The sequence below is a fragment of the Streptomonospora wellingtoniae genome, assembly GCF_031845375.1.
Classification (GTDB): domain Bacteria; phylum Actinomycetota; class Actinomycetes; order Streptosporangiales; family Streptosporangiaceae; genus Streptomonospora; species Streptomonospora wellingtoniae.
Genome location: NZ_JAVREK010000004.1, coordinates 57,672 through 113,864 on the forward strand (window position 1 = coordinate 57,672; position 56,193 = coordinate 113,864).

Annotated in this window: 53 protein-coding genes and 1 tRNA gene (1 of these 54 cut by a window edge); 28 read left to right on the plus strand and 26 right to left on the minus strand. The window is 72.5% G+C overall.

What is annotated here, in order from left to right:
* Positions 1 to 1,638, minus strand: the 5' portion of a protein-coding gene (locus tag RM446_RS05345) for an acetolactate synthase (RefSeq protein WP_311543987.1). 42 nt of this gene lie to the left of the window's left edge; only the first 1,638 of its 1,680 coding nucleotides appear in the window; its start codon is at positions 1,636 to 1,638; its stop codon lies off the left edge, out of view.
* 201 nt (positions 1,639 to 1,839) lie between these two features.
* A complete protein-coding gene (locus RM446_RS05350; RefSeq protein ID WP_311543988.1) occupies positions 1,840 to 2,583 on the minus strand; it encodes a GntR family transcriptional regulator in 744 nt (247 codons plus the stop codon).
* Positions 2,584 to 2,680: 97 nt separating this feature from the next.
* Here RM446_RS05350 and RM446_RS05355 point away from each other — a divergent pair, with 97 nt between their 5' ends.
* Positions 2,681 to 4,231, plus strand: coding sequence for a sensor histidine kinase (locus RM446_RS05355; RefSeq protein WP_311543989.1), 1,551 nt, complete (start codon positions 2,681 to 2,683; stop codon positions 4,229 to 4,231).
* A 195-nt stretch (positions 4,232 to 4,426) separates the two neighbouring features.
* Here the strand turns inward: RM446_RS05355 and RM446_RS05360 are convergent, their stop codons facing one another.
* Together RM446_RS05360 and RM446_RS05365 are read right to left on the minus strand one after the other, a co-directional pair.
* A complete protein-coding gene (locus RM446_RS05360; RefSeq protein WP_311543990.1) occupies positions 4,427 to 4,678 on the minus strand; it encodes a WhiB family transcriptional regulator in 252 nt (83 codons plus the stop codon).
* A 318-nt stretch (positions 4,679 to 4,996) separates the two neighbouring features.
* Positions 4,997 to 5,932, minus strand: coding sequence for a diacylglycerol/lipid kinase family protein (locus tag RM446_RS05365; protein WP_311543991.1), 936 nt, complete (start codon positions 5,930 to 5,932; stop codon positions 4,997 to 4,999).
* Positions 5,933 to 6,133: 201 nt separating this feature from the next.
* On the opposite strand from RM446_RS05365, the gene RM446_RS05370 reads away from it, so the two are divergent.
* Complete coding sequence (locus RM446_RS05370; RefSeq protein ID WP_311543992.1) at positions 6,134 to 6,553, plus strand: hypothetical protein; 420 nt, start codon at positions 6,134 to 6,136, stop codon at positions 6,551 to 6,553.
* 51 nt (positions 6,554 to 6,604) lie between these two features.
* Here RM446_RS05370 and RM446_RS05375 read toward each other — a convergent pair whose 3' ends face one another.
* The 3 genes from RM446_RS05375 to RM446_RS05385 form a co-directional block, all read right to left on the minus strand.
* Complete coding sequence (locus RM446_RS05375; RefSeq protein ID WP_311543993.1) at positions 6,605 to 7,363, minus strand: RNA polymerase sigma factor SigF; 759 nt, start codon at positions 7,361 to 7,363, stop codon at positions 6,605 to 6,607.
* A 41-nt stretch (positions 7,364 to 7,404) separates the two neighbouring features.
* Complete coding sequence (locus tag RM446_RS05380; RefSeq protein WP_311543994.1) at positions 7,405 to 7,830, minus strand: ATP-binding protein; 426 nt, start codon at positions 7,828 to 7,830, stop codon at positions 7,405 to 7,407.
* A 281-nt stretch (positions 7,831 to 8,111) separates the two neighbouring features.
* Positions 8,112 to 8,339: a GntR family transcriptional regulator gene (locus RM446_RS05385; protein ID WP_311543995.1), complete on the minus strand. Its 228-nt coding sequence runs from the start codon at positions 8,337 to 8,339 to the stop codon at positions 8,112 to 8,114.
* A 358-nt stretch (positions 8,340 to 8,697) separates the two neighbouring features.
* On the opposite strand from RM446_RS05385, the gene RM446_RS05390 reads away from it, so the two are divergent.
* Positions 8,698 to 8,940 (plus strand): hypothetical protein, encoded by a 243-nt coding sequence (locus tag RM446_RS05390; protein ID WP_311543996.1) that lies wholly within the window; start codon positions 8,698 to 8,700, stop codon positions 8,938 to 8,940.
* Positions 8,941 to 8,983: 43 nt separating this feature from the next.
* Here the strand turns inward: RM446_RS05390 and RM446_RS05395 are convergent, their stop codons facing one another.
* Entirely contained in the window at positions 8,984 to 9,340 is a 357-nt protein-coding gene (locus RM446_RS05395) for a GatB/YqeY domain-containing protein (protein WP_311543997.1), read from the minus strand.
* 181 nt (positions 9,341 to 9,521) lie between these two features.
* Here RM446_RS05395 and RM446_RS05400 point away from each other — a divergent pair, with 181 nt between their 5' ends.
* Positions 9,522 to 10,319, plus strand: a complete 798-nt coding sequence (locus RM446_RS05400; protein ID WP_311543998.1) for a GNAT family N-acetyltransferase — start codon at positions 9,522 to 9,524, stop codon at positions 10,317 to 10,319.
* A 50-nt stretch (positions 10,320 to 10,369) separates the two neighbouring features.
* Here the strand turns inward: RM446_RS05400 and RM446_RS05405 are convergent, their stop codons facing one another.
* The 4 genes from RM446_RS05405 to RM446_RS05420 all read right to left on the minus strand — a co-directional run bounded on the left by RM446_RS05405 (position 10,370) and on the right by RM446_RS05420 (position 13,723).
* Complete coding sequence (locus RM446_RS05405; protein WP_311543999.1) at positions 10,370 to 10,885, minus strand: GNAT family N-acetyltransferase; 516 nt, start codon at positions 10,883 to 10,885, stop codon at positions 10,370 to 10,372.
* Positions 10,886 to 10,949: 64 nt separating this feature from the next.
* Positions 10,950 to 11,702, minus strand: coding sequence for an amino acid ABC transporter ATP-binding protein (locus RM446_RS05410; protein ID WP_311544226.1), 753 nt, complete (start codon positions 11,700 to 11,702; stop codon positions 10,950 to 10,952).
* 88 nt (positions 11,703 to 11,790) lie between these two features.
* Entirely contained in the window at positions 11,791 to 12,753 is a 963-nt protein-coding gene (locus tag RM446_RS05415; protein ID WP_398694508.1) for an amino acid ABC transporter permease, read from the minus strand.
* 7 nt (positions 12,754 to 12,760) lie between these two features.
* Positions 12,761 to 13,723 carry an ABC transporter substrate-binding protein gene (locus RM446_RS05420; RefSeq protein WP_311544000.1) on the minus strand — a complete coding sequence of 321 codons (963 nt, stop codon included), beginning with the start codon at positions 13,721 to 13,723 and terminating at the stop codon, positions 12,761 to 12,763.
* 414 nt (positions 13,724 to 14,137) lie between these two features.
* Between RM446_RS05420 and RM446_RS05425 the strand changes: the two genes are divergently transcribed.
* Entirely contained in the window at positions 14,138 to 15,319 is a 1,182-nt protein-coding gene (locus tag RM446_RS05425; RefSeq protein WP_311544001.1) for an NAD(P)-dependent malic enzyme, read from the plus strand.
* Between the two features lie 85 nt (positions 15,320 to 15,404).
* Here the strand turns inward: RM446_RS05425 and RM446_RS05430 are convergent, their stop codons facing one another.
* On the minus strand, positions 15,405 to 15,605 hold the full coding sequence (locus tag RM446_RS05430) for a DUF397 domain-containing protein (RefSeq protein ID WP_311544002.1): 201 nt from the start codon (positions 15,603 to 15,605) through the stop codon (positions 15,405 to 15,407).
* A gap of 12 nt (positions 15,606 to 15,617) precedes the next feature.
* On the minus strand, positions 15,618 to 16,601 hold the full coding sequence (locus tag RM446_RS05435) for a helix-turn-helix domain-containing protein (RefSeq protein ID WP_311544003.1): 984 nt from the start codon (positions 16,599 to 16,601) through the stop codon (positions 15,618 to 15,620).
* A gap of 306 nt (positions 16,602 to 16,907) precedes the next feature.
* Here RM446_RS05435 and RM446_RS05440 point away from each other — a divergent pair, with 306 nt between their 5' ends.
* A complete protein-coding gene (locus tag RM446_RS05440) occupies positions 16,908 to 17,876 on the plus strand; it encodes a zinc-binding dehydrogenase (RefSeq protein WP_311544004.1) in 969 nt (322 codons plus the stop codon).
* Between the two features lie 114 nt (positions 17,877 to 17,990).
* Here RM446_RS05440 and RM446_RS05445 read toward each other — a convergent pair whose 3' ends face one another.
* The 4 genes from RM446_RS05445 to RM446_RS05460 all read right to left on the minus strand — a co-directional run bounded on the left by RM446_RS05445 (position 17,991) and on the right by RM446_RS05460 (position 24,052).
* Entirely contained in the window at positions 17,991 to 19,112 is a 1,122-nt protein-coding gene (locus RM446_RS05445; protein WP_311544005.1) for a PadR family transcriptional regulator, read from the minus strand.
* The gene (locus RM446_RS05450) at positions 19,109 to 19,966 is read right to left on the minus strand and encodes a DUF4097 family beta strand repeat-containing protein (protein WP_311544006.1); all 858 of its coding nucleotides are present in this window, start codon (positions 19,964 to 19,966) and stop codon (positions 19,109 to 19,111) included. The genes RM446_RS05445 and RM446_RS05450 overlap by 4 nt, the downstream gene beginning before the upstream one ends.
* 212 nt (positions 19,967 to 20,178) lie before the next feature.
* A complete protein-coding gene (locus RM446_RS05455; RefSeq protein WP_311544007.1) occupies positions 20,179 to 20,355 on the minus strand; it encodes a DUF6104 family protein in 177 nt (58 codons plus the stop codon).
* Between the two features lie 4 nt (positions 20,356 to 20,359).
* Entirely contained in the window at positions 20,360 to 24,052 is a 3,693-nt protein-coding gene (locus RM446_RS05460; protein ID WP_311544008.1) for a multifunctional oxoglutarate decarboxylase/oxoglutarate dehydrogenase thiamine pyrophosphate-binding subunit/dihydrolipoyllysine-residue succinyltransferase subunit, read from the minus strand.
* A gap of 757 nt (positions 24,053 to 24,809) precedes the next feature.
* On the opposite strand from RM446_RS05460, the gene RM446_RS05465 reads away from it, so the two are divergent.
* From RM446_RS05465 to RM446_RS05495, 7 genes are all read left to right on the plus strand, one after another.
* Positions 24,810 to 25,709 carry an SDR family NAD(P)-dependent oxidoreductase gene (locus RM446_RS05465; protein WP_311544009.1) on the plus strand — a complete coding sequence of 300 codons (900 nt, stop codon included), beginning with the start codon at positions 24,810 to 24,812 and terminating at the stop codon, positions 25,707 to 25,709.
* A gap of 176 nt (positions 25,710 to 25,885) precedes the next feature.
* Positions 25,886 to 26,260 (plus strand): BlaI/MecI/CopY family transcriptional regulator, encoded by a 375-nt coding sequence (locus tag RM446_RS05470; protein ID WP_311544010.1) that lies wholly within the window; start codon positions 25,886 to 25,888, stop codon positions 26,258 to 26,260.
* A 70-nt stretch (positions 26,261 to 26,330) separates the two neighbouring features.
* Positions 26,331 to 27,509: a pyridoxal phosphate-dependent aminotransferase gene (locus tag RM446_RS05475; protein WP_311544011.1), complete on the plus strand. Its 1,179-nt coding sequence runs from the start codon at positions 26,331 to 26,333 to the stop codon at positions 27,507 to 27,509.
* Between the two features lie 92 nt (positions 27,510 to 27,601).
* Positions 27,602 to 28,246 (plus strand): class I SAM-dependent methyltransferase, encoded by a 645-nt coding sequence (locus RM446_RS05480; RefSeq protein ID WP_311544012.1) that lies wholly within the window; start codon positions 27,602 to 27,604, stop codon positions 28,244 to 28,246.
* Between the two features lie 207 nt (positions 28,247 to 28,453).
* A complete protein-coding gene (locus RM446_RS05485) occupies positions 28,454 to 29,758 on the plus strand; it encodes a M16 family metallopeptidase (RefSeq protein ID WP_311544013.1) in 1,305 nt (434 codons plus the stop codon).
* A 102-nt stretch (positions 29,759 to 29,860) separates the two neighbouring features.
* On the plus strand, positions 29,861 to 31,207 hold the full coding sequence (locus tag RM446_RS05490; RefSeq protein WP_311544014.1) for a M16 family metallopeptidase: 1,347 nt from the start codon (positions 29,861 to 29,863) through the stop codon (positions 31,205 to 31,207).
* 267 nt (positions 31,208 to 31,474) lie between these two features.
* Positions 31,475 to 32,905, plus strand: coding sequence for a serine/threonine-protein kinase (locus RM446_RS05495; RefSeq protein ID WP_398694517.1), 1,431 nt, complete (start codon positions 31,475 to 31,477; stop codon positions 32,903 to 32,905).
* Positions 32,906 to 33,074: 169 nt separating this feature from the next.
* Here the strand turns inward: RM446_RS05495 and RM446_RS05500 are convergent, their stop codons facing one another.
* Positions 33,075 to 33,764, minus strand: coding sequence for a TetR/AcrR family transcriptional regulator (locus RM446_RS05500; protein ID WP_311544015.1), 690 nt, complete (start codon positions 33,762 to 33,764; stop codon positions 33,075 to 33,077).
* 80 nt (positions 33,765 to 33,844) lie between these two features.
* On the opposite strand from RM446_RS05500, the gene RM446_RS05505 reads away from it, so the two are divergent.
* Positions 33,845 to 34,762, plus strand: coding sequence for an alpha/beta fold hydrolase (locus RM446_RS05505; protein WP_311544016.1), 918 nt, complete (start codon positions 33,845 to 33,847; stop codon positions 34,760 to 34,762).
* Between the two features lie 111 nt (positions 34,763 to 34,873).
* On the opposite strand, the gene RM446_RS05510 is transcribed toward RM446_RS05505, so the two are convergent.
* A tRNA-Leu gene (locus tag RM446_RS05510) sits at positions 34,874 to 34,947 on the minus strand.
* Between the two features lie 238 nt (positions 34,948 to 35,185).
* A complete protein-coding gene (gene bcp, locus RM446_RS05515) occupies positions 35,186 to 35,683 on the minus strand; it encodes a thioredoxin-dependent thiol peroxidase (protein ID WP_311544017.1) in 498 nt (165 codons plus the stop codon).
* Positions 35,684 to 36,056: 373 nt separating this feature from the next.
* Here bcp and RM446_RS05520 point away from each other — a divergent pair, with 373 nt between their 5' ends.
* Together RM446_RS05520 and RM446_RS05525 are read left to right on the plus strand one after the other, a co-directional pair.
* The gene (locus RM446_RS05520; RefSeq protein WP_311544018.1) at positions 36,057 to 37,163 is read left to right on the plus strand and encodes a CDP-alcohol phosphatidyltransferase family protein; all 1,107 of its coding nucleotides are present in this window, start codon (positions 36,057 to 36,059) and stop codon (positions 37,161 to 37,163) included.
* 16 nt (positions 37,164 to 37,179) lie between these two features.
* A complete protein-coding gene (locus tag RM446_RS05525) occupies positions 37,180 to 37,578 on the plus strand; it encodes a DUF3618 domain-containing protein (RefSeq protein ID WP_311544019.1) in 399 nt (132 codons plus the stop codon).
* Between the two features lie 67 nt (positions 37,579 to 37,645).
* Here RM446_RS05525 and RM446_RS05530 read toward each other — a convergent pair whose 3' ends face one another.
* Positions 37,646 to 38,866, minus strand: coding sequence for an alanine racemase (locus RM446_RS05530; RefSeq protein WP_311544021.1), 1,221 nt, complete (start codon positions 38,864 to 38,866; stop codon positions 37,646 to 37,648).
* 210 nt (positions 38,867 to 39,076) lie between these two features.
* Between RM446_RS05530 and purU the strand changes: the two genes are divergently transcribed.
* The 7 genes from purU (at position 39,077) to RM446_RS05565 (ending at position 43,333) form a co-directional block, all read left to right on the plus strand.
* Positions 39,077 to 39,946 (plus strand): formyltetrahydrofolate deformylase, encoded by an 870-nt coding sequence (gene purU / locus RM446_RS05535; protein WP_311544022.1) that lies wholly within the window; start codon positions 39,077 to 39,079, stop codon positions 39,944 to 39,946.
* A 371-nt stretch (positions 39,947 to 40,317) separates the two neighbouring features.
* Positions 40,318 to 40,806: an Asp23/Gls24 family envelope stress response protein gene (locus tag RM446_RS05540; protein ID WP_311544023.1), complete on the plus strand. Its 489-nt coding sequence runs from the start codon at positions 40,318 to 40,320 to the stop codon at positions 40,804 to 40,806.
* 3 nt (positions 40,807 to 40,809) lie between these two features.
* Positions 40,810 to 41,181 carry a hypothetical protein gene (locus RM446_RS05545; RefSeq protein ID WP_311544024.1) on the plus strand — a complete coding sequence of 124 codons (372 nt, stop codon included), beginning with the start codon at positions 40,810 to 40,812 and terminating at the stop codon, positions 41,179 to 41,181.
* A gap of 278 nt (positions 41,182 to 41,459) precedes the next feature.
* On the plus strand, positions 41,460 to 41,630 hold the full coding sequence (locus RM446_RS05550; protein ID WP_311544025.1) for a hypothetical protein: 171 nt from the start codon (positions 41,460 to 41,462) through the stop codon (positions 41,628 to 41,630).
* Between the two features lie 46 nt (positions 41,631 to 41,676).
* Positions 41,677 to 42,066 carry an Asp23/Gls24 family envelope stress response protein gene (locus RM446_RS05555; protein WP_311544026.1) on the plus strand — a complete coding sequence of 130 codons (390 nt, stop codon included), beginning with the start codon at positions 41,677 to 41,679 and terminating at the stop codon, positions 42,064 to 42,066.
* A gap of 51 nt (positions 42,067 to 42,117) precedes the next feature.
* Entirely contained in the window at positions 42,118 to 42,723 is a 606-nt protein-coding gene (locus tag RM446_RS05560; RefSeq protein WP_311544027.1) for a DUF6286 domain-containing protein, read from the plus strand.
* 7 nt (positions 42,724 to 42,730) lie between these two features.
* The gene (locus RM446_RS05565) at positions 42,731 to 43,333 is read left to right on the plus strand and encodes an Asp23/Gls24 family envelope stress response protein (protein WP_311544028.1); all 603 of its coding nucleotides are present in this window, start codon (positions 42,731 to 42,733) and stop codon (positions 43,331 to 43,333) included.
* 123 nt (positions 43,334 to 43,456) lie between these two features.
* Here the strand turns inward: RM446_RS05565 and RM446_RS05570 are convergent, their stop codons facing one another.
* Positions 43,457 to 44,149, minus strand: coding sequence for an HAD family hydrolase (locus tag RM446_RS05570; protein WP_311544029.1), 693 nt, complete (start codon positions 44,147 to 44,149; stop codon positions 43,457 to 43,459).
* Between the two features lie 264 nt (positions 44,150 to 44,413).
* Here RM446_RS05570 and RM446_RS05575 point away from each other — a divergent pair, with 264 nt between their 5' ends.
* Positions 44,414 to 45,280 carry a hypothetical protein gene (locus RM446_RS05575; protein ID WP_311544030.1) on the plus strand — a complete coding sequence of 289 codons (867 nt, stop codon included), beginning with the start codon at positions 44,414 to 44,416 and terminating at the stop codon, positions 45,278 to 45,280.
* A gap of 185 nt (positions 45,281 to 45,465) precedes the next feature.
* On the opposite strand, the gene RM446_RS05580 is transcribed toward RM446_RS05575, so the two are convergent.
* From RM446_RS05580 to cofD, 3 genes are all read right to left on the minus strand, one after another.
* The gene (locus tag RM446_RS05580) at positions 45,466 to 46,131 is read right to left on the minus strand and encodes a lytic polysaccharide monooxygenase auxiliary activity family 9 protein (RefSeq protein ID WP_311544031.1); all 666 of its coding nucleotides are present in this window, start codon (positions 46,129 to 46,131) and stop codon (positions 45,466 to 45,468) included.
* A gap of 191 nt (positions 46,132 to 46,322) precedes the next feature.
* Complete coding sequence (locus RM446_RS05585) at positions 46,323 to 47,618, minus strand: coenzyme F420-0:L-glutamate ligase (RefSeq protein WP_311544033.1); 1,296 nt, start codon at positions 47,616 to 47,618, stop codon at positions 46,323 to 46,325.
* Entirely contained in the window at positions 47,615 to 48,589 is a 975-nt protein-coding gene (gene cofD / locus RM446_RS05590) for a 2-phospho-L-lactate transferase (RefSeq protein ID WP_311544034.1), read from the minus strand. The genes RM446_RS05585 and cofD overlap by 4 nt, the downstream gene beginning before the upstream one ends.
* Positions 48,590 to 49,033: 444 nt before the next feature.
* Here cofD and RM446_RS05595 point away from each other — a divergent pair, with 444 nt between their 5' ends.
* The 4 genes from RM446_RS05595 to RM446_RS05610 all read left to right on the plus strand — a co-directional run bounded on the left by RM446_RS05595 (position 49,034) and on the right by RM446_RS05610 (position 56,049).
* Positions 49,034 to 50,620: a mediator complex subunit 15 domain-containing protein gene (locus RM446_RS05595; RefSeq protein WP_311544035.1), complete on the plus strand. Its 1,587-nt coding sequence runs from the start codon at positions 49,034 to 49,036 to the stop codon at positions 50,618 to 50,620.
* 234 nt (positions 50,621 to 50,854) lie between these two features.
* The gene (locus RM446_RS05600; protein WP_311544036.1) at positions 50,855 to 51,142 is read left to right on the plus strand and encodes a WhiB family transcriptional regulator; all 288 of its coding nucleotides are present in this window, start codon (positions 50,855 to 50,857) and stop codon (positions 51,140 to 51,142) included.
* Positions 51,143 to 51,355: 213 nt separating this feature from the next.
* Positions 51,356 to 54,610 (plus strand): glycosyltransferase family 2 protein, encoded by a 3,255-nt coding sequence (locus RM446_RS05605; RefSeq protein WP_311544037.1) that lies wholly within the window; start codon positions 51,356 to 51,358, stop codon positions 54,608 to 54,610.
* Positions 54,607 to 56,049 (plus strand): DUF5719 family protein, encoded by a 1,443-nt coding sequence (locus tag RM446_RS05610; RefSeq protein WP_311544038.1) that lies wholly within the window; start codon positions 54,607 to 54,609, stop codon positions 56,047 to 56,049. Before RM446_RS05605 ends, RM446_RS05610 begins: the two co-directional genes overlap by 4 nt.
* Positions 56,050 to 56,193 lie beyond the last annotated feature (144 nt).

The window sequence follows — 56,193 nt, forward strand, 5'->3', positions numbered from 1 at the left end:
GGTCGCGATGTTGACCATGTAGGGCACGCCGGAGTCGAAGGCGCGGCGCAGGGCCGGGGCGATCTCCTCGGGGTCGGTCACCAATTCGCCGCCGCCGCCCAGGGCGCGCACGACCTCGTCGTAGCGGGTCTGGGGGGTGAGGTCGGCGGCGACGTCATAACCGTAGAGCATCTGCATCGGCGCCTTCTCCAGGCCCCAGATGCCGTTGTTGCCGCAGACCATCACGACCGGGAGCCGGTGGCGCACGAGGGTGTCGACGTCCATCAGGGAGAACCCGGCGGCGCCGTCGCCCATCAGGGTCACCACCTGCGACGAGGGATGGGTGAGCCGGGCCGCCGCGGAGTAGCCCATGCCCGTGCCCAGGCAGCCGAACGGGCCCGGGTCCAGCCACCGGCCGGGGCGTTTGGGCTCGACGTACTTGCCGGCGTAGGAGACGAAGTCGCCCCCGTCGCCGATCACCACCGCGTCGTCGTCGAGGAGGCGGTTGAGCTCGCCGTAGATGCGGGCCGGGTGGATCGGGTCGGCGCCGGAGGCCAGCGCGTCGGAGTCCTGGGCGGCCGCGGCCCGGGCGGCCTCGGTGATCTCGGCGCTCCAGCGACGCGCGGAGGCGCTCGGCGCGGCGGCGCCTGCGATGCCGCGCAGTGCGGCCGAGAGGTCGCCCCAAACCGCGGCGGCCGGCGTCATGTGGTCGGTGACCTGCTCGGCGGAGTCGGCCACGTGCACGACCTTGGCCAGCGGGAAGTCGTCCTTGCCGCCGAAGAGGCCGTGACCCAGCCGGAAGTCCAGGGGAGTTCCGACGACGATCACGAGGTCGGCCCGGCCGAGTGCCGCGCCGCGGGCACGGTTGGCCAGCAGTCGGTGCCCGCCCGGCAGGACGCCGCGCCCCTGCCCGTTGGTGACGACCGGGACGCCCAGCTCCTCGGCGGCCTCCAGGGCGGCCTGCGCGGCTCCGTCGAGCCAGACGTCGGACCCGTAGACCAGCACCGGCCGCTCGGCCTCACTCAGCAGGCGAGCGGCCTCGGCGACACGTCCGGGCTCCGGCGAGCGGTCGGCCGGGGGCGCCGCGGCCGACAGCTCGGCCTCGGCCTGGTCGTAGAGGCGGTCCATCGGGATGTCCAGGAACACCGGGCCGCGGTGGGCGCCGTTGGCCAGCCGGGCGGCCTCGTCCATCGCCGCGCCGATGCCGTCGGTGCCGTGCACGGTCCAGGCGCGCTTGGTGACCGGCTCCAGCATCGGGGGCTGGTCGAGCTCCTGCAGCAGCCCCTGGCCCCACCGGCTGTCGGGGGCGCGCCCGCCGAGGAGGATCAGCGGCGAGCCGCTGAAGCGGGCCGTGGCAACGCCGCTGACGGCGTTGGTGACTCCGGGGCCGGCGGTGACCACGGCCAGGCCCGCACGTCCGGTGAGCTTGCCGACGCCTTCGGCGGCGAAGACGGCGGTCTGCTCGTGGCGGACGTCGAGCAGCCGCATCGTGGGCTCGGGTTTGACCGCGCCGTCGTAGAGCGGGAACACGTGGCCGCCGCTGAGTGTGAACATGGTGTCGATGCCGTGGTGGCGGGCGATCTCGACCGCGTGGGCGCCGCCGTGGCCGCTCAGGCGGCCCGTGAAGGGCGGCGGTGCGGAGACCTGGGGCGTGGACATGGCGGCGGTCACACTCCTTCGTATAGGGGGTGAGAGCAGGGCGGGCGGCCGCCGGCCGCCGACTTCCGGGCGAGCGGTTCCGTGAGGCGGTGCGCGGCGGGGCGGGGCGTCCGGGCTACTCGCCGGTAAGTTATCAGGCGCCGGTGATCGCGACCACACCGGCGCGGCCGACCGGTGCGGCCGGCCCCTGCGCCCGGCGGCTCACTCCTCCTCGGGTGGACGCAGCCGTGTGACGAACTTGTAGCGGTCACCCCGGTAGAGCGAGCGGACCCACTCCACCGGGTGCCCCTCGCCGTCGAAGCTGTGCTGGCAGTGCAGCACCAGCGGCAGCCCGACGTCCACGCCCAGCAGCCGGGCCTCGTTCGGTGTGGCCAGGACCGTCTCGATGGTGGCCTCGGCCTCGACCAGGCGGACGTCGTAGGCGCTCGCCAGTGCCTCGTACAGCGACGCGTAGCGGTCCAGCTGGCGCCGGAGTCCGGGGAAGCGCCGCGCCGCCAGGTGTGCGGTCTCCACGGCCATCGGCTCGCCGTTGGCCAGCCGCAGGCGCTCGATGCGCAGCACCCGCCCGCCCGAGCGGATCGCAAGCAGCTCGGCGAGCTGGTCGTCGGCGTTGATGTAGCTCACGTCGAGGATGCGCGTGGCCGGGTGCAGGCCGTGGGAGCGCATCTCCTGGGTGTAGCTGGTGAGCTGCAGCACCTGGGCCACCTTGGGCTTGGCGACGAAGGTCCCCTTGCCCTGGATGCGCAGCAGCCGCCCTTCGACCACCATCTCCGTCAGCGCCTGGCGCACCGTGGTGCGCGACGTGGCGAACTGGGCCGCGAGCGCACGCTCGGGCGGCACCGGGTTGCCGGCGGGCATGGCCTCGATGAGTTCCAGGAGCAGCTTCTTGACCTGGTAATACTTTGGAACTCGGTGACCGTCTTCGAGCATTCGCTGACCCGTCACGTCGGACTCCTCCACCGCTTCCCCGGTCGCTATTGGTGTGGACCACTGGTCGAGTGCGTTTCTATGAGTATGCCTGCAACCGTGGGATGATTTGTGAGTGCCTCACCTCAGTGATCTCATCCGGCGCTACACCGCGCTCAAAACGGCGGATCTGGAGTGGTTCCACTCACTGGTCTCGGACTGGCAGCTGCTGGCCGACCTCTCCTTCGCCGACCTGGTGCTCTGGGTGCGCCTGCGCGACGACAGCGGCTGGGTAGCGGTGTCGCAGATGCGCCCCACCACCGGGCCCACGGCCTTCCAGGACGACCTCGTCGAGACCGTGCTGCGCGACGAGGCCGCGGATGCGGCCGCGGGCGGCCGGGCCGCCCGGCTGTCGGCGCGGCGCACACTCATCGACCGGGCCTGGAGCGAGGGGCGGATCTGCCGCGAGGGCGACCCCGACTGGTCCGGCGGTGTACCCGTGCGCGAGGAGACCATCCCGGTGCGCCGCTCGGCCAAGCTCATCGGGGTGATCCAGCGCAGCACCAACCTCAGCTCGGCGCGCACACCCAGCCGCCTGGAGCTGACCTACCTGCAGAGCGCCAGCGACCTGGCGCAGATGATCGCCGAAGGGGAGTTCCCCTTCAACGATCAGGGACCACTGATGGTGCGCTCGCCGCGGGTGGGCGACGGCCTGCTGCGGCTCGACCAGGACGGCGAGGTCGTCTACGCCAGCCCCAACGCGCTGTCGGCCTACCGCCGCCTCGGACTGACCGCCGACCTGGTGGGCGCGCGCCTGGACCGCACCACCCTGGACCTCGCGGCAGCGGGGGACGCCCGCGACGAGTCGCTGACCTGGACAGCCGGCGGCCGGGTGCCCCAGGAGGCCGAGGTCGAGGGCCGCGGCTCCACCATCCAGCTGCGCTCCATCCCGCTGGTGGTGGGCGGCGTGCGCATCGGTGCGCTGGTCATGGTGCGCGACGTGACCGAGCTGCGCCGCCGCGAGCGCGAGCTGATGACCAAGGACGCCACGATCCGCGAGATCCACCACCGGGTCAAGAACAACCTGCAGACGGTGGCGGCGCTGCTGCGCCTCCAGTCGCGGCGGCTCGACGTACCCGAAGGCCGCGCGGCCCTGGACGAGGCGGTGCGCCGGGTCGGCTCGATCGCCATCGTGCACGAGATGCTCTCCCACACCCCCGACGAGGTCGTGGACTTCGACGACATCGCTGACCGCGTCATAGAGATGGCGGCCGAGGTGTCCTCGACCGGTGCTGCGGTGGTGCCGCGCCGCTCCGGCCAGTTCGGACTGCTGTCGGCGCTGGTGGCGACGCCGCTGTCGATGGTGCTGGCCGAGCTGGTGCAGAACGCCGTCGAGCACGGGCTGCGCTACGAGCCGGGCAGCATAGAGGTGCACGCGAGGCGCGACGACCCGCCGCTGGGCGAGGAGGAGAACGGGGGCCGCCTGCTGATCGAGGTGCTCGACGACGGCGGCGGGCTGCCGGCGGACTTCGACATCGAGAGCACCGCGAGCCTGGGCCTGCAGATCGTGCGCACTCTCATCGTGAGCGAGCTGGACGGCTCGCTGGAGATCAAGCCGCAGGAGAACGGCGGCACCAAGGTCGCGATCGAGCTGCCCGTCGAGCGCCGCATCGAGCCCTACCCCTGACAGACCGTCGGCCCCGAACCCCCGTTGATCTTGTAGCTGTCGTGAAGGAAAACGATTTCCAGTGACGATAGCTACAAGATCAACGGTGATGTGCCGGCGCGCAAGGAGTCGCGGTGGCCGCACCGGGCCCTTTCCCCGGGGGGCGAAGTGTCGGGGCGGATCGGGCCGTGCGATGCTGTGGCAGTGGTTTCGGAGCTACGAGCGCGCCATGGCGACCGGTGCGCGGCGGCGCTTGAGCGCGCGGCGCTCGTCCTCGCTCATGCCGCCCCACACGCCGCCGTCCTGGCCCGTCTCCAGGGCCCAGCGGAGGCACGCGGTGTTGACCGGACAGGCCCCGCACACCTCCTTGGCCTCCTCGATCTGGATGAGGGCCGGGCCGGAGTTCCCGATCGGGAAGAACAGCTCGGGGTCCTCGTCACGGCAGGCGGCGTGGTGACGCCAGTCCATGCGGATCACTCCTCACGGTGAGGGAAGCGTGCGCTTTGTGAACGAATTCACTAAGTCGGCGGCGACCAGGCGCTTGTCATCGTTGACTCCCGGTCCGGCGTGCGCCCAAACTGCGGGCGCCCAGGGGTCCGGTGATCGCACGGAGTCGCGCCGTGCTCCCTGACCTCGGAATCTCCCTTTTACTCGCCCGTAACGTGCGGCGACACTTTTGAGCGTGACAGCATTGATCGGTGCATGCAAGACCGCCCGGTGCGCCAACCTGGGCAGGTTCGTGTCGTGTGCGTCACAGGCGTAATCACCAGGTTCTTTACCGTGCCGTTAACCGATGATTCGTAATGCCTTCGGTACGGATTCGAGATTGACTCGTTTTCGGTGTCCGAGGTATTCGCCGTCGATCTGGAATGCGCGCGGAGTGCGGGATGTGACGCTGATCGCCGTCTGATCGTGCCACGAGACGTAGCCCGGCCCGTACGGCGGGACGCCCCGGTGCGACATCATCTGGCGCAGCAACTGCGCGGTGCGGACGGTGTGCAGCTGCGTGAGCGCGAACAGGTCCAGGCCCAGTCCGAACCGCGAGCGAGGCGTGGGCTGCACCGGCACAGCGCCGGCGTAGGTCCACGGGGTGGTGTTGGTGACCACCGCGAAGTACAGGTCGTGCACGGCCTCGTGGCCGGGCGCCTCGATGCGCAGGGAGGGCACCTTGATGTCGCCGCGCAGGAAGAGCTTGAGCGCGACGGAGATGTAGAGCCCGGGGGAGGCCCGGCGTCCGCTGCGGCGCAGCCGGTCGACCTCGTGCACGACGTCGGCGTCCCAGCCGAACCCGGCGCAGAAGGTGAAGTAGCGGTCGTCCTGGTCGGTACGCATTCGGCCCAGTCCCACCGAGCGCTGTTCTCCCGCGCGCGCCGCCTCCAGCATCGCGCCGGTCGCCTCGATGGGGTCGGTCGGCAGTCCCAGAGCCCGGATGAACACGTTGGCGCTGCCGCCCGGCAGGGCGGCGAAGCTGGGCCGCTCCAGGCCCTCGGGCGTGGCCAGCAGGCCGTTGACGACCTCGTTGACCGTGCCGTCGCCACCGAGGCTGATCACCAGCCCGTAGCCCTCGCCCGCGGCCTGGCGGGCCAGCTCGCGGGCGTGGTCGCGGTACTCGGTCTGGGCCACGTCCAGGTCCATGTCGCGGGCGATGGCGCCGACCAGCACGTCGCGGGAGCGGGGCGTGGTGGTGGTCGCCTGCGGGTTGACGATGAACAAGGCGCGCACGCGGCCAAGTCTAGGGTGCGCGCCGAGTGCTCCGAGCCGGGCCCCGCAGGGGATCCGGCGGGCGGTCGCACGGCCGTCCGCCGCGGCGCCCGCGCGCCTTCGGTGCGCGGGGCGGGCGCGCGGCGGAGCAGGTCCGGCGCTGTCATCGGGAGGGCGGGCGCCGGTTCGGCCCCCGCCGCGGGGGACCGGCGTGGGCCGATAATGTGGAACGTGTCCTCACGACCCATCACCCTCACGCTCGCCGCCGCGGTGCAGGCCCTGGTGACGGCCGCGATCGCCGTCGGAGCCGGCACCGTGCTCGTCGAGACGCTGCTGGGCAACGCCGCGGCGCCCGGTGCGGCGATCCCGCTGACCGTCCTCGCCCTGCTGGCCGCCGCCGCCACCGGCTACTGCGCCTGGGGGCTGCTCCGGCTGCGAAACTGGGCGCGCACACCCGTCGTGCTGACACAGATCTTCGTGCTCGTGGTGGCCTACTACATGTTCACCAGCGGCCAGTACGCGGTGACGGCCGCGATGGCGGCGGTGGCCGCCGCGGGCCTGGCGCTGGTGCTGGCCCCGCCCACCACCGCCACCCTGTTCGGCGACGACCCGCGCGGCGGCGGACCGGGCGAGGGCGGGTAGCGGCGAGCGGGCCCGAGCTCCGCCGGGCCGCGTGCACGGCGCGGCGGGCGCTCAGTCGTCGGTGGTCAGCGCCTGGCGCAGCTGGGCGAGCGTGCGCGCCAGCAGCCGCGACACGTGCATCTGCGAGATCCCCAGCTCCTGGGCGATCTGCGACTGGGTCATGTTGCCGAAGAAGCGCAGCAGCAGAATGCGCTTCTCGCGCGGCGGGAGCTGCTCCAGCAAGGGCTTGAGCGACTCCCGGTACTCCACGCCCTCCAGCGAGTCGTCGACGATGCCCAGCGAGTCGGCCACCGCCGGCGCGTCCTCGTCGCCGCTGTCCGGGGCGTCCAGGGACACCGTGGAATAGGCGTTGGCGGACTCCAGGCCCTCCAGCACCTCCTCCTCGGACATCCCGAGGTGCTCGGCCAGCTCGTGGACGGTGGGCGCCCGGCCCTCCCGCTGGGACAGGTCGCTGACGGCCTTGGTCAGCGACAGCTTCAGCTCCTGGAGCCGGCGGGGTACACGCACCGCCCAGCCCTTGTCGCGGAAGTGGCGCTTGATCTCGCCGACGATGGTGGGCGTGGCGTAGGTGGAGAACTCCACACCGCGCTCCAGATCGAAGCGGTCGATCGACTTGATCAGGCCGATCGTGGCGACCTGCGTGAGGTCGTCCAGCCACTCGCCGCGGTTGCGGAAGCGCCGCGCCAGGTACTCGACCAGGGGCAGGTGCAGCTCGACAAGTTCGTCGCGGATGCGCTGGCGTTCGGGAGCGTCTCCGGGAAGCTCGCTCAGGCGTTCGAACAACTCGCGCGCACGGGCGCGGTCAGGCACCGCGTGCTCCGTCTTCGCCGTCAGAGCGGGCCCCCTCTCGCTCACGCCGTCTCCGCCACACCGCGACGTTTGTGCAGCACGATGGAGACGCGGTCGTCAGGGCCGGCATCGGCGTCGACCTCTCCGGCAAGGGCCGAGAGGACGGTCCAGGCGAAGGTGTCGCGCGCGGGGAGCCGGCCGTCGGCTGTCAGCACCGAGACGGAGATGCGCATGCCGTCGCCGGTGAGTTCGAAGTCGGTGGTCAGGTCGGTCCCCGGCAGCGCCTGGGTGAGCAGCATCGCGCACGCTTCGTCGACCCCGATGCGCAGGTCCTCGATCTCGTCGAGGGTGAAGTCGAGTCGGGCCGCCAAACCCGCCGTGGCCGTGCGCAGCACGGACAGGTACGCGCTGTCGGCCGGCATCCGCACGGTCACAGCGTCGCGCACGTCCGTTGCACCCGGCGGCGGTGCGGCGGTTTCTTCGGTCACGTGCCTCCTCCAGGAAGCGAGATTGCCGCTTGAGTGCAATCTATCTTGTTTCGGTCCGCCTCCGGTGCACACGTCGTGGCCCGTGTCCCGTAGCGGCTCCTATCCCTAGTCTCGGACACGCCCGGGACCGGGGGACAGCCCGGGAAGGCAGTGGAATCCGTGCCGAGACGCAACCGGAACCGGGGCGGTATCAGTGAATTCGGCTGGGCGTGTTCCTCCGGGCAGGAGTCAGGGAAGCCTCCCGTCGCTCTGCGGGACCGCTCCCGCCGGGATCTGGGGCGCTACGGCTTGCGTACCGTCGACCCGATACCCGGCTCCGTGTAGGTGAGGCCCCGGGTTCGGAGGCCCGCTAGCGCCTTGTGCGCGGTCGCCGACGCGACGCCGAACTCGTCCATGAGTGCGAGAACGGAAGGCACACGGGACCCCGGCGGGTAAACGCCCGCGCGGATGCGGCGTTCGAGCTCGTCTGCTATCTGGACCCATCGCGGAACACCTTCGCGCCACTCCACGCGGGCAAGCTAGGCACGTCAAGGATTTGCAGCAATTCTAGCGTGCTAGGCATGCTATAGATATACTGCTGTTTTAATCCAACAAAACGCCGCGGCGGGTGCGGACACACCCCCCGCGGCCGGACAACCGAAAGGACCGGTTGCCGATGAGCATCCTAGTTCTCCTGCGCGCGTTCATGCGCTCCCTGCGGCCGGACACGGGCTTCCCCGCGGTCTTGCGGCACGCCCTGGACATTCCGACTGGCTGCACACCTGCGGCCCCCGTGCATCCGGCCAGGGCTCCCGCGCGCTGCCGCGCCCCGCGCGTTCGCCGGTACGCCCCGAACACGGTTCCCGCCGACGCGGCCGGGGGTGCGCGATGACCTATTCCAGCGACTGCTACCACCGACCCGACGAGGCGCACGCCGACGCGCTATACGACACGTTGAGCGAGGCCCTGAAGGAGCGCGGCCGCAGCCCCGCTCAGCGCGCGCGGGCGCAGGACAACGCCGACGCCGCCTTCAGTGTCCTCGACATGTGGCTGCGTTCCGGGGGAGCGCTGCCCGCCCCGTGGCGGCGCTGTCCGGTGCCCGAGGGGCCCGGGAGCGGCGGAGAGCGGTAGCCGGTCCGCAAGCCGGTTCCGGCGGGCGGGCCGCCGACGGTGCTCAGGCCTCCGGGCGCAGGTAGCGGCCGAGGACCTCGGCTTCGGCGCGGAGGCGCCCGGCGGCGTCGGCGCGGCCGAGCCGCTCGTACTCCTGCGCCGAGGCCGAGCGCTCGTCGGCCTCCCGCGCCACGATCGCGCGGACGTCGGCCTCGCTCAGCGCGCGGCGCTCCGCTTCGGCCGCGCCCACACCCGCGGCCGCGCCGGCGACGTGCTCGCTGTCCGCGGCCGCCGCCGGGAGGCCGGGGTCGGTCGCCTCGGCGTTCTCGACGGCGGCCAGGGCCGAGCGGAGCGCGGCTGCGGCGGTCTTGTCGCGGTTCTTGAGGGCGGCCGTCAGGTCACGCCGCATGTCGGTACGCACTTGCAGGAAGGTAGCCGAAACCCCCGAACGCGTCGAGCGGATTGCGCCGGCTCCCGCCGGTGCGGTCCTGGGCGAGTCCGTTCTCCGGTCCGATCGGCGCAGCCGTGGGCCCGTCAGGAGGAGGCGGACCGCTCGGAAAACCCGTTGCCCCCCGCGAGCGGCGCTGCCACCCTCGCAGCCCATGACCGACGCCACCGCCTTCCTCAGTGCCTACGACGACCAACTGCGCAGCAGCGCCGAGACACCCAGCGCCGTCTCCGTCACCCGCCGCGGCCCGCTGCGGCTCGTGACGTTCGCGGGCGGCAGCGGGTTCGTCACGTACCGGGACCTCGGTGCCGCCGACGCGTCCGCGATCAAGCGGTTGGTGGGGGAGGCGCTGGCCCACTACCGGGCGGATCCCGCGATCAGCCGGGTGAAGTGGAAGTGCCGGGGGCACGACCGTGCGCCGGGCCTGCACGAAGCCCTTGTAGAGCACGGTTTCGTGCCCGAAGAGCCGGAGTCGATCATGATCGGCACGGCGCGGCGACTGGCCGAGGACGTCCCGCCGCCCGCGGGTGTGGCCCTGCGGCGTATCTCCGCCGAGGCCGATGTGCGCGCGATGAGCGCGATGGCCGACGAGGCCTTCGGCGATCCCCCCTCCGCGGAGATGGCCGATGCCCTGCTGCGCCGCCTGGTGCGTGCCGACGGCATGGAGCTGTGGGTCGCGGAGGCCGAGGGCGCGATGGTCGGCGCGGGGCGCCTGGAGCCCGTCGCCGATACCGGCTTCGCCGGGATCTGGGGCGGAGCGACCCGGGCGGACTGGCGGGGGCGCGGCGTCTACCGGGCGCTGACGGCTGCCCGGGCCCAGTCGGCCCTGGCCATAGGCAAGACGCTGATCCACAGCGACTCCAGCGAGTACTCCCGCCCGATCCTGGAGCGCTCCGGCATGGTCGGGGTCTCGACGACGACCCCCTACATCTGGCACCGCGAGGAGGGCTGAGCCGTCAGCCGGACGCCGCGGAGCGGTACCACCCGGTACCGCTCCGACGGTCAGCCGTCGGCCTTCCCGCCGAGGGAGTGGAGCGCGTCGCCGTCCAGGCGGAACACGGTCCACTCGTCCATCGGCTCGGCGCCCAGAGACCGGTAGAACTCGATCGAGGGCGTATTCCAGTCCAGCACCCACCACTGCAGCCGATCGTAGCCGCGCTCCACGCAGAGCTCGGCGAGGGTCTTCAGCAGCGCCTTGCCGTAGCCGTGCCCCCGGTACTCCGGGCGGACGTAGAGGTCTTCCAGGTAGATGCCGGGGTTTCCGGTCCAGGTGGAGAAGTTGCGGAACCACAGCGCGAACCCCGCCACGGCGGCGCCGCCCGCGCCCTCTCTTCCCCCTCCGCTCTCGGTGGCCTGCTCGGCGATGTGGGCCCCGGCCACCGGGTTCGCGCCGAACAGGGCGTCGCGGAACTGGGCCTCGGTGGCCACCGCCGCCTCGGGCTCCTTCTCGTAGTCGGCCAGTTCGCGGACCAGGCGGTGGATGACGGGGACGTCGTCCGGGCGGGCGGGGCGGATCAACGCTTCTCCTCGGCTGTCATGGCCGGCGCCGGCGGCGGGCCGCCGCCGGCGCGGCTCCGCGGGTTCACAGCACCTTCGACAGGAACGCCCTGGTGCGCTCGTGCTGCGGGTCGGCCAGCACCCTGCCCGGAGTGCCCGACTCCACCACGGCGCCCTCGTCCATGAAGACCAGCGTGTCGCCGACCTCGCGGGCGAACCCCATCTCGTGGGTGACCACCACCATGGTCATGCCCTCCTCGGCCAGGCCCTTCATCACGTCCAGCACCTCGCCCACCAGTTCGGGGTCGAGCGCGCTGGTGGGCTCGTCGAACAGCATCAGCTCCGGGCGCATCGCCAGCGCCCTGGCGATGGCCACGCGCTGCTGCTGCCCGCCGGAGAGCTGGCGCGGGTACCCCGACGCCTTGTCGGCCAGGCCCACGCGGTCCAGCAGCTCCAAGGCGTCCTCGCGGGCCTGCGAGCGCGGCAGGCGCTGAACCCGCACGGGCGCCTCCATGACGTTGCCGAGCACCGTCATGTGCGGGAACAGGTTGAAGTTCTGGAAGACCATGCCGATGCCGCGGCGCTGGCGGGCGACCTGGGTGTCGTGCAGCTCGTAGAGCTTGCCGGCGCGCTGCCGGTAGCCCATCAGCTGACCGTCGACCCACAGCCGCCCCGCGCTGATCTTCTCCAGGTGGTTGATGCAGCGCAGGAACGTGGACTTGCCCGAGCCGGAGGGGCCGACCACGCAGCAGACCTCGCCCCTGGTCACCTCCAGGTCGATGCCGCGCAGCACCTCCAGTCGGCCGAACGACTTGTGCACGCTCTCGGCCACGACCATCCGGCCTTCTCCGGCGCCGGCGTCCACGCCGGCCTCCGCGGTGTTCTGGGTCAACTCGCCGTCCTACTCGCTCTATGCCCTCTGCCCGCTATGCCCTCTGCCCGGCGCCGCGCACGCTCGCACCGCGGTTGGAGCGGTTGAACGCCTGCTCCAGGTAGTACTGGCCGATCATCATCAGGCTGGTGATCGCCAGATACCACAGGCAGGCGGCCACCAGCATCGGAAACAGGTTGAAGGTGCGGGCGCCGATCTGCTGCAGCTGGAAGAACAGCTCGGTGGTCAGCGGGATCGCCGACACCAGCGAGGTGTCCTTCATGATCGCCGTGGCTTCGTTGCCCGTCGGCGGGATGATCACCCGCAGGGCCTGGGGCAGCGTGATGCGCCGCAGAACCAGGCCCTGGTTCATGCCCAGCGCCTGCGCGGCCTCGGTCTGGCCCTTGTCGACGGAGAGCAGCCCGGCGCGGACGATCTCGGCCATGTAGGCGCCCTGCGACAGCGACAGCGCGATGACGGCCGCCACGAACGGGCTGAGCAGGGTCTCCATCGGCACCGAGTAGAACCGGGCGCCGTCCTCGAAACCGAGCAGCGGCAGCCAGTAGTTGTCGAAGGGGACTCCGAGCTCGATCGTCTGGTACAGGATGGCCACGTTGCCGAAAAGCACGCACAGCACGATGCGCGGCACGGCGCGGAAGAACCAGGTGTAGATCCACCCCACCGTCACCAGGACCGGGTTGTCCGACAGCCGCATCACGGCGACGACGATGCCGATCGCGATGCCGATCGCCAGCGACACCGCTGCCAGGATCACCGTCGTGCGCACGCCGATCAGCACCGGCGAGGAGAACATCTGCTCGAACAGGAACGGCCAGTCGAACGCGGGGTTCGTGACGAGCATGTTCACGAACATCGCGCTGAAGAGCAGCAGTACGGCCGCCGCGACCCAGCGGCCCGGGTGGCGGACGGGCACCGCCTTGATCGCTTCGGGAGGGGACTTGCCGGCCGGCGCCTCGGAACCGGGCGCCGGCCGGGGGTCGTCGGGAGTTGTGCTCACGTGCCTTCTAGCCTTCGACGGACGGATTGACCTCGGACTCGTCCAGGGTTCCCTGGCCGTCCAGCTCCCACTTGGCCAGGATCTCGGTGTAGGTTCCGTCGTCCATGATGCTCTGGTAGCCGGCGGAGATGGCCTCGGCGAGCTCGGTGTTGTCCTTGGCGACCACGGCGCCGTAGGGCGCCGCCTCGTACTGCTCGCCGAGCGTCTGGAGCTTGCCCTCGGTCTGCTCGACCGCGTAGACGGCCACGGGCATGTCCGCCAGCCCGGCGTCGTTGCGCCCGGAGATGATCGATTCGGTGGCCTGGTCCTGGCCCTTGAACTTGCTGATGTTGATCTTCGGGTCGCCGTTGTCCGCGCACTCCTGGCTGCGGGCCTCGATGTCCTCGATCTGGACGGTGTTGGCCTGCACCGCGATGTTCTTGCCGCAGGCGCTGTCGGGGTCGACATCGGCCGGGTTGCCCTTGGCGGTGAACCACTGGGTGCCCACGGTGTAGTAGCTCACCATGTTGGCCTGCTGCATGCGCTCCTCGTTGATGGTGAACGAGGAGACCCCCACGTCGTACTTGCCGCTGCCGACGCCCTCGACGATGGTGCCGAACGTGGAGCTCTGCCATCGGGTGTCGAGGTCGAGCTTGGCCGCGACCGCGTTGAACAGCTCGACGTCGAAGCCGACGACCGTCTTGCCGTCCGTGGAGAGGTACTCGGCGGGCGCATAGGTGGAGTCGGTGCCGATCTTGAGCGCCCCCTGGTCGCGGATCTGCTGGGGGACCATCTCCGCGAGCTCGGGATCGGCCTTGACCGACGGCGTGGACGCGGGGTCTTGGCCCGCGCCCTGGCCGCCTCCCTGGTCGTCACCGCCGCCTCCGCCTCCGCATGCCGACAGGGCGAGGACGGCGGCGAGGGCGCCGGCGGCAAAGGGAACGCGTCCGATCCGGGCAGCCGGCGCGGTCGAGTGCTTCAGCACGGCCACGTGTCTCTCCTTCTCATGGGCGAACGGCGTCGGGTGGTCGGCGTTCGCGTCGTCACGTTCCGGCGGTAGGCCGGACGCGCAGCACAAGTGGGCAGGATAGTCCTTCGTGCGAACGTGAATGTTCCATCGTCGGCGCACTGGCATGTTGGTGGGGTCACCGTTGTGAGAGGATTGGGTAACGGGTGAACCCCGAACCGCTGCGGCGCTGGGCTCGCACCGAGCCGCGGAGACCGAGCTCCTCATCCCTCCGGCATCGCCGACGACGTGGCCGAGGGAGTCCTCCTAGCATCCCTAGCACCCCTGCCACTCCGCGCGCCGCACTTCCCGATCGCCGAGACTGAGGCGAACTCGAAGCCGCGCCCGGAATCCCGCCGCTCGGGCGCGCTTGCATATCTGAGGGGTTTTGCACAGATCATGACGACCACTGATTCCCATTCCCGGTTCGACGACGATCCGGCGTTCGTGCTGCACCGCGGCGGCAAGCTGCGGATCGAGGGCACGGTCGAGGTCACCGACCACGAGGGCCTGGCCCTGGCCTACACTCCCGGCGTCGCACGGGTGTGCACCGCGATCGCCGACGCGCCGGAGCTCGTCGACGCCTACACCTGGAAGAGCTCCGTCGTCGCCGTCGTGACCGACGGCTCGGCCGTGCTCGGCCTGGGCGACATCGGCCCGCAGGCGTCGCTGCCGGTGATGGAGGGCAAGGCGCTGCTGTTCCGCAAGTTCGCCGGAGTGGACGCGGTGCCCATGGCCCTCTCGTGCGAGGGGGTCGACGACATCGTCGAGACCGTCGAGCGCATGGCGCCGTCGTTCGGCGGGGTGAACCTGGAGGACATCTCCGCGCCGCGCTGCTTCGAGATCGAGCGGCGGCTGCGCGAGCGGCTGGACATCCCCGTCTTCCACGACGACCAGCACGGCACCGCGATCGTGACCGTCGCCGCCCTGCGCAACGCTGCCCGGCTGACCGGACGCTCGATCGCCGACCTGCGGGTCGTGGTCTCGGGGGCGGGCGCGGCCGGTGTCGCCGTGACCAAGATGCTGGTCGACGGCGGGGTCGGCGACATCGCCGTCGCCGACAGCAAGGGCATGATCTACGCCGGGCGCGAGGGACTCACCCCGATCAAGGCCGAGATCGCCGAGATCAGCAACCGCGCCGGCGTGCGCGGCTCGATCGAGGGGGCGCTGGAGGGCGCCGACGTGTTCATCGGCCTCTCGGCCGGCGAGCTGCCCGAGTCGGTCGTGGCTTCGATGGCGCCCGAGGCGATCGTCTTCGCCATGGCCAACCCGACCCCCGAGATCCACCCCGACGTCGCCCGCGCCCACGCCGCCGTCGTGGCGACCGGCCGCAGCGACTTCCCCAACCAGATCAACAACGTGCTGGCGTTCCCCGGGGTGTTCCGCGGCGCCCTGGACGCGCGCGCCCGCGACGTCACCGAGGCGATGAAGCTCGCCGCGGCCGACGCGATCGCCGACCTGGTGGGCGACGACCTCGGCCCCGACTACATCATCCCGAGCACGTTCGACTCGCGGGTGGTCCCGGCGGTCGCCGAGGCCGTGGCCGCGCAGGCGCGGCGCGACGGTGTCGCCAGAGCGTAGTCGGTCGGTCATTCTCCGTAGCCGGTCCGAGGCGCAGGTCTCCCTTGCCCCGGACCGGCTACCCCCTCCGTCTGCTGCGGTAGCGCTACAGGCAGCGCCCCACGGTGGCGACGACGAACGCCGCCCACGCCCCCGCGGGGAACCGCAGCACGGTGCCCTCAGGCGCCGTGGAATCACGGACCCGGACGGCCCTTGTCCAGCGCATCACCTGGACGCACTGGCCTCCCCCTGTTCCGCTGTAGGTGCTCGTGCGCCATCGAACGCCCAGCGGATCCTTCGCGGCCATGCCGCGCTCCCTTCATGACTCATCGGTTTCCCCCTCCTCTCCGCTCCGCAGGCGCTGCTCCGCCTCGCTGATGACTTCCCGTGTCCGATCGGGGTGCAGGGCCGCGGAGCGCAGGTGTTCGAAAGCGGCCGTGTAGTAGGCCACCTCCTTGGCTTTTTCGATGTAGAGGCTGCTCGTCAGGTTCTCCACGTGCACGAGCAGGGGTGAGTGGATGTCCGAATCGGGGAACTCGAGGATGTCGAAGGAGCCGTTGAGCCCCGAATGCGCGCCCGCCTCGTACGGCAGGACCTGCAATGTCACCTGCGGATTCCGATCGAGGTCCAGCAGGCGCCGCATTTGGTCTGCCATGACCGATAGTCCGCCGACCGGGCGGTAAAGGATTGATTCATCAAGCAATGCCCAGATATGCGGTGGCGAGGAGCTGAAGACGACCTCCTGGCGGCGCATACGCAGTTCCGTGCGGCGTTCGATCTCGTCGTCCGAGACCGGCGAAGGGTGCGCCCGCATCAGCGCCCGGGCGTAGTCGGCGGTCTGCAGCAGGCCCGGAACGATCTCGGCCTGGAAGAACCGCAGCGCGCCGGCCTCCGGCTCCAGCCCGAGGTAGACGTCGAAGCGCTCGGGCATCACGTCGCCGTAGACGTGCCACCAGCCCCTTCGCCGCGACTCGCGGGCGAGTGCGACCAGCGACTGCCGCGCGTCGGGGTCCTCGACACCGTAGAGCTCCAGCAGGTCGCGCACATCGTCGGAGTTGGTAGCGACCTGCCCGCGCTCGATCCGGGAAAGCTTGCTGCCCGACCACGACATGGCCTCGGCGGCCTCTTCGCCGGTCTTGCCGGCGTTCTCCCGCATTCTCCGCAACTCGACACCGAGGCGGCGCCGGCGGGCTGTGGGGTTGTCGGCAGCGGCCACTGGCTGTGCCTCCTGTTCGGGGGGAAGGCCGGAATACGGCGGGGCGCCGCACGGGCTCGGTCGGCAGGGCGGTTCCGCGCGCGGCACAGGCAGGCTACTCGACGCCGGGGTGCGGGAAATCCACCGCGTCCGGGGGCGTGCGCGGCGGCACCTTTTTGCAGAATGCGAACCTTTTCCCGGGAAAGAGAAAACAGGGTCCCCGCCGCTTTGCCGGCTCCCTCGGCAGCCGTCTTGCCGAACGCCCGGCCGGCGTTTGCGCGAGATTGTCCCCCGGCAATTCTAAGGGGACCCGGGAGCCGCCGATGCGCCTGCGACCGGGGGAAGCCGCGCGGCGGCCGGACGCCGCTCGGGGCGGCCCGCGCTCCCGCGGTATCAGGTGGTTAGGGTCAGGGCATGTTCGCTATCACCGCAGCACGCATCGACAAGAAGAACCCACTGTCCGGGCTGGAGGCGGGGGAGCGGCCGGATCCGGCCCCGCCCGAAGGGTGGACGACGGTGCGGGTCAAGGCCGCCGCACTGAACCACCACGACCTGTGGAGCCTGCGCGGCGTGGGCCTGGCGGAGGAACGGCTGCCGATGGTGCTCGGCTGCGACGCCGCCGGGCTGGACGAAGAGGGCAACGAGGTCATCGTGCACGCCGTGATCGGCGACCCCGACGCGGGCGGCGGCGACGAGACCCGCGACCCCCGCCGCTCCCTGCTCTCCGAGGTCCACCCGGGCACGCTGGCCGAGAAGGTCGCCGTCCCCCGGCGCAACCTCGTCCCCAAGCCGGCGGAGCTGTCCTTCGAGGAGGCCGCCTGCCTGCCCACGGCGTGGCTGACGGCCTACCGGATGCTCTTCGTGCGCGCGGGCCTCGAACCCGGCTCGCCCGTCCTGGTGCAGGGCGCCGGCGGCGGCGTGAGTAGCGCGATCATCCGCATGGCGGCCGCGGCGGGCCACCGCGTCTACGCCACCAGTCGCGACGCCGGCAAGCGCGAGCGCGCCGAGCGTCTGGGCGCCTACCGCGCCGTCGCGTCGGGGGAGCGCCTGCCGGAGAAGGTCGACGCCGTGTTCGACACGGTCGGCGAGGCGACCTGGGGCCACTCCCTGCGCTCGCTGCGTCCGGGTGGGCGGATCGTCACCTGCGGCGCGACCAGCGGCGATGCGCCCCCGGCGGAGCTGAACCGGGTGTTCTTCCTGCAGCTGTCCGTACTCGGCTCGACCATGGGCGGCCGCGACGAGTTGCGCCGCCTGGCCGAGTTCTGCGCCCGCACCGGCGTGCGCCCGGAGATCGACCGGGTACTGCCCCTCGACCGCGCCGAGGAGGGCTTCGCCGCGATGGAGCAGGGGGAGCTGTTCGGCAAGATCGTCTTCCAGGTCTGAGCCGGTTGCGGGTCCGCTCTGCGGCTCGCGCGCGCGGCGCGCGAGCGGGGGGCGTCCCGCGCCGCGCGCGGGGACGCCCCCTTCGCCGGACCCGTCCGGCAGCCGGGCCGGGGGTCAGGACGCGGAGCCGCCGTCGCGGCGGTCGCCGTCCTCGTTCACCGCCGTGCCCCAGGGGTCGGCGGTGCCGCCGGAGGCCTCGTTCGGCTCGTCGGAGGACTCCTCGTGCCGTCCGTGCGCTCCCGGCCGCTCGCCGGCGTCGGCGCCGCCGGCCGCCCCCCGGCCGCCGACCGCCGTACTCCAGGGGTCCGCCGGTCCCGCGGAGCCGCCGGAGGCCCCGCCCCGTTCCGGCTCGGCGGAGCCGGACGCCGCGCCGGCCTTCCCGGTACCGGTGTCGGTACCCGTGTCGGCGCCGCCGGCGGAGTCGCCGGCCGTGCCCGTGCCGCCGCAGGTCGAGGACCCCGGGGACCCGCCGTGGCAGCGGTCGTCCTCCTCGCGCTCCGCCTTGTCCTGCGGCCCCCAGTTGCCGACGTCGCGGCGGATGGTCTCGAACGTGTCGTCCAGGATCCGCCGCAGGTCGTGCGCCGCCGACTCGCCGGCCTGGCCGGCCTCGCGCACCACGTCGCGCACGCGTTCGGAGAAGTCGCGCAGCGCCTGATCGAACTCGGGCCGCTCGCCAGGGCGCTTGCCCCAGGCGCCGAACCCCTGAGCGAAGCGCTCCCAGTCGCGCGTCCACCGCGAGCCGCGGGACGCTTCCTCTCGGTCGTCGGCGTTCTCGCCGCCCCGTGCCGAGCCCGCGCCGCCGCCGGCCGCTCCGGACTCCCCGGCACCGTCGGCGCCCTCGCCGCGCGGCCTGCGGCCCGCGCCACCGCCCTTCAGCTCCTCACGCAGCGAGCTGATCGTGTGGCGCACGTCCTCGCGGACGGCCTCGGCGACGTCGCGCACCGAGTCGGTGATCTCGCGTTCGAGGTCGTCGATGTCGGCACTGCGGCTGTGCAGCTCCTCGCGGCCCTTGTCGGTGAGGCGGTAGACCTTGCGGCCGTCGACCTCCTCGTGGGTGACCAGGCCCTCCTCCTCCAGGCGGGACAGGCGCGGGTAGATGGTCCCGGGGGAGGGCGAGTAGACGCCCAGGAAGCGGTCCCGCAGGAGGCTGATGATCTCGTAGCCGTGCCGCGGGCTCTCGTCCAGCAGTTTCAGCAGGTACAGCCGCAGGCGGCCGTGGCCGAATATGGTGCTCATTGGTCGTTCCCCCTCGGGATCGCTGCGGGGGCGTCGGGATCGCGGCGCAGCAGCGAGACAGCGCCCGAAACGGTCGTGGCGGTGATGCCGGCGGGATCGACCCCGCTGCCGATCTTGCCGATGAGGCTGCCCCGGGCGCGCTGGTCGCGGCGCTCCAGGGCGAAGTCGGAGTCCAACTTGCCGGTCGCCGAGCGCAGTTCCGCGGTAGCCGACGTCTCGGCCGGCACCCGAAGTGCGATCTCGCCGGAGACCGAGCCCAGGCGGACCCGGCCCGCGGGAGCCACGTCCACGTCGCCGAGGAACGGGCCCGACGCGCTCTTGCCGGAGAGGTCGTGCAGGCGTCCCCCGGCCACCGCGACCTGGCCGCCGGCCGTGTGGAACCGCAGGCTGCCCTGCAGGTCGCGGGCCGCGACGTTGCCCGAGACGGTGTTGGTCTCGGTCTCGCCGGTGAGCCCGTCCAGGGTGACGTCGCCCGAGGCCGTGCGGACCTGGGTCTTGCCGCTCAGCCCGGCCACCACGACCGGGGCCGAGAGCGTCGTGACCTCGACGGGGCAGTCGCGCGGCACCTGCAGGCTGACGGTGGCCGACCGGCGCGCCATGCCCCGGTAGCCCGACAGCTGCACCGGGCGCAGCCGGTCCAGCAGGCCGCTGCCGGTGAGGTCGTCGTAGGTGACGGTGAGGATGCCGGCCTCCTGCGTGGCCAGCACGGGCCCCCCGGAGAGGTCGGAGATCTCGAACGTCACCGGGTCGTCGGTGGGCAGGATGTTGACGTGACCGCCGATAATCCGGACGCGCAGTGCCACGATTCCGTCCAGAGTGCGTGTCGTCGGCTGGTCGATGGTCCAACGCGCCATCGGGATACCTTTCGGCTCGAACCGCTGTTGGAATCACGATATGTCGCGAGTGCCCCCGGTTCAAGATATGTCGTGAGATACCGGGGGAGGGTCCGGGGAGGCTCCGGGCGGACTCGGGGTGCGCCCCCGGCACAGCACCGCCGATCTTGTAGCTATCGCAAATGGAAATCGTTTTCCTTCACGATGGCTACAAGATCGGCGGGGTGCGGGCCCTAGTCGTCCTCGTCGTCGAGCCGCGCCAACCAGGTGGCCAGCCGCTCGACGGGGGTCTCGAACTCCGGGTGGAGGTCGGTGAAGGCGCGCAGCTGGTCGGCGACCCACGCGAGGGAGACCTCCTCCTCGCCGCGCCGCCGCTCCAGCTCCTCGATGCCCCGGTCGGTGAAGTACATCGCCTCAGTCCGCCGGCGGGAAGACGGTGTTGATCAGCGCCTGCTGCTCGACCTCGTGCCGCTTGCCCGAGCCGGCCGCGGGGGCCGAGCCCGCCGGGCGCGAGACCCGGGTGAAGGGGCGGTCGAGCTGCTCGGAGAACACCAGCGCCACGAACGGCCACGGACCCATGTTCGCCGGCTCCTCCTGCACCCACAGCACCTCGCCCGCCTCGGGGTAGCCCGAGAGCATCTGGCGGATCTCCTCGGTCGGCAGCGGGTAGAGCCGCTCGACCCGGACCAGGGCCGTGCTGGTGTCGCCGGTGCGCTTCCGGGCGGCGTCGAGCTCGTAGTAGATCTTGCCCGAGCACAGAACGACGCGCCGCACGTTCTTCGGGTCGAGTCCCGTGGTGTCGGGGATGATCGGCTGGAACGCGCCCGTGGTGAAGTCGGCGACCGGCGAGGTGGCTGCCTTCAGCCGCAGCATCACCTTGGTCGTGAAGACCACCATCGGGCGGCGGTACTGCGACTTCACCTGCCAGCGCAGCAGGTGGAAGTAGTTCGCCGGGGTGGTCGGCAGCGCCACGGTCATGTTCTCCTGCGCGCACTGCTGCAGGAACCGCTCGATGCGCGCCGAGGAGTGGTCGGGCCCCTGGCCCTCGTAGCCGTGCGGCAGCAGCAGCACCACGCTGGAGCGCTGGCCCCACTTCTGCTCGCTGGCGCTGATGTACTCGTCGATGATGGTCTGGGCGCCGTTGACGAAGTCGCCGAACTGGGCCTCCCAGGCCACCAGCGCGTCGGGGCGCACCACCGAGTATCCGTACTCGAAGCCCAGCGCCGCGTACTCGCTGAGCAGCGAGTCGTGCACGTAGAACTTCGAGGTGCCCTTGTCGAACTGCTTCAGCGGGGTGTGTACCTGCCCGGAGTCGCGGTCGACCAGCGCCGCGTGCCGCTGGCCGAAGGTGCCGCGTCGGGTGTCCTGGCCGACGAGGCGCACGGGGTGCTCCTCGAGCAGCAGCGACCCGAACGCCAGCATCTCGCCGGTGGCCCAGTCGAGCGCGTCGTCCTCGACCATCTGGGCGCGGCGCTGCAGCTGCGGCTTGAGTCGCGGATGCGGCAAGAAGCCCTCGGGCAGGCTCACCTGGGTGTCGACCACCTGCTTGACGACCTCGCCGGTGATGGCGCTCTCGACCGACGCGTGGTCGATGCGGCCCTCGTCGAACACCTCGGGCTTGATCACCGCGCCCGGCTCGATCGGCTTGCGGCCGGCCTCGCGGGTCTCGGTGAAGGCGCGCTCCAGCTGCTCCTGGTAGTCGCGCAGCGCCTGCTCGGCCTCTTCGATCGTGATGTCGCCGCGCCCGATCAGCGCCTCGGTGTAGAGCTTGCGCGTGGAGCGCTTGGCGTCGATCACGTCGTACATCAGCGGCTGGGTGAAGGCCGGGTTGTCGGTCTCGTTGTGGCCGCGCCGCCGGTAGCAGACCAGGTCGATCACGACGTCCTTGTTGAAGGACTGTCGGTAGTCGTAGGCCAGCTGGGCGACCCGCACGACCGCCTCGGGGTCGTCGCCGTTGACGTGGAAGATCGGCGCCTGCACCATGCGTGCCACGTCGGTGGCGTAGACGCTGGAGCGGCTGTCGGCCGGCGAGGTGGTGAACCCGACCTGGTTGTTGACGATGACGTGCACGGTGCCGCCGGTGCGGTAGCCGCGCAGCTGCGACAGGTTGAGGGTCTCGGCCACCACGCCCTGCCCGGCGAAGGCGGCGTCGCCGTGCACCAGCAGCGGCAGCACGGTGAACCCGTGCGGGCCCTTGTCCAGCACGTCCTGCTTGGCGCGCACGATGCCCTCGGCGACCGGGTTCACGGTCTCCAAATGGCTCGGGTTGGCCGCCAGCGAGATCGCGATCTTGTCGCCGTCGGGAGTCTCGAACGTGCCCTCGGTGCCCAGGTGGTACTTGACGTCGCCGGAGCCGTGGGCGCTGCGCGGGTCGAGGTTGCCCTCGAACTCGCCGAAGATCTGCCCGTAGGACTTGCCGCAGATGTTGGCGAGGACGTTCAGCCGGCCGCGGTGGGCCATGCCGATGACGACCTCGTCCAGCTCCGCCTTGGCGGCGCGGGTGATAACCCCGTCCAGCAGCGGGATCAGGGACTCCCCGCCCTCAAGCGAGAACCGCTTCTGGCCGACGTACTTGGTCTGCAGGAACGTCTCGAAAGCCTCGGCGTTGTTCAGCCGGCGCAGGATGTGCAGCTGCTCGTCGCGGCTGACCTTCTCGTGCTCCCGCTCGACATGCGCCTGGATCCACTCGCGCTCCTCGGGATCCTGGATGTGCATGTACTCGATGCCGACGGTGCGGCAGTAGGTGTCGCGCAGAACGCCCAGCACGTCGCGCAGCTTCATCAGCTGCTTGCCGCCGAACCCGCCGGTGGGGAACGCGCGCTCCAGGTCCCACAGCGTCAGGCCGTGCTGGAGGATGTCCAGGTCGGGGTGGCGGCGCTGGTGGTACTCCAGCGGGTCGGTGTCGGCCATCAGGTGCCCGCGCACGCGGTAGGCGTGGATGAGCTCCTGGACGCGGCTGGTCTTGTCGAGCTGGTTCTCGCCGGCCGAGATGTCCTGGGTCCAGCGCACGGGCTCGTAGGGCAGCCGCAGCGACCGGAAGATCTCGTCGTAGAAGCCGTCCTCGCCCAGCAGCAGCTGGTGGATGCGGCGCAGGAACTCCCCCGACTGGGCGCCCTGGATGATGCGGTGGTCGTAGGTCGACGTGAGCGTCATGACCTTGCTGACCGCGAGGTTGTTCAGCGTCTCGGGAGCCGCGCCCTGGAACTCGGCGGGGTACTCCATCGAGCCCACGCCGAGGATGGTGCCCTGGCCGGGCATCAGGCGCGGGACCGAGTGGACGGTGCCGATGCCGCCGGGGTTGGTCAGGCTGATGGTGGTGCCCTGGAAGTCGGGCACGCCCAGCTTGTTGTTGCGGGCCTTGCGGATCAGGTCCTCGTAGGCGGTCCAGAACTCCTTGAAGTCCATGTTGTCGGCGGACTTGATGCTGGGTACCACCAGCTGCCGCGTGCCGTCGGACTTCTGCAGGTCGATCGCCAGCCCGAAGTTGACGTGCTCGGGCTTGGACACGCCCGGCTTGCCGTCGACCTCCGCGTAGGAGTGGTTCATCTCCGGCAGGGACTCCAGCGCCTTCACCATCGCGTAGCCGATGATGTGGGTGAAGGAGACCTTGCCGCCCCGCCCGCGCCGCAGGTGGTTGTTGATCACGATGCGGTTGTCGAACAGCAGCTTGACCGGCACCGCGCGCACGCTCGTCGCGGTGGGCAGCGCAAGGCTGGACTCCATGTTGGCGGCCGTACGCGCGGGCGCGCCGCGCAGCCGCTCCTCGGAGGCCTGGAGCGACTCGTCGACGGGCTTCGCGCCCTCGGCGTCCTGCCCGGTCCCGGACTTTCCCTTCCCGTCGCCCGATGCGGACGCCGCGCGCTTGGGCTCGGCGGACTTGCCGCCCTTGGTGGTTGCCGAGTCCGCGGTAGCGGACTGGGTGCCCGTGGCCGCTGCACCCTTGCCCGTTCCGTTGGCCTGGGGAACGCCGGACTTGTAGTCGGCGAAGAAGTTCCACCATGCCTTGTCAACCGAGTTCGGGTCGTCGAGGTACTTCTGGTAGAGCTCCTCGACCAACCACTCGTTCGGGCCGAAATCTGTCAGGGGTTGAGACGCCTCAGACGACACGGCGGAGATCGCCCTCTTCCGCAGCTCGCTTGTGAATGTGTGTATGGCGAGATGGCCGCTCCTCGGGGCGGGCCGGCACTTGAAGCGGCTCGCTGGGAGCCGCCGGAGCACACGCCCGGTCAGCAATCTCGGGTAACAGGCTAGCTGTCCAGGCACGCCGATGGGGACCCGAGGCCGGTAACGGACTGGGAGATTGCTAACAATGATTCACACTGTCATGGCGTCCGCTTGACCTGACCTGCGGTTTTCGTGTTCCGGAGGCCCGTCGGGGCGACGGCGGGCGCGCGGCGGCACGGCGCGCGCGAGGCGGTTCGCGGACCGGCGAGACGCGGTCGGGAGGAGGCGGTGGATCGGAATCGGCCGGCGTGCGCCGCTCACCATGCCCGCTCGCGGCCGCGCCCAATCCCGGCGCGGACGGGGAATCGCCCGGAACCGGAATCAGCGGACCGGCGTCTCACGTGGTGTGCGCGGTCCGGACAGGACGGCTGGTCCCGGCCCCGGCGGAACACGGGGGTTTCGCCGGGAGACGGAGCAGGTCCGGGCCGCGCACGGTGCTTCCCGGGCCGCGCGGGCGCGCGGTGTGTACGCCTCCCGCACGGCACCGGAGTACGGCACGATCGGGCGTTGGGCGGTGCGCCTGCGGGAGGCCGGCCCGCAAGCGGGTAGGAGACCCGGAAGCCTTGGGCGGGGCGGCGGTCCGCGAACGAGCGGGACCGGCCCGCCGCGCCGCACACCGACTGTGGGGGGACGAGCGGCTATGGAGTTGCGGTTCGACGGGCGCGTCGCGATCGTCACCGGCGCCGGGCACGGCCTGGGCCGCGCCCACGCCCTCGGACTCGCGGCACGCGGCGCCAAGGTGGTGGTCAGCGAGAACGCCGGCACCGGAGCCGACGACCCCGGCGCCGACCCGGTCGCGGCGGCCGAGGAGACCGCCGAGCTGATCCGCTCCGAGGGCGGCACCGCGTGCGTCAGCATCGACGACATCACCGCCGAAGAGGGCGCCCGCTCGCTGGTCGAGACCGCCGTGGACACCTACAGGCGCGTCGACGTCGTCGTCAACAGCGCGGGCATCCTCCGCGACCGCGCCTTCCGCAACATCGGCGTCGCCGAGTGGGACGCGGTGGTCGCCGTGCACCTGCGCGGCACCTTCCTCGTGACCCGCGCCGCCTTCGGCTACATGCGCGGCAACGGCTACGGCCGCATCGTCAACACCGCTTCGCCCTCCGGGCTGTTCGGCAACTTCGGGCAGAGCAACTTCGCCGCGGCCAAGATGGGCGTCCTCGGCCTCACCAAGACCGTGGCAATCGAGGGCGCCAAGTACGACATCACCGCCAACGCCGTCGCCCCGCTGGCGCGCACGCCCCAGACCGAAGGAGTGCTCCCCGAGGGCCCGAAGGAGCTGCTGGCGCCGGAGCGCGTCAGCCAGGCGGTGGTGTGGCTGGCCCACGAGGACTGCGAGACCTCCGGCGAGGTCTACTCCGTGGGCGGCGGGCGCGTCGCCCGGATCTTTCTGGCCGAGGGGCCCGGAGCCGAGTTGGGCGGGGGCAGCGCCGAGGACCTGCGCGACATCTGGCCCGACGTCAACGCCGAGCGGCCCTATGTCATCCCGCGCGACTTCAGCGAGCAGGCGCGCATCCACATGCGCGGCGGTGGCTGAGCCGCCGCCCCGAAGCGGCGCCCCTCCCCGGCGAAACGGTGGCGCCAAGGCGCGTGCGAACCGCTATCGGCGCTCCGACGCGGGCCGCGGGCCCGTATCGGTACGCGGCTCGCCGTTTGCCCGCGCGGCCGCCTCCGGCGCTTCTACCATGGCGGAACGGAGCCGGGAGGGTGGCGATGAGGGAGTTCGGCGAACTGGAGGCCGCCATCATGGACGCGCTGTGGCGGTCGGACCGCCCGCTGGCCGTCCGCGACGTCCGCGAGTCCATGGACTACGACCGCGACGTCGCCTACACGACCGTGATGACGGTCACCAACATCCTGTACCACAAGGGCCTGCTGGAGCGGGAGAAGGCCGGGCGCGCCTGGCTCTACTGGCCGCGGGAGTCCCGCGAGGAGCACACCGCGCGGGTGATGAGCGAGGTGTTCAGCGGCTGCGGCGACCCGGGAACCACCATGCTGCGCTTCGTCGAGGGTTTCAGCGACGAGGACATGGCCCGCCTGTGCGACGTGGTCAGCGAGGTCCGCGCCCAGCGCACCCGGGCCCTGTGACCCGCAGCGGGGCGCACGGGGCGACCCCGGGCCGTGAGCGCCCCGCGGACCGGCGTCTATGCTGCCCCGTGTGGACGAACCCCTTGTCACGCGCATGCGCCCGTTCGGCGAGACCGTCTTCGCCGAGATGAGCCGCCTGGCCACCGAGACCGGAGCCGTCAACCTCGGGCAGGGATTCCCCGACACGGACGGGCCGCCCTCCCTGCTGGAGGCCGCCGCGCGGCACATCCGCGAAGGCGTCAACCAGTACCCGCCCGGTCCCGGTCGCCCCGAGCTGCGTGCAGCCGTCGCCGCCGACCGCAAGCGGCGCTACGGGATCGAGCTCGATCCAGCCGCCGAGGTCTACATCACCGTCGGCGCCACCGCAGGCATCGCCTCGGGCGTGCTGGGCCTCGTCGAAGCCGGCGACGAGGTCGTGGTCTTCGAGCCGATGTACGACTCCTACGCCGCGGTGATCGCGCTCGCCGGCGGGGTGCGCCGCCCCGTCACCCTGCGGCCCGACCCCTCCGCCGACGGCCGGTTCACCTTCGACCCGGCCGAGCTGCGCGCGGCCGTCGGCCCGCGCACCCGCATGATCGTCGTGAACACGCCGCACAACCCCACCGGCACCGTGTTCACTCGCGAGGAGCTGTCGGAGATCGCCCGGGTGTGCCGGGAGAACGACCTGATCGCCCTCACCGACGAGGTCTACGAGCACCTGGTCTACGACGGTGCCGAGCACATCCCGCTCTCGACCCTGCCCGGCATGGCCGAGCGCACGCTGGCGGTTTCGTCGGTCGGCAAGACGTTCTCGGTCACCGCGTGGAAGACCGGCTGGGTCATGGGGCCGGAGCCGCTGGTGCGCGCGGCCCGCACCGTCAACCAGTTCCTCACCTTCACCGCCAACGGCGCTCTCCAGCTGGCCGTGGCCGAGGCGCTGCGCGACGAGGGCGAATGGGTGCTGCGCCAGCGGGACGCGCTGCAGGCCAAGCGCGACCGGCTGTGCGAAGGGCTGCGCACGGCGGGCCTGGAGGTCCTGCGGCCCCAGGGCACCTACTTCGTCATCACCGACATCCGCCCGCTCGGCTACAGCGACGGCATCGAGCTGGCCCGCTCGCTGCCGCACACGGCCGGCGTCGCGGCCGTTCCGGCGCAGGTCCTCTACGACAACACCGACGAGGGCCGCCACCTCGTGCGGTTCGCATTCTGCAAGCGCGACGAGGTGCTCGACACCGCCGTCGAGCGCCTGACCGCCGCGTTCGGACGCTGAACCGGGGGCGGGCGCGCGCGGACACCCGACGCGGCGGCCGCGACACGCCCGGTTCCGCAGCCGAACAGCGCCGACGACTCCGGGAGGCATCCGTGACCACGACCGCGCCAGCGGGCATGCCGGCCGACGCGCTCCGCGCGGCCGAGGCCGCCAAGGGCTTCATGCCCACCGGCGAAGGGCTGGCGCTGCACGCAGCGGCGCTCGCTCACGCGCCCCTCGGCCCGGTGCTGGAGATCGGCACCTACTGCGGCAAGTCCGCGGTCTTTCTGGGCGCGGCCGCGCGGCAGGCGGGCGGCACGGTCGTGACCGTCGACCACCATCACGGCTCCGAGGAGCACCAGCAGGGCTGGGAATACCACGACCCCGGCCTGGTCGACCCGGTCACCGGCCGGCTCGACACGCTGCGCGAATTCCGCCGCACCATGGCGGCCGCGGGCCTGGAGGACCACGTCGTCGCGGTGGTGGGGCGGTCGGCCGACGTCGCGCGGCTGTGGTCGGCGCCGCTGGGCATGCTCTTCATCGACGGCGGCCACACCGAGGAGGCCGCCCGGACCGACTACGAGTGCTGGACCCCGCACCTGGCCCCGGGCGGCGCGCTGGCCATCCACGACGTCTTCCCCGACCCCGCCGACGGCGGCCGGCCGCCCTACGACGTCTACCGCCGCGCACTGGACAGCGGCGCGTTCGCCGAGACCGGCGCGCAGGGCTCCCTGCGCCTGCTCAAGCGCGTCGCCTAGCGTCGCGCGTTTGCGGGCGGCCGTCCCGGACGCGGACCGGTCCGCGCCCCGGACGGCCGGTGACACCCCGACACCCCGGCGGTTCCGGTCGCGGCCGGAACCCCGATTCCTCCGGCCTTCTGTATCGGCGGACGTGCCCGAGCACATAGGCTCTGGCACAGACGAGAACGCAGTTCAACGACGTGCGGGCAAGGGGTGCAGGAACAGGTGACCACCAACGGCGCGGCGCGACGGGTCGACCAATTCACGCTGGACAACGGACTACGCCTGGTGACCGCACCGGCGTCGACGCCCCAGGTGGCCGCCGTCAACCTGTGGTACGGAATCGGGTCCCGCTTCGAGGTGCCCGGGCGCACCGGCTTCGCCCACCTCTTCGAGCACCTGATGTTCCAGGGCAGCGGCAACGTCGCCAAGGGCGAGCACTTCGACGCCGTCGAGCGGCTCGGCGGCGACATCAACGCCTCCACGTCCACCGACCGCACCAACTACTACGAAACCGTGCCCGAGCACGCGCTGGACCTCGTGCTGTGGCTGGAGGCCGACCGCCTGGCCACGCTGCGCGACGGCATGTCCCAGGAGGTGCTGGACAACCAGCGCGACGTCGTGAAGAACGAGCGGCGCCAGCGCTACGACAACCAGCCCTACGGCACCGCGCTGGAGCGCATCCTGCGGCTGGCCTACCCCGAGGGCCACCCCTACCATCACGCGACCATCGGCTCCATGGCCGACCTGGACGCCGCGGACCTGGACTACGTGCTCGACTTCCACCGGCGCCACTACGGCCCCGACAACGCCGTGCTGACGGTCGTGAGCAATCTCGACCCGCAGGACGTGCGCGACCGGGTCGAGCGCTACTTCGGCGCGATCCCGGCGCGCCCCGCGACGGCCGAGGCGCCCGACGCGGCGCTCACCGGCCTGATCGGCGGGCCGGTCGCCGAGCGCGTGACCGAGACCGTTCCGGCGCCCGGGGTCTTCCTGGGCTTCCGCGTCGGCCCCTACGGCGAGCGCGACTTCGACGTGATGCACCTGGCTTCGGCGGTCCTGGGCCAGGGCCAGGGCAGCCGGCTCTACCGCCGCCTGGTGCTGGAACGGGGCCTGGCCGCCGACGACGGCGGCGCCGCCGCCGACCTGCTGCCGTTCCGCTACACCTCCAGCCTGATGCTCGCCAACATGATCGCGCGCGAGGGCGTGAGCGGCGACGAGCTGGAGGCCGCCATGATCGAGGAGATCGGCACCCTCGCCGAGGGCGTCTCCGACGAGGAGCTGGAGCGCGCCCGCGCCGTGCTGGAGCGCGACCACATGCAGGCGCTGTCGCACCCCAGCGGGCTCGCCGACACCATCGGCGCCAGCACCCAGCTGTTCGGCGACCCCGAGCTCGCCTTCACCTGGCCCCAGCGCTGGAACTCCGTGACCGCCGAGGACGTCGTCGACCTGGCCAAGCGGCTGCTGGTGCCCGAGAACAGGCTGTCGGTCCGCTTCGACCCCGAGCCCGCGGCCGAGCCCGCGGCCTGACCACCGCGGTGTGCGCCGCCGCGCGGCGCCGCACACCGGGCCACGTCCGTCCGGTCCGCCCGCCGGCGCCTTCGTCCGCTACACGAGAGAGTCGTTACCCGCATGCTGCAGACCCGCCCGGAGCTCGGTGCCCCGAAGCCCTACACGTTCCCGAAGCCGCGACGCCTGACCGTGGGGGGCGGCACCGTCGTCGCCATCGACGTCCCCGGCCAGGCCTTCGCCTCGGTCCGCCTGGTCCACCCGTCCGGGGGTGCCGCGGAGCCGCCGCAGAGCATGGGCGTGGCCGCGCTCACCAACGAGGCGCTGGAGGACGGCGTCCACGGCAACAGCTCACTGGCCCCCGCATTGGAGCGCCACGGCGCCGAGTGGGTCTCGCGTGTCACCTGGGACGGCTTCATCACCGGCGTGGACGCTCCGGCGAACCGGCTCAAGGACGCCACCGCACTGCTCGCCGAGGCGGTGCGCAGCCCCGCGCTGCGCGACGAGGACGTACTGCGCCGCCGCGACCAGATCCTGGAGCGCTTCTGGCTGGACGCCTCGGTGCCCTCGACGCTGGCCGCCCGCGCCGTCGGCGGGCAGCTGTTCACCGGACGCTACGCAACCCCGCTCAGCGGCGCGCCCGAGCGCTTGAAGAGCGTCGACCCCCAGACGGTCCGCGACTTCCACGCCTCCGCCGTCGCGGGCGTGGCGGGCACGCTGGTCGTCGTGGGCGACCTGTCCGGAGTGGACCTGGAGGAGCTGGGCTCGGCCGTTTTCGGCGGGGCCGGCTCCGCGCAGGGCACCGAGCCGACCGCGCCGGGGCCGGCGCCGGGCGAGCTTCCGCGCGTGGTGGTCCTCGACCGGCCCGACTCGGTCCAGTCGGCGCTGCTGATGGCCCACCGCGCGCCCGCGCGCTCGCAGGTCGACCTGCCGCGCGCCGACGGCGTCAGCGACGTGCTGGGCGGCATGTTCACCTCGCGGCTGAACCTGGAGCTGCGCGAGCGGCTGGGCTACACCTACGGTGCGGGCTGCCGCTTCGACCTGCGCCGGGACGGCGGGGTGTTCCTGATCAGCACCCAGGTCGACACCGAGACCACGGCGCACTCGCTGACCGCGTCGCTGGCCGAGATCGAGCGGCTGCGCAGCGACGGCGTCACCGAGGGGGAGCTGTCGGCGGTGCGCGAGTCCAACACGGTAGGGCTGCCGGTGACCTACTCCACGGCGCGCAGCCTGGCCGGGGCCCTGGTCGAGATGGTCGTGCACGGCCTGCCCGAGGACCACATCGACCGCCTGCGGGCCGGCTTCGAGGCACTCACCGCCGACGACCTCGCCCGGGCCGCGCAGGAGTACCTGCGCCCGAGCGAGATGGTGACCGTGATCGCCGGCGACGCCAAGCGGCTGGAAGGTCCGCTGAGCGAGGCGGGCGCGGGTCCGGTGACCGTGCGCGACCCCGAGGCGCTCTGGAGCTGACCGGAGGCGGCCCCGGCCTGCCCGGGCGACTCCTGTGTACCGACCGTGACTGTTGGTAAGAACGGTAGAAAACCTGCATGGAGTCCCTTGGCGAGGACATAACAAAACCGAACCTAAACGACGCTGATCCGGCAACCACCTGCTTGGACGTCGGCAATGCCTGGTATAAACGATGATCCGTGCACGTGTGGCGCGGGGGACCCGTGCCGTTCGATGCGACCCAAAGAGCCCGCAGGAGGCCAGCGTGGCCGTGATGAGACTCGTTGATTGACCGTGTCCTCCATAGAGAAGCCCGAAGCGGAGCGGCCCGAGAGCGCTGAGGTGAACTCGGCCGCGGCGGCCGTCGACACCGGAACTCCGCGCCGCGTGCTGAAGGGGCGCTACGAGCTCGTCGACGAGATCGCCCGCGGCGGTGTGGGCACCGTCTGGCGCGCGACCGACCTGGTGCTCGACCGCCGGGTGGCGGTCAAGGAGCTGCGCCTGCCCGACGACCTCAGCGCCGCCGAGCGCGACGGCCTGCTCCAGCGCACCACACGCGAGGCCCGCGTGGCGGCCCGGCTCGCCCACCCCGGCGTGGTCACCGTGCTCGACGTCGTCGACGAGGACGACCGCCCGTGGATCGTCATGGAGTACATCGACGCGCGCACGCTCGCGAGCATCATCGACGTCGCCGGTCCGCTCCCCTACCAGCGCGTCGCCGAGATCGGCCTGCAGCTGATCGACGCGCTGAGGGTCGCCCACGACGACGGCATCGTGCACCGCGACGTCAAGCCCGAGAACGTGATGATCAGCGAGGACGGCCGGGTCGTGCTGACCGACTTCGGGCTGGCCGCCTGGACCGGCGAGTCCGCGCTGACCAGTTCCGGCCGCATCATCGGCTCGCCCTCCTACATTCCGCCCGAGCGCGCGAAGGCGGGCCCGGTCGGGCCGGAGTCCGACCTGTGGTCGCTGGGCGCCACGCTATACGCCGCCGTCGAAGGCCACCCGCCCTACGACCGCAAGGGCTACATCCGCATCCTCAAGGGCGCCGACCTGGACGACCCGCCAACGGCGCAGAACGCCGGCCCGCTGGCCCCGGTCCTGGCCGGGCTGCTGCACGTCCAGCCGGGCGACCGCCTCACGGCCGACAACGCGACCAAGATGCTGCGCATCGCCGCGCTCGCGCCCTGGGCGCCCGAGACCAGCCCCGAGACCGCTGCCAAGACCGCCGCGACCGGCGCCCAGCCGGTCGTCCCGCGCCCGGCGCGCGAAGACGCCCGCGAGGGCGGGGGCGACCGCGGCGGCGGGGCGGGCGCGCCGTCCTCCTTCACCGGCGGTGAGGCCGACGAGGCCGACGAGGAGGGCGAATCTCCCGCGGCCGAGGACGGCGGAGCCTCCGAGGACGACGAGGCGGAGTCGGCGCGCGAGCACTTCCGCCAGGGTGCCCACCTGCTGCGCAACTCGTTCCAGGAGTCGGTCTCCGACCTGCAGGACCAGGTCTCCGACTCCGTGACCCACCTGCACGAGCGCATACAGCGCCACCGGCCCGAGTCGGTCGGCCACCTGCTGACCTCGATCCGCGACTCCACCGACACCCTCGGGCTGACCAGCTCGGGCAAGCACCGCGAGGGCAGTTCGCTGCCGGTGGTGCTGGCGGTGATCGCGGGTGTGCTGCTGCTGCTCGGCATCGTCCTCTGGGCGCTGCTCTTCCGCACCTAGCGGCGGGGGCCCGGTGGTGCCGGAGCCGCAGAGGAGAACCACACCCCCGTCGATCTTGTAGCTATCGTGAAGGAAAACGATTTCCCCTCACGATAGCTACAAGATCGACGGTTTGTGCGCGCCGGCGGTGCGCACCCCGCGTCCGCCTTCGGCGCGCAGAGCCTTCGACTCACCCGGGGATGAGACCGGTGAGTACGCGGCGCACCATCCGCTCGAAGAGGGCATGGGTGTCTTGGTGTGCATCGGTGTCGGAAGCCTTTGCCAGTGCGGCCACAATGCGGGGGTGGCGCTCCTCGGTCGCGTTCGCTGCCAGGGAGGTGGCGTGGGCGCGTTGCGGATCGGTGGGCGAGCTCAGCCGGTGCAGCTCGGTGCGGGCGAACAGGGTCACCAGCCCGTTCAGCAGTCCGACGGTCTCCATCTGGGCCGGGTAGGGCAACGATGACGGTGCCAGCGCGCGCAGCGCGTGTTCGAGGTAGTCCATCCCGTTGGGGCCGAGCCGCGGCTCGCTGGGCAGGTGGAGAAGCCAGGGGTGGCGCAGGTGCACCCGCTTCGCGCTGCCCGCCAGGACGGCCAGATCCTCGACGGGGTCGCCGCTGAGAGGGGCACCGAGGTCGATCTCTCCGGCCACGGCGTCGGCCATGAGATCGAGGAGGTCGTCGCGGGTGGCGACATAGCGGTACAGGGATGCCGGCCCGGTGCCCAACTGCTTGGCGACCTGACGCATGGATACCGCCCTCAGGCCGTTCGCGTCGGCCAGCTCGATCGCGGCGGCGGTGATCTGGGCGCGGGTGCGTTCAGGCGCAGGGCCGCGCGTGCCCCGTTCGGGGCGCTCCCATACGGTCATCGATTCGTCGGCCACCGGCCCCTCGTTTCTCCCTGCCGCGTCGCATCAGTAGTCTATTACTGAGAACAGCGATCGCAGTATTTGGAGGAGCAGGTATGAGCCCACAGCTGTGGACCCGCACCCGTTGGGCGCAGAACGGGAAGGTTCGGCTGGCCTTCGACGAGCTGGCCGACGGGGGAGGCGGGGAGCCGCTGCTGCTCGTCATGGGCCTCGGAGTCAGTCGGGCGTGGTGGCCTGACGGGCTGTGCCGGACACTTTCCGAACACGCGTTCGCGGTCGCCCGCTACGACCAGCGCGATGCCGGCGACTCGACACACGTGCCACCCACGCAGACCCGCCTGCCGTTCACCGCTTTGGCAGCAAGGCGCGGCGGGGCCTATACGGCCGAGGACATGGCCGACGACGCCGTCGCCGTGCTGGACGCACTGGGGTGGGAGTCGGCGCATCTGTTCGGCGCGTCACTCGGGGGCGCCGTGGCGCAACGTGTCGCCGTCCGCCATCCTGACCGTGTCCGTACCCTGACCACGATGTCGGCGGTTCCCGGAGATGCGGCGGGGCTGCGAGCCCTGCGCTACGTCCGCCCGACCGCGCTCGCCAGGCTCAGTCGCATGACGTTCCCCGACACAGAGGAGGGCAGCATCCAGGCCGGCCTCGCGGTCGCCCGGTTCTGCGCCTCGCCCGGCTACCCCTTCGACGAGGCGGAGGCGCGCGCAAGCGCCGAACGCCTCGCCGACGCCGGCGCTCGCGACACCCGGGCGCAGAGCCGCCAGATCGGCGCCCAATGGCATGGTCCGGCGATCAGTACGATCGCTGCGCCCACCCTGGTGCTGCACGGGAGCGGCGACCCCCTGATCCGGCAGAGCGCGGCCCGCGCCATCGCATCCCGCATCCCCGGCTCTCGGCTGGTCACCCTGCCGGGGGTCGGCCACGACATCCCTTCGCCCGTGTGGGGCACCGTCGCCGCCGAAATGCGCCGGTTGGCCGCGGGCGCCGACTCGCCCGGCCCGCGATGATCCCGCACGCGGCCGATCCCGACTCCGAACGGATACTCGGACGCACCGGCGCGAATGTGCGGTCGGCGGCCGCTCAGGACGCGTGCGGGCGGTTCGTCTTCTCGACGTGAGTGGGGCCGGCGGGATTCGAACCCGCACTGTACAGGTCCTAAACCTGCTGCCTCCTGCCGTTGGGCTACGGCCCCGAGGCGGCGGTCTCGCGCGCGGGCGCCCGGGGGCGGAGCGGGCGAGTCGACCGTCTGAGTGAGGGTGGCACCGGCCGAGCCCGAGCGCAAGTGGGTCGGGCCGGACGGCGCCGACCGGGCGGGGAAGGAAGGCTCCGGCCGGACGGACCGCGGTGCACGGAGCCGCGGCGCACCGCTCGCGGGCGTGCGGGCCACCCGATCGCGGGGGTGGCCCGCGGCGGCCGGTCCCCGCGGGCGCTCAGGCCAGGCCCAGCTCGCGCTTGACTCGCTCGACGTGGCCGGTGGCCTTCACGTTGTAGAAGGCCTTGGCCACGGTGCCGTCAGGGTCGATGACGAAGGTTGAGCGGATCACGCCCTGCACGACCCTGCCGTAGTTCTTCTTCTCCCCGAAGGCGCCGTAGGCCCTCAGGACCTCCTTGCCGGGGTCGCTCAGCAGGGGGAAGGTCAGGCCCTCCTGCTCGCGGAACCGCGCGAGCTTCTCGGGGCTGTCGGGTGACACGCCGAGGACGGTGACGCCCGCGTCCTCGAGCTCGCGCAGGTTGTCGCGGAAGTCGCAGGCCTCGGTCGTGCAGCCGGGCGTCATGGCGGCCGGGTAGAAGTACAGCACCACGCGCTTGCCGCCGGCGGCGAGCACCTCGCCGAGGCCGACGTCGGAGCCGTCGGCGGCGGTGAGGGTGAACTCGGGCGCGGGGTCGCCCGGGCGCAGCCGGGCGGTCGACTCGCTGGACTCGCTCACTGTTCTCCTTGCTCCTCTGCTTGGCTCCCTGTTCGCCTGCGGGCCCGGTGGGAAACCGGCCGTGCGGCCGCCAGGTCGGCGAAGCCGCCGCGTAGGCGACTCCAGCCTATGGTGTCGTCCGGGGGCGGGCGGCGGCCCGGGCCCGGGCCGCCGAGGCGCAGGGCGGCCCTCCCCGAAACGGCGCCCGCGTCGGCGACCGTGACCGGCGCTGCCGGTCATCCCCTATGGTGGTCGGCACCTGCGCACTCGGTGGATCCCCCATGGGCCGCCTCTGCTGCGTAGACTCGTGCGGCACACCCCGGGCCGCGCGGGCTCGGCCGGCGTTCGCTGGGGTAGGAGCACATCCGCTCGCGTGTGGGAGTTCGAACCGACGATGACTGGTTTCACTTTGGACGAGGTCAAGGAGCGCACGCTGCGGGCGCGCGACTCCTGGTGGACGGTGTGGCTGGTCGACCCCATCGCGGTTCCGGCGGTGCGCTTCGTCGCCAACCGCACCTCGATCACTCCCAACCAGCTCACCGTCACCGCCTTGTTCCTCGGCCTCGGCGCGGCCGCCGCGTTCTCCGTCGGGCAGTGGCAGTTCCTCCTTCTGGGCGCGGTGCTGTACTACCTGTGCTTCCTCGTCGACTGCATGGACGGCAAGCTCGCCCGCCTCGCCGACCGGGAGAGCCTGTTCGGCTCCTGGATGGACTACGTCTTCGACCGGTTCCGGGTGCTGGTCTGCGCCATCGCGCTGATGGGCGGACAGTACGTGCTGACCGGTCAGGTCGGCTTCGTCTGGCTCGCGCTGGCCGTGGTCTTCGTCGACATGCTGCGCTACCTCAACGCGCTGCAGGTCTACACGGTGCGCCGGGAGATGCGCTCGCGCCTTGCGGCGGCGCTTGAGCGCGCACGGGCGACGCTCTCGATGCTGGAGCCCGAGGAGGACGCCGAGTCCGGCGCGGACGGCATCGCGTCGAGCCGGGACGGCCGACCGTTGAGCGACCAGGGCGAGCAGGCGGTGCTGCGCCACGGGATCTCGGTGCTGGAGCACATACTGCAGACCCAGACCGAGAGCGAGAGCCGCTACGACCGCGATGCGGGAAAGCACCCCGATGTGCGCCTGCCGCGCGTCGACCTGCACCAGGAGTTCCGCACCCGGTTCCCCTGGTACCAGCGGTTCTGGGACTTCCTGCGGGCGCGGCGCATCCGCACCCACCTGGTGAGCGGGATCGAGTTCCAGGTCGCGGCGTTCGTGATCGCACCCCTCGTGGCTGTGTTCTCCACGTCCGGAATGGCCTGGTTCGTCGTAGCAGCGGGTGTTTCACTACTCGCTTTCGAGGCGGCCCTGGTCTATAAACTGTGGTTGTCCACGCGGGACTTCTTCCGCGTAGTGGACGGTATCGAAGGCGCCTTGGGCCTCCCGCCCGCCCCTGGCGACGCGGTCACCGGCGCCCAGCCGGGCCCGGCCCCCGGCCCGTCCCAGGCGACGCTGCGATAGCGGAAGGAAGCTCTTTATGGAGGAACGCGAGTCCGCGCCCCTGCCGCGGGACGCCGCGGGTGTGCAGGCCGAGATCGAGCGGCGGCAGCGGAGGCTGTCCGAGGCCCTCGACGGGATCGTCGACCGCACCAAGCCCGCCAACGTCGCCCGGCGCAGCTGGGACCGCGTCCGCGGTACCGGTGCGAACCTCGCCGACGAGGCCCGTGCTCTGGTGATCGGAGGCAAAGCGGTACGGCTGGACAGCCACGTCGTGGAGCCGCCCGAGGGCAGCGTCCGGCTGCGCGGCGACGACGAGGTCGTCTCCACCTACACGTCGCGCGGCCGCATCGCACCCGAGGTGCTGATCCTGGGCGCCGGCGTGGGCGTGGTCGTCGCGGTCGGCGTTGCCGCGATGCTGCGCCGCCGCAGGGGCTAGGCAGCCGGCTCTCTGCGGCCCCGGAACCTCCGGACGGCGCTCCGCACCGCGGGGCGCCGTTTCGCGTTCACAGGAACGCCCGGCCCTCGCCCCGGTAGGTGGGTACCGCGGTGGCCTCCGCGGGCTCAGGTCCCTCGACCAGGTGCAGGTGCGAGAACCGCTCGCACAGCTCACCGGCCTTGGCGTGGCGGAACCAGGCCAGGTCGCCGACGGCCAGCGAGTCGGCGGCGGCTCCGAGCAGCGGCGTCTGCACCTCGCCGGCGCCCTCTGCAGAGCTGTAGGACAGGCCGGCGGGCAGGTAGGGCTGCGGCAGCCTGCCGGCGTCGGGTGCGCCCGAGGCGAGGTAGCCGCCGCCCAGCACCGTCGCCGCGCCGGTACCGGGACGGCGTACCACGGGGAGCGCGAACAGCGCCGCCGGGCGCCCGGAGAAGCCGGTGTAATGGTCGAACAGTCGCGGCTGGTAGAACCCGGAGCCCGCGGCGACCTCGGTGACGGCGCGTTCGCGGCTCGTGGTGTGCACGCTACCGGTGCCGCCGCCGTTGACGAAGCGCAGGTCGGCGACGCCGCGGACGGCGCGCACCACGGCGGCGCGGCGCCGGGCCAGCTCCATGCGGGAGCGGTGCTGCACCCACCGCAGGGTGCGGCCGTACAGGGGGCGGGCGGGCGGCGCGTCGCCCACCCCGGCGATCTGCGCCTCATAGGCCATGATGCCGTCCAGCCGCAGCCCGGGGCGGGCCGCGATCGCCCGCGCCAGCGCCGCGGCCTGGGCGGGGGTGCGCACAGGCGAGCGGTGGGCGCCGATCCGCAGCCGGGGGCCGAGCGGCTGCCAACTGGTGTCGACGTCGATGCAGACCTTGACCGGGTGCGCGGGATCGGGCCCGGCGGCTTCGATCATGTCCAGGTGCGCGATGTCGTCGACCATCAGGGTGATGCGCCCCGCCGCCCGCGGGTCGGCGGCCAGCCGGGCGACGGCGCGGGTGTCGGCGGTGGGATAGGCGACCAGGATGTCGTCGCCGACCGGGCCGCCGGAGTCCTCGTCGGCCAGCCACAGCGCCTCGGGCAGGGTGAACGCCATGATGCCGGCGAAGCCGGGCTGGGCGAGTGCCTCGCGGAGCAGGTGCCGGCAGCGGATCGACTTGCTGACGACGCGGACGGGCGTGCCCGCCGCCCGTCGCGCGATGTCGGCGGCGTTGGCGCGGAAGGCCGCCATGTCGACGATCGCGAAGGGGGCGCTGAGTTCGCGCGTCGCCGCCTCGTAGTGCTCGCGGACGCTCGTCGTGCTCGTCATGTGCGGAGCATCCCACAAGAATCCGAGGACTATTCATGTTCGGGGCGGGAATGCGGCGGCGAAACGGGCCGGTTCCGGTCGGTCGGCGCCGGGGCGGGCAGGAACGCGGGGCGGTGACCGACCCGGTACCCGGGTACGGCCCTTCCCGTCCGCGGCTACTCTGGTGTTCCCGGCTTTACCAGCCCGCCTATCCCGGGAGAACGCCGACCTATGAGCGCCGGTCCGAGTGAACGCGAGTACGTACTGACCCTGTCCTGCCCCGACGCCCGAGGGATCGTGGCGGGCGTGGCCAACCTCCTGGCCGGGCACGGTTGCAACATCACCGAGAGCCAGCAGTACGGCGACTCCTACTCCGGGCGCTTCTTCCTGCGCACGCAGTTCACCGCAGAGGAGGCCGCCCCCGGTGAGGACGCGCTGCGCGGCGCGTTCGCGTCGCTGGCCGGCGACTTCGACATGGAGTGGGACCTGCGGCCCCGCGACGTCCGGCCGCGGATGCTGGTGATGGTGTCCAAGTTCGGGCACTGCCTCAACGACCTGCTCTACCGTCGGCGAAGCGGCCTGCTGGAGGCCGACATCGCCGCGGTGGTCTCCAACCACCCCGACCTGGAGTTTCTGGCGCGCTCCTACGACCTGGACTTCCACCACCTTCCGGTGGGTGCCGGCACCAAGGCCGAGCAGGAGGCCCGCCTGCTGGAGCTCGTCGACGCCTACGACGTCGACCTGGTCGTGCTGGCGCGCTACATGCAGATCCTCTCCGAAGGCCTGTGCGCGAAGATGTCCGGGCGGATCATCAACATCCACCATTCCTTCCTGCCCAGCTTCAAGGGAGCCCGCCCTTACCACCAGGCGCACGCGCGCGGTGTGAAGCTGATCGGTGCGACCGCCCACTACGTCACCGCGGACCTCGACGAGGGGCCGATCATCGAGCAGGAGGTCTCGCGGGTCGACCACACGCACAGCCCCGAGCAGCTCGCCGCCATCGGCCGCGACCTGGAGTCGCTGGCGCTGGCCCGCGCCGTCAACTGGCATGCCGAGCGCCGGGTGCTGCTCAACGGCGAGCGCACCGTCGTCTTCCGCTGACGCCGGCCGCGGGAGGCCGCGGCCCACGCTCCCCTTGCGCCGCCGCGCAGCGGCCCGTTCCATCGCGCACGTCCTCGCCGCCGCGGGGCGGTCCGTCCCCGGCCGCCGGGCGCACTCGGATCCGCCGGTTCGCGACGCGATCAAGTAACACTTCGAGCATTGCCGATTACTCTATGTGACGTTAGAGTGAATGCCGTTCAGCGGGTCCGCCCATGTGGCGCAGTTCACTTGGGCGTCGGCATGAGCGGGACCTCTCCACGGCGTGTGGACGGTGTGGAGCGAACGACAGCGAGCGCGCCGCGGTGGCGCACCGGACCCCGGCGAGACGCGGACGCGCCCTCGGCCGGTCGATCCGATCACGGGAGCACATGATGACCGAAACCACCTCGGAAGCCACGGTGCCGGGCGCGCGGGAGGGCACTCCGAGCGGCGCCGCGCGCACCGGGTCCCGCGACCCGGTCAGCGGCAGCGGGCGCACGTCCATCGCCGACCACGTCGTCGCCAAGATCGCGGGTATGGCCGCGCGCGAGGTCGGCGGGGTCTACCGCTTGGGCGGCGGCGCCTCGCGGCCCTTCGGAGCGGTCCGCGACCGCGTCGCCGGCGGAGCGAACACCGGCGGTGCGGCGCGGGGCGTGGCCGTCGAGGTCGGGGAGCGCCAAACCGCCCTCGACATCGACCTCGTGGTCGAGTACGGCGTTGCCATCCCCGACCTGGCGGCAGCGGTGCGCCGCAACGTGATCGCCGCTGTGGAGCACATGACCGGGTTGGAGGTCACCGAGGCCAACATCGCCGTCGACGACATCCACCTGCCCGACGACGACAGCGGCGCCGCCGACGACTCCGAGCCGCGGGTGCAGTAGGCGATGAGCGAGGACCGCCTCAGCAGCCCGTCACCGGGGCCCTCCGCCGCGGCGGAGCGCGGGCCCGCGGTCCTGGCACGCCGGATCCGCGGGCGGGTTCTGGCCGTGCCCGGGGTGTCCGGCCTTTCCGCGGGACCCTTCGGCGCCACGGCGACGCCCGCGCCGGGCGGCCGTATCGAGGGTGTCGCCGTGCGCGGCGGCGGCGTCGAGGTGGGGGTGGTCGTATCGCTCGGCCGGCCCATCCCCGATACCGCGACCGGCGTCCACGAGGCGGTGCGCGCGGCCGTCCGCGGGGGCGGCGGCCGGGTGCACGTCTCGGTCGAGGACGCGGTCGAGGACGGGAACGTGAGGGAGGGCGGCGGTGAAGCGGGGTGACACGGGCGCCCGGCCGGAGCCGGGCGCCGCTGCGCGCGGCCGCAACGGCGCGGCCGTACCCGGCCGGTGCCGCCCTGCGCTGCCGAGCGGCCCGGCGGCGGCAGGAATGGGGGGCCGATCGGCCGCTCCGACGCGTGCTGCGCGGGAGGGCGGGCCGCGCCTCCGCTCCGAGCGGCGGTGCGCATGCGGGGGAGGCGGCGCCGCCGGCGCGCCGGCACGGGGGCCGGCGCGCCGGCGGTCGCAGGCCGTCGAGCGGGGCGAGCAGGAAGGTAAGGCACATGTGGCCCGTCGTGGGATTGGCCTTCGGAACGGTGCTGGGACTGGCCGGCGCCTTCGGCGGATTCGGGGCGTTCGCTCTGGTGCTGGTGCTCGGAGCGATCGGGTTCCTGGTCGGCCGGGCGTTCGAGGGGGAGATCGACCTGGCGGAGCTGTTCACCCGCAGGAGATGACGGACGCCGGCCGCGCCGCGCGCGCGGGCGGAACGGGGTGCGGGCCGTGACCGCCGCTCCCGCTCCGCTGCTGCGCCGCTCCGCCAGGAGCGGCGAGCCCGCTCCCGCCGAGGAGCGCGGCCGGACCATGATCGGCGAGGACGCGGTCGCCGCCATCGCGGCCCGCGCCGCCGCCGAGGTCTCCGGCGTGGCCGGGCTCGGCGGGGGAGTGCGGCGCGGCCGTCGGAGGGTGCGGGCGCGCGTCCGGATCACCGGCAACGGGGGGACCGCCACCCTGCGCCTGCGCATCGTCCTGGCCTACCCGCGGTCGGCGCGCGAGACGTCGCGGCGGGTGCGGGAGCACACCGCCGCCGAGGTCGAGCGGATGACGGGTATGTCGGTGCGCTGTGTCGACATCGAGATCGCGGAACTGGTGCGCCGCGGTCGCACGGCATGAGGCCGGACGCCCCGGCTCACCGGTGCGCCGGCGCGGAAGGGGGGAGAACCCATGACAACCGTGGAGGACGCGCTGAGCCGGCCGGACCCGGACGCCACCCGGCGCGCGAGCCGCGTGGCCGTGCACACCTTCCGGCCGCGGCGCTCCTGGCCCGCGCTGATCGTCGGCGCCCTGGTCCTGGGCGTCGCCGCACTCGCCGCGGTCGAGGTCGCCTCGGCTCTGGCGGGCGCTCCCATGCGCACCTCGGTCACCTCCGCAGCGGGCGAGTACGCCGCGACGGCGCAGTGGAGCGACCCCGTCGTGCAGACCGCCTCCGCCGTGGCCGCAGCGATCGGACTGGTGCTCATCGCGGTGGCGCTGCTGCCGGGGCGGGGCCGCTTCACCGCGCTGCGCACCGCCGACCCCGAACTTGTGGTGGGGCTGTCGCGTTCGGGGCTCAAGCGCACGCTGGCCTCCGCGGCCCAGGAGGTCGGCGGGGTGCGTGCGGCCCGCGTTGCAGTGGGCCGCCGCAGGGTCCGGGTGCGGGTGCGCACGGACCTGCGCGAGGCGCCCGAGCTCCGCGGCGAGGTCGCCGCTGCGGTGGGCCGCCGGCTGGCGGAGCTGGAGCCCGTCACCCCGTTCAAGGTGACCGCGAGCGTGCGGCACACGAAGGCGTGAGGGGCGCATGACCGATACCCCGGCATCCACCGCGCGCAGGACGTCGCGCGGCAACAGGTGCGGGCTCGTCCTGGTCGGGACGGTGCTGGCGGCAGCCGGTGCGCTGGCGCTGGCCGCGGGTAGCGGCCTGCTCGGACGCCGGCTTGCCGACGCCGACGTGGGCTCCTTGCCCTCGGGCGCGGCCGGGACCGGGACCCTGCTTTCTTACGGTGTGGTCGCCGTCTCGGTGCTGGCGGGGCTGCTCGCCCTGCGCTGGATGATCGTCCAGGGCCGCAGCGACGCCGTCGGCAGGCTGGTCGTCGAACCCGACTCGGGGCGCGGCGCCACCGAGATGTCCGCCGGAGCGGCCCGTGGGGCCTTCGAGGAGGCGGTCGCCGCCTACGACGGCGTGCGCCGTGCGCGGGCGCGGGTGACCGACTCCGCGCTCACTCCGCACCTGCGGCTGGACCTTACGCTCGCCGACGACGCCGACGTCGCGGACCTGTGGCGTCGCGTGCGTTCGGAGGTGCTGGCCGACCTGCGGACTGCGCTGGACCGGGACGGCCTGCCTACGGTCGTCCGCATGTCGACGACGGCACCGCCCAAGAGACCGCGGCGCACACCGCAATAGGCGTCCCGCGACGCCCCGGACACACGCCCGCCGACCGCCGACCGGCGGTCGGTGCGGGTCGGGCGCAGGGCGCGGCCGCCCGTGAGCAGGGGCGCGGCGTCCTGCTCTGCGGCGCCGCCGCGGTCAGCTCAGCAGCTCGGCCAGGACTGCCCCGGTGTCGGACAGGTCGTCGAACACGGCCTCGGCGCCCGCGGCGCGCAGGTCCGCGGCCGAGGCGGAACCGGTCGCCGCGGCGACCATGCGCGCGCCCCCGAGCTGCGCTGCCCGCACGTCGTTGAGCGTGTCCCCGACCAGCACGGTCGTGTCGGGGGTGAAGGAGGTGCCGGTGGCCCGGTGGACGCGTTCGCGCGCGACGCCCACGAGCTCGGGGCGGTCTCTGCGATCGTCGCCGTAGCCGCCCAGCGCGGTGTCGACGAGCCCGTCCAGCCCGAGCGCGGCGAGCTTGAGCTCCGCAGTCCGCCGGGTGTTGCCGGTCAGCAGCGACGAGACGACGTCGGGGTGCTCCGCGCAGCTCCGCATGATCTCCGGTACCCCCGGCAGTACCCGGCCGAGCCCGGTGATCGACGCGTACTTCTCCTCAGCACCGGCCTCCTGGGCCGCGGTGAAGCGGCGGAAGGCCTCCTCGGAGGGGTCGACGCCGTTGGCCAGGCAGGTCTCGTCGAACGCCAGCCAGTCGGTGCGCCCGGGGCCGCGGGTGGCGGCGTGCTCGGAGAGCCCGGTGCAGGCGGCGAAGGACGCGGAGAAGATCTCGGCGCCGAGCCTGCCGATGTCTAGCAGCGTCTGGTCGACGTCCCACAGCACAAGTCGCTTGCCCACGCGCGCCCCTTCTCCTCGGCCTGCCGATCGCGGGCGCCTGACGGCACCGGCGCCGCCCGTGCTCGGCGGCCCTGTCGCGCCCGCAGCCGCCACGTTAGTCCACACGGCCCCGTGCGGCCCCGGCGGCCTCGCGCCCCGGGCGGGCGGCCGCCCGGCCCGCTGGACACAGCCGGGTGGTATGAGGATAGGCTTACCTATCGATACCGGGCGTTCCGGCGGCGACTGCCGGCCACGGCCGACGCTCCGAGCCGCGAAGGGGGTCTGATGCCGGGCAGCCATCCGCTCTCCGGGGTCGTCGACTGGGTCAACGAGCGCGACCTGTACTTCAAGACCGACCTGCTGGGCGCGCGCGACCCCGAGCCCCGCGGCGCCGAGTGGGTACGGCTGGACCGGGTGCCCGAGCACATCCCCGAACTCCTGGACCGCCTCACGGAGGCCACCTGCCAGGGCCACCGCATCTCCGCGTCGGCCTTCCTCGCCGCCGACCTGGGGCGGCAGGTGCTCACCCTGGCGGCCATGTCCGCCTACCTCACGGGCCGGGCGCCGCGCCTGGAGGCCCACCTGGTGTGGGTGCGCCGCATGGAGGGCGGGCGGCTGGACCGCGTGGCCCTGCGCCGCTCCGACGCCGCCGTGCTGCCGGGAGACCCCATGGCCGGGCGCCCCGACACGGTGACGGTGGAGTCCGAGGACGAACTGGACCGCTGGTTCGTGGGCTCCGCCGCCGCTGCGCTCGAACCGGCCGTGCACGCCGTGCGCGCCACCACCCGCTTCGGGCTGCGCCCGCAGTGGAGCATGGTCGCCGACGCTCTGCACTCCGCGCTGCTGCTGGCCTCGGAGGAGGTCGGCGCCGACCAGACCGCAGCCTGGGAGCGCGCCCGCCGCATGGTGCAGTGCCTCAACCTGGACCGGTCGCGGGTCGCGCCGCGCCAGCGACCGTTCCCGCTGGCTTTGGCGGGGCGCCCGCAGCACCGGCCCGAGCGGATGTTCATGGTCGCGGGCGGCTGCTGCTTCTATTACCGCTTCTCCGGCCAGCGCTGCTCCACGTGTCCGCTGTCCACGGACGAAGAGCGCGAGAGCCTGCTGCGCGGCCACTTCGAACCCCAGGCCCAGACCGGAACAGCGAGCGCTTGACCGACTGTCGGGTCTGCGCAGAACCCCGTCGATCTTGTAGCCATCGTGAAGGAAATCGATTTCCGTTTGCGATGGCTACAAGATCAACGGTGATCTCTGACCGTCGGCGGTGCTCGGGGGCACGAGGCCCCGGCGGACGGAGTCCGCCGGGGCCTGCGCGCCGGGGGCGACGCCTGTCAGCCGGTTCAGCCGAAGTCCACGTCGCTGCAGATGTAGTAGTTCTGGTCCATGTGCGAGGCCTTCCAGATCGTGAAGATCACGTGGCGGCCGTCGTAGCCGGAGGTGCTGACCGGGATCTGGATGTCCTGGGCCGGCGCGTAGCTGCCGGTGGTCTTGATGTGGTCCAGGTCCTCCCAGCCCAGCGGCTCGCTGGTGGGGTCGTAGCTGTTCTTGCTGACGTAGACCTCGAAGTAGTCGGCTCCGTGCGAAGCCTGGTCGTAGAGGTTCAGCGTGAAGTTGTCGCCGATGCTCGTTGTCTTCCACTCGCCGGGCGTGTCCAGCGAGTCGTAGCGGCCGCCCTCGGCGTGGCCGCCGCTGCACAGCGTGCCGCTGGGGACGGCGGCCTGGTGGTTGCCGTTGACGTTGTTCTGGTAAAGGCCGTTCCAGTTCCACATGGCATTGGGGTTGTCCTGCCAGGCCTGCCAGCACATCGGGTCTTCCTCGGCCATGTCCTCGTTGAGGTGGTCGTCGCCCCAGCGGTCCCAGCAGCCGTAGTTGCGGCTGGCGGGATCGACGATCGAGCCGTGGGCGGAGGCGCTGCCGGCGAGCGGGACCATGCAGGCCACGGCGGCCGCGAGCGCGGTGAGGACAGTGAGTGCACGACGAGGGGCGGCGTGCGCGGATGTTTGCATTTCGCGTACTCCGTAGTTCCGGTGGGGGACATCCGGGTGTTCGGGAGCGCTCCCATACAACTTCCTGGATACCCGCCGAAACCGGCGTGAAACACAGTGTTTCCGAACCTGTCGAGAGGCCTGCCGAAAACAGCCGGGCGCGCGGCTTCGACGCGCGCCCGGCTGATGCGTGCCCGAGGGCTTCCGCCCGCTCAGCGGACCAGGACGAACGCTTCCGGGTCGCGCGGTGGGCGGTCCGGGGGTAGCTCGGCCGCGTGCCCCACGGCCACCGCGCCCATCGGCTGCCAGTCGGGAGGCAGCCCCAGCACCGAGCGCACCACGTCGGGGCAGAACATCGTCGACGAGACCCACGCTGAACCCAGCCCTTCCATGGCCAGGCCCACCAGGAGGTTCTGCACGCCGGCCCCCGTGGCCACGAGGAACATCGACCGCTCGGCCGACGCTCTGCGCTCGTCGGGGTAGGGATGCGCGCCGTCGGCGACCATGCACGGCACCACCAGGTAGGGCGCGCGGCGCAGCACGTCGCCGCGGCGGGTGCGGCGCATGATCTGCTCCTCGCTGAAGCCGTCGCGCACGAGGTCGGCCACCCAGGCGGCGAGCATGTCGTCCAGCAGCCGGGTGCGCACCTGCGGCGACTCCACCAGCACGAAGCGCCACGGCGTGGTGTGGTGCGGCGCGGGCGCTGTGACCGCGGCGGCGACCGCTCGGCGCACCGCCTCGGGATCGACCGGGTCTGCGGTGAAGTCGCGGACCGTGCGGCGGGCGGGCACCACGTCGCGCGAGCCGTAGCGGAACATGTCCTCGTCCGCGGGCCGCACCAGCTCGGCGGCGCCCGGCCCGTTGTCGTCGGTGACCAGGTGCCCGAGCCCGCGCACCACCGCCACGGGTACGCCCGCGGCCTTGCCCTTCACGAGCTCGCCGGCGCCGGCGAGCTCGTCGGCGACGGCGAGCAGGGTCGACTCCAGCACGTTGCCGTAGCCGTCCCGGCCGCCGCGCAGGTCCCGTAGCGCGCCGATCCCCGCCGCGCCCACGGCCACGTCGGTCTGCCCGACGCGCCAGGGCCGCCCGAAAGTGTCGCTGAGTACTACGGCAGCGCGCACGCCCAGGCGTTCCCGCAGTCCGGCGCGGAGGGCGCGCGCCGAGGCGTCGGGGTCCTCGGGCAGCAGCAGCACGCGCCCCCGCTCGACGTTGGAGGCGTCCACACCCGCGGCCGCCATCACCAGCCCGGTGCGTGTCTGCACGATGCGGGTGGGTCCGCGGCGCGCCACGACGCGCTCGGTCTCGGCGTCGATAGCGGACTCGCGGTCGGTCTCGGCGATGCGCCCCTCGGCCTTGCTGACGATCTTGGACGTCACGACCAGCACGTCACCGTCGCGCAGGTCGGGCGCGGCCTCGGCGATCAGCGCCGCGAGGTCGTCGCCGGGGCCGACCTGCGGCAGGCCCGTGACGGCGAGGACGCTCAGCTCCTCGGCCGGTGCGTCGTTCATGCCGGGTGCTCCTTCAGCTCGGCCGCGAGGTCGAGGGCGGCCCGGGCGATCGCGGCCGTCGCCTCGGGGTCGCTCATGTACAGCGGCAGCGAGCGCACGGCGACTCCGCCCACGACCGCTCCCGCGTCGGCCTCGTCCACCAACCAGCCGTCGAGCAGTTCGGGCCCGTAGTGCTCGGCCACCGCCCGGGCGCTGGTCTCCACCCCGATCGCCTGCAGGCAGGCGTCGGCCATCCCGCGCACGGGTGCGCCGCCGATGATCGGGGAGACGCCCACCACGGTGGCGCGCTCCAGAGCCTCGCGGACGCCCGGCACGCTCAGCACCGAGCCGATGCTGACGACGGGGTTGGAGGGCGGCAGGAGAACGGCGTCGGCCTGCTCGATCGCCTCCAGCACGCCGGGCGCCGGCGTGGCGTCCTCGGCGCCCACGCCGACGATTTCGCGGGCGGGCAGCGAGGCGCGGTGCCGGATCCACCACTCCTGGAAGTGAACGGCGCGGCGACCGCCGGCCCCGTCGTCGAGGACCACGTGGGTCTCGACCCGGTCGTCGGTCATGGGCAGCATGCGCACGCCCGGGCGCCACCGGTCGCACAGCGCCTCGGTGACCGCAGAGAGCGGGTAGCCCGCGGCCATCATCTGCGCGCGGACGATGTGGGTGGCGACGTCCCGGTCGCCCAGACCGAACCAGGTGGGCTGAATCCCGTAGGCGGCGAGCTCCCCCTTGACGGTGAAGGACTCGTCGGCCCGCCCCCAGCCCCGCTCCTCGTCGATGCCTCCGCCCAGGGTGTACATCACAGTGTCCAGATCCGGACAGATCCGCAGTCCGAACAGGGTGATGTCGTCGCCTGTGTTTCCGATGACCGTGATCGCCGGTTCCTCGCCGACGGGATCGGAACCGACCCCGAGCTCCCTCTTCAGCCCGCGCAGGAACCGCGCGCCCCCGATACCGCCTGCCGGTACGACTATCCGCATGCGCCCAAGTCTGGCAGGCTGTTCCGGTGTATGTGCCATACTCTCCGCCGCCTGCGGGGAGCGGACGACCGAGGCGCACCGCGTCCCGGCCGGGCCGCGGGTGGCGAACGGCGGGCCCGCGGCGCAGGCGCCCCGAAGCAGGGCGGTGGCCCGAGGACGGCAGGCACACCCGGCACCATCCCGGACTCCGGTCCGGGCGCACCGGAGTCCGGACGCGCAGGTCCGCGTCCGGGGCGCGGAGCGGTGGTTCCGGCGCGACGACACCATAGGCTCGGGCCCGACCGGCGCGGCGCCCGTCCGCGGTGGCGACCCCCACAAAGCAGCGCTCCCCGGCCCGGCGACCGCACATCGCCGCCGGGCGGATCGGGCGTGACAATCCGTTGAAACGCGAAGCTTCCACCGGCGCGAGGGACGCGGCGGCGAAGCACCGGAGGGGAACCTCTCTTGAACAACGAAGCACTCAACCGCCTGCGGGTGCCCGCTGCCTGGGCGCTGCTCGGTGCTGTTGCCGCACACATGCTCGGCGGCGTCATCTTCGTCATGGGCCACGGAAGCACGTACGACGCCACGGCCGCCGCCAACTTCACCGCAGTGGGCACCGACCTGCTGCACGGCCCGCTGCTGGTGGGACTCCTCGCCGGTGCGGTCGCCCTGGTGGCCACCGCCCCCGTCAAGACGTCGGTGAACTTCCCCGTGGTGCTCACCGCCCTGATCATGACCGGCTTCGCAGCCCTGATGGGCGTCGTGGGCGTCGTGATGGGCTTCATCGACGCCAACGAGAGCGGTGAGATCGCCGACGGCTTCACCTCGTTCCTTTCGGTCGGCGGTCAGCTGGCCGTCACCGTCTTCGCCGGGCTGTTCATGCTGCGGGTGTTCGGCGACCACGAGCTGGTTCCGCGCTCGGCTCCCCCGCAGCAGGGCATGCCGATCGGCACCCCCGGGTTCCCGCCGCAGACCGGTGCGCAGCAGTCCTTCGCCCCGCAGACCGGCGGCCAGCAGCCGTTCGCCCAGCCCGGTTACTCCACCGGCGGCCAGGCCGCGTACCAGCCCCAGCCGCAGCAGGACTGGGCCGGCCAGCAGTCCTACGGGGGGGCACCCGCGCAGCCGGGCGCCTACGACCCCAACCAGCAGCAGACCTACGCGGGCGACCCGTCGACGGCCTACGGCTACGGTGCGCAGCAGCCGGCGGCCCAGCAGCCGTACGCCGCCGACCCGATCGCGGGGCAGGGCTACTCCCCGGACCCGATGGGCCAGTCGGCCTACGGCGCGCAGCAGGCATACGGCACCGACCCGACGGCGGGGCAGGGCTACTTCCCGGACCCGGCGGGCCAGCCGGCCTACGGTGCGGGCAGCGGGGGCCAGCAGTCCTACACCCCGACTTGGCAGGGCCAGGGGGCCGATGCCTACCCGCAGGCCGGCACCGGCCAGGACCCCTACCAGACCGCCCAGCCCGCCTACGGACAGACCGGCGGGCAGACCTCCTACGGCCAGGGCGCATACGGGCAGGGCTACCAGCCCGGCTACGACGCCTACGGCCAGCAGCCCTACGCCACCGGCAGCGGCGGCCAGTCCGTCTACGGGACGGGCGGCCAGTCGGCCTACGGCACGGGGGGCCAGTCCGCCTACGGGACGGGCGGCCAGTCGGCCTACGGCACCGGCAGCGGCGGCCAGCAGGCCTACGCCGGCGGCCTGCCCGGTTACAGCACGGGCGATCAGCAGCCCTATGCCGCGGGCACCGGCGGTCAGTCGGCCTACAGTTCGCCCTACGAGCCCGCGCAGTACGCGCCTCAGCCCGGCAGTGAGGGGGAGAAGGCGGCCCAGGACGCCATCCAGTACGGCTGGTACCAGCAGCCCGCCGAACAGCAGTCGGCCGAGCCGCGGCGCGACACCCCGATGGAGCCGTTCTTCACCGACGACACCGCCACCGACCAGACGGCGGCCATCGACCCCGTCTACGGCACGCCCTACGGCCAGCAGGGCGCCGATGGGACCGAGAACCAGGGGTGGTACCGAGACGACGACCGGCGCTGAGCCCGCGCCGCCGGCGCATTGCGCGCTCCGCAGCCCCCACAATTGCGTGGTAATCCGCTGAAGCCGACCCGCACGGGTAGACGCGCGATGGTCGTTTGTTACATGATATTCAGGGGATTACCACGCAGCGCGCTTGACGTATAGCGAGTCTCACGCGTGTAATTTCCAGGTGTGATTCCACCCTCCCGGGGGTCTAAAGGGAGGGTACATCTAGGGGGGCAATAGGAGGTGCGCATGAGCGAGGTCATCCCGCTGGCGCACGGTTCAGATGAAGATCTGGGCTGGCAGGAGCGCGCACTGTGCGCGCAGACCGACCCCGAGGCGTTCTTCCCCGAGAAGGGCGGCTCGACGCGCGAGGCGAAGAAGGTCTGCCTGTCTTGCGAGGTGCGGGCGGAGTGTCTGGAATATGCGCTGGAGCACGATGAGCGCTTCGGCATCTGGGGGGGACTCTCCGAACGCGAGCGGCGGCGGCTCAAGAAAGCGGCCGGCCAGGATTTCGATTTCCTCGCCGACATGCTGTGACCGCCTTCGGGATCGCTGAACGCGTGCCCTGGGTTTATACCCGGGGCACGCGTTTTTTATCCTCGTTTTACCGGACAGGTGCTAATGCGCAGCCCGTAGCGGAAGATATCGGCACGTAAGCGCCCGCAGGTGGCGTAAGGTGTTCTGCCGTCACCAGGCGACTCGACCGGTCGCTGCAACCCGACCTCGAACCCCCGAGAGCGAAGCCCAGCCGTGCTACCTCTGGACCCGGCTCGCCACATCGTCACAGCCGTCATCGTCACCCACGACGGCGCGCGCTGGCTGCCGGAGACGCTGGAAGCCGTCCGCGAGCAGTCACGGCCGGTGCAGCGTGTCATCGGTGTCGACACCGGCAGCCGCGATCGCAGCGGCCGCATCCTCGCCGACTTCATCGCGCCCGACGCCATCACCACGCTGGACCGCTCCACCGGATTCGGCGACGCCGTTCGGGCCGCCCTCGACCTGCGGCGCGCCCGCGCGGAGTTCCCCGGAGCCGCCCCCGACGCCACGGAATGGGTCTGGCTGGTCCACGACGACTGCACGCCCGACCCCGACGCGCTGCAGCATCTGCTCCTGGCCGCCAACGACGACCCCCGCGCCGCCGTGCTCGGGCCCAAGCTGTGCGACTGGTTCGACCGCCGCCTGCTCGTGGAGGCCGGGGTGACCATCGATGGCGCCGGGCGACGCGAGACCGGGCTGGAGTCGCGCGAGTTCGACCACGGTCAGCACGACGGCACCCGCGCGGTGCTGGCGGTCTCCAGCGCGGGCATGCTCGTCCGCCGCGACGTGTGGGACCAGCTCGACGGGTTCGACCGCGCCCTGCCCGTCTTCCGCGACGACATCGACTTCTGCTGGCGCGCCGGCAGCGCGGGCCACCGCGTCCTGATCGTCACCGACGCCGTCGCCTACCACGCCGAAGCCGCCGCCCGCCGGCGCAGGCGCATCAGCGCGGCCGCCGACCACCCCCGCCGCCTGGACCGCCGCAACGCGATCTTCGTGCTGCTGGCCAACCTGCCCGTGGGGGGCATGCTCGCCGCGTTCGTGCGCAACACCTTCGCGTCGCTGCTGCGGGTGCTGATGTACATCGCCGCCAAGCAGCCGGCCAACGCGTTCGACGAGGCCGTGGCCATCAGCGCCGTGTACCTGATGCCCTTCCGGCTCCTGCGCGCCCGCGTCCGGCGGCGCCGCAACCGCAAGCGCACCTACAGCGCCATCCGCCCGTTCCTCGCCCGCGGCGTGGCGCTGCGGCAGTTCACGGACGCGGTGTCGAACCTGGTCGCCGGAACGCCCGGACTGGACACCCCCGGCCGCCACCAGGCGGTCACCGCGCCGCCGCGTGACGACGAGGACCCGCTCGACGACGACCAGAGCATGCTGATGCGCGCCCTTCGCAGCCCCGGCGTGCTGCTGGTCGCGACCCTCGCCGTGGTCACCCTGGTCGCCGAGCGCTCCCTGCTGTTCGGAGCGGAGCTGTCGGGCGGCGCGCTGCCGCCCGTCACGGGCGGAGCCGCCGACCTGTGGAACCTCTACCTCACCGGACGCCCCGAGGTCGGCGCGGGCGCGGGTGCGCCGGCGCCGCCGTACGTCGGGGTGCTGGCGCTGCTGTCGACACTGCTGCTGGGCAAGCCGTGGCTGGCGGTCACCGTCATCGTTCTGGGCTGTGTTCCGCTCGCCGGGTTCACCGCCTACCTCCTCGCGCGGCGCGTGCTCGACTACCGCCCGGCCCAGGTGTGGATGGCCGGCTCCTACGCCCTGCTGCCCATGGCCACCGGAGCCGTGGCCCAAGGGCGGCTGGGTACGGCGGTGGTGCACGCGCTGCTGCCCGTGCTCGGCATCCTGCTCACCCGGCTGCTCACGCTGCCGCCGCGCCAGTCGCGCCGAACGGCGTGGGCGCTGGCCCTGTTCCTCGCGGCCGGCACCGCGTTCGTGCCGCTGCTGTGGCTGCTGGCACTGATCACCGGTGTGCTGGTGGCGGTCGCGTTCGGCCACTTGGGCCGCCGCCTCTACGGCAGTCTCTCCATCGCGCTGTGCGTGCCGCTGGTCCTGCTGCTGCCTTGGTCCGCGGAACTGTTCCTGCACCCCTCCCTGTGGCTCCTGGAGGCCGGGCTGCACCGTCCGGAGCTCTCCTCGCCGCCGCCCAGCGCCGAGCAGCTGCTCATGCTCTCTCCCGGCGGACCCGGGAGCCCGCCGGTGTGGGTCACCGCCGGCTTCCTCGCCGCCGCCCTGTTCGCGCTGCTGCTCCTGCGGTACCGCATGCAGATCGCCGTGGGCTGGAGCGTTGCGCTGTTCGGCATCCTCGTCGCGATCGTCATCAGCCGCGTGCCCGTCGAGCCCTGGTACGGCGGGCCCAGCGCGCCCGCATGGCCCGGCGTCGCGCTGGCCTTCGCCGCGACCGCGATGCTGCTGTCAGCGGCGACCACAGCCCGCTCCTTCGGCGTGATGTGGTCGATGGGCGGTCCGCGCCGCGCCTTCGTCGCCTGTGCCGCCGCCCTGGCCCTGACTACACCCGTGTGCGCCGCCGGCGTGTGGATGTGGAACGGCGCACAGGGGCCGCTGACCGGCCAGGGCGGTCCCGGGATCCCCGGCATGCTCAGTGCCGTCAGCTCCGACGCCCGCGACGCCCGCACCCTCGTGGTCTCGCCCGGGTCCGAGGGTCCGGTTCGCTACGCGGTGCTGCGCGGACGCGAGCCCCGCATCGGCGAGGGCCAGATCCCCGCTGCCGAGGGCATCGGCGACGCGCTGGACGCCACCGCGGCCGGACTGGTCGCCGGGCAGGGCGGCGACCAGGCGAAGGAGCTCGCCAGGTTGGGCATCGGGTACGTCCTCATGCCGCGCCCGCCGGAGTCGGACGATGCCTCGACCACCCCCGTCGACACGCTCGACGGCGTACCGGGCGTCTCCCGGGTCCTGATGACCGAGCGGTTCGGCCTGTGGCGGCTGGACGAGCCCACCGGGCGGCTGCAGGTCGCCGGCGACGGCGAGCCCGTCGTGCTCCAGCGGCGCGGCGAGGGCGCCTACCGGGTCCCCTCCGGCTCCGGCGGGCGGACCCTGGTTCTCGCCGAGCCCGCCGGGACGGGCTGGAGCGCCACCCTCGACGGCGAGGCGCTGGCGGCCGGCGAGAACCGCAGCGGACTGACGACCTTCGAGCTGCCCGCCGCCGGCGGACCGCTCCGCCTGGACAAGAGCGACCCGCTGCGCTGGACGTGGCTGGCCGCCCAGGGCGGCCTGCTGGTTATGGTGGCCGTCTTCGCGCTGCCCGGTGTGCGCACCGAGGAGGACCTGCGCGAGGAGGAGGCCCAGCCGGCCCCCCGGCCGCGCCGGCCGGCCCTGGCCGGGCTGCGCGGCTCCGCCGGCACCCGCTCGGCCACCCGCGGCCACCGGGCCCGCGGGACGCGCCGAGCCGGCGGGCGGGGCACGGAGAGGGCGGGCGGCGCCGACAGCGCCGGAAGCGAGGGGAGCGACCAGTGAGGCTGATCGTCGAGAACCGCTTCGCGCTGCTGGGGCTGGTGCTGATCGCGCTGACCGCGCTGTTCGGTGTGGCCTCCGCCACTCGCACGGTAGGCGCCGCTCCCGGGGGCGCGGAGTCCCCGGACACCGCGCCCGTGCAGTCGTCGATGCGGATGTGCCCCCCGCCGCAGGGCGACGACCGCGCCTCGCAGGCGGCGGCGTTCGCGGTCGGCCCCGACGGAGGCAGCGGCGGCGGAGAGCTTTCGGCCGCCGAGAACTCCGCGGACACCCCCGAGGTGGGCGAGCCCGCCGAGGCCGGGCAGCTGTGGATCGCCGACACCGGCGGCTCCGAGCGGCACACCGTCGTCTCGGCCCGGGGCGCCGCAGCAGCGGGCCTGGAGGTCGCCCAGACCACCGTCGGCGAGGACGGCGCCTACGCCACCGAGGTCCGCTGCCCCCGGCCGGGCATCAGCACCTGGTTCGCCGCACCGGGCGGTACGGAGCTGGAGGAGCTGCGCCTGCTGCTGGCCAACCCCGACGGCGACCAGGCGACCGCCAACGTCGACGTCTACATCGCCGACGGCCCGGTCTACTCGGAGGAGACCCGCGGCATCGCCGTCGACCCGCACGGCGGCACCGAGGTGGAGCTGACCGACCTGGTCCAGGGCAGCCGGACCGCCGTGGTGCACGTGCGTACGAATTCCGGGCGGGTCGCGGCCTCACTGTTCGCCGACCGCGGCGGCACCGGGCAGGACTGGGTGCCGCCGACGGCCGAGCCCGCCGCGACCCACGTCATCCCGGCCGTCCCGCCGGGCGGAGGCACCAAGCACCTGCTCGTCGCCGCCCCCGGCGACAGCGCCGTCACCGCCCAGGTGCGCCTGTACACCGACGAAGGGCGGGTCGAGCACAAGAGCCTCGCCGACCTGAGCGTCCCGCCGGCCGCCGGCGCCTTCCTCAGCCTGGAGGGCCTGCTGGGAGACAAGGCGGCCACCGCAGTGGTGGAGGCCGACGGCCCGATCGTGGCGGGGGTGGCGACCGTGCGCGACGACGGCGACGACACCGCCTACTCGGCCGCCGCCGAACCGCTGCAGGGCCCGCTCGACGGCAGGGCGGTGGTGCCCGCGAACCCCGAGGGGACCTCCTCGCGCCTGGTCTTCACCGCGCTGGAGGGGCCGGCCACGGCCGTCGTGACGCCCGTGGCCGAGGACGGCTCCGCCGACGGCGAGGCGGTCCGCACGGAGATCGGCGCGGATCGCACGGCCACGGCCGAACTCCCCGCGCCCGACGGCGCCCACGCCTTCACCGTGCGGATCCAGGGGGACGTCCCCGCCTACGCCGGACGGGTGCTCACCCAGGAGAGCGGCGGCGACACCGCGACATCCGTCCAGCCGCTGGTGCCGGCGCCCGACGAGGTGGCGCTGCCGGCGGTGGAGGACTCTCTCACGGCGATCGTGGAGTAGTCGGCCTGTCGGCGCCGCTTCCCGCTGATTCCACGGAGCCCGGCCGGCGGTGCGCACGCGCGTAGGGCCGCGGGGGCGGTGATCCGGAGCGGCCGGGCCCGGACACCGGGAGGACATGCGAGCGGCGCGGTGCCATCATTGCCC

Coding starts and splice junctions, on each gene's coding strand:
- RM446_RS05470 (WP_311544010.1), top strand. CDS start 25,886: ATGAGGGAGTTCGGCGAACTGGAGGCCGCCATCATGGACGCGCTGTGG.
- RM446_RS05430 (WP_311544002.1), bottom strand. CDS start 15,605: ATGGCCGCGAAGGATCCGCTGGGCGTTCGATGGCGCACGAGCACCTAC.
- RM446_RS05585 (WP_311544033.1), bottom strand. CDS start 47,618: ATGAACGACGCACCGGCCGAGGAGCTGAGCGTCCTCGCCGTCACGGGC.
- RM446_RS05445 (WP_311544005.1), bottom strand. CDS start 19,112: ATGAGCACCATATTCGGCCACGGCCGCCTGCGGCTGTACCTGCTGAAA.
- RM446_RS05565 (WP_311544028.1), top strand. CDS start 42,731: ATGACCGATACCCCGGCATCCACCGCGCGCAGGACGTCGCGCGGCAAC.
- RM446_RS05560 (WP_311544027.1), top strand. CDS start 42,118: ATGACAACCGTGGAGGACGCGCTGAGCCGGCCGGACCCGGACGCCACC.
- RM446_RS05520 (WP_311544018.1), top strand. CDS start 36,057: ATGACTGGTTTCACTTTGGACGAGGTCAAGGAGCGCACGCTGCGGGCG.
- RM446_RS05410 (WP_311544226.1), bottom strand. CDS start 11,702: ATGGTCGTGGCCGAGAGCGTGCACAAGTCGTTCGGCCGACTGGAGGTG.
- RM446_RS05390 (WP_311543996.1), top strand. CDS start 8,698: ATGACCTATTCCAGCGACTGCTACCACCGACCCGACGAGGCGCACGCC.
- RM446_RS05425 (WP_311544001.1), top strand. CDS start 14,138: ATGACGACCACTGATTCCCATTCCCGGTTCGACGACGATCCGGCGTTC.
- RM446_RS05465 (WP_311544009.1), top strand. CDS start 24,810: ATGGAGTTGCGGTTCGACGGGCGCGTCGCGATCGTCACCGGCGCCGGG.
- RM446_RS05545 (WP_311544024.1), top strand. CDS start 40,810: ATGAGCGAGGACCGCCTCAGCAGCCCGTCACCGGGGCCCTCCGCCGCG.
- RM446_RS05505 (WP_311544016.1), top strand. CDS start 33,845: ATGAGCCCACAGCTGTGGACCCGCACCCGTTGGGCGCAGAACGGGAAG.
- RM446_RS05455 (WP_311544007.1), bottom strand. CDS start 20,355: ATGTACTTCACCGACCGGGGCATCGAGGAGCTGGAGCGGCGGCGCGGC.
- RM446_RS05600 (WP_311544036.1), top strand. CDS start 50,855: ATGAGCGAGGTCATCCCGCTGGCGCACGGTTCAGATGAAGATCTGGGC.
- RM446_RS05400 (WP_311543998.1), top strand. CDS start 9,522: ATGACCGACGCCACCGCCTTCCTCAGTGCCTACGACGACCAACTGCGC.
- RM446_RS05525 (WP_311544019.1), top strand. CDS start 37,180: ATGGAGGAACGCGAGTCCGCGCCCCTGCCGCGGGACGCCGCGGGTGTG.
- RM446_RS05530 (WP_311544021.1), bottom strand. CDS start 38,866: ATGACGAGCACGACGAGCGTCCGCGAGCACTACGAGGCGGCGACGCGC.
- RM446_RS05440 (WP_311544004.1), top strand. CDS start 16,908: ATGTTCGCTATCACCGCAGCACGCATCGACAAGAAGAACCCACTGTCC.
- RM446_RS05540 (WP_311544023.1), top strand. CDS start 40,318: ATGACCGAAACCACCTCGGAAGCCACGGTGCCGGGCGCGCGGGAGGGC.
- RM446_RS05370 (WP_311543992.1), top strand. CDS start 6,134: ATGTGGAACGTGTCCTCACGACCCATCACCCTCACGCTCGCCGCCGCG.
- RM446_RS05580 (WP_311544031.1), bottom strand. CDS start 46,131: ATGCAAACATCCGCGCACGCCGCCCCTCGTCGTGCACTCACTGTCCTC.
- RM446_RS05575 (WP_311544030.1), top strand. CDS start 44,414: ATGCCGGGCAGCCATCCGCTCTCCGGGGTCGTCGACTGGGTCAACGAG.
- RM446_RS05490 (WP_311544014.1), top strand. CDS start 29,861: ATGCTGCAGACCCGCCCGGAGCTCGGTGCCCCGAAGCCCTACACGTTC.
- RM446_RS05450 (WP_311544006.1), bottom strand. CDS start 19,966: ATGGCGCGTTGGACCATCGACCAGCCGACGACACGCACTCTGGACGGA.
- RM446_RS05550 (WP_311544025.1), top strand. CDS start 41,460: ATGTGGCCCGTCGTGGGATTGGCCTTCGGAACGGTGCTGGGACTGGCC.
- cofD (WP_311544034.1), bottom strand. CDS start 48,589: ATGCGGATAGTCGTACCGGCAGGCGGTATCGGGGGCGCGCGGTTCCTG.
- purU (WP_311544022.1), top strand. CDS start 39,077: ATGAGCGCCGGTCCGAGTGAACGCGAGTACGTACTGACCCTGTCCTGC.
- RM446_RS05360 (WP_311543990.1), bottom strand. CDS start 4,678: ATGGACTGGCGTCACCACGCCGCCTGCCGTGACGAGGACCCCGAGCTG.